At 62.9% G+C, this 57,138-nt stretch carries 52 protein-coding genes; 26 read left to right on the top strand and 26 right to left on the bottom strand.

Features of this window, described 5'->3' with window-relative positions; translation table 11 throughout:
* Positions 1-51: 51 nt before the first annotated feature.
* From ACGYKA_RS09145 to ACGYKA_RS09135, 3 genes are all read right to left on the bottom strand, one after another.
* The gene (locus ACGYKA_RS09145) at positions 52-1,422 is read right to left on the bottom strand and encodes an aspartate aminotransferase family protein (protein ID WP_271692586.1); all 1,371 of its coding nucleotides are present in this window, start codon (positions 1,420-1,422) and stop codon (positions 52-54) included.
* Between the two features lie 48 nt (positions 1,423-1,470).
* On the bottom strand, positions 1,471-2,955 hold the full coding sequence (locus ACGYKA_RS09140) for an NAD-dependent succinate-semialdehyde dehydrogenase (protein WP_394411878.1): 1,485 nt from the start codon (positions 2,953-2,955) through the stop codon (positions 1,471-1,473).
* Between the two features lie 128 nt (positions 2,956-3,083).
* Complete coding sequence (locus ACGYKA_RS09135) at positions 3,084-3,617, bottom strand: Lrp/AsnC family transcriptional regulator (protein ID WP_394411875.1); 534 nt, start codon at positions 3,615-3,617, stop codon at positions 3,084-3,086.
* A 22-nt stretch (positions 3,618-3,639) separates the two neighbouring features.
* Here ACGYKA_RS09135 and ACGYKA_RS09130 point away from each other — a divergent pair, with 22 nt between their 5' ends.
* The 8 genes from ACGYKA_RS09130 to doeB all read left to right on the top strand — a co-directional run bounded on the left by ACGYKA_RS09130 (position 3,640) and on the right by doeB (position 11,658).
* Positions 3,640-5,016: a PLP-dependent aminotransferase family protein gene (locus ACGYKA_RS09130; protein ID WP_394417388.1), complete on the top strand. Its 1,377-nt coding sequence runs from the start codon at positions 3,640-3,642 to the stop codon at positions 5,014-5,016.
* Positions 5,017-5,153: 137 nt separating this feature from the next.
* The gene (dctP, locus tag ACGYKA_RS09125; RefSeq protein WP_394411869.1) at positions 5,154-6,164 is read left to right on the top strand and encodes a TRAP transporter substrate-binding protein DctP; all 1,011 of its coding nucleotides are present in this window, start codon (positions 5,154-5,156) and stop codon (positions 6,162-6,164) included.
* Between the two features lie 75 nt (positions 6,165-6,239).
* Positions 6,240-6,878: a TRAP transporter small permease gene (locus tag ACGYKA_RS09120; protein WP_197470835.1), complete on the top strand. Its 639-nt coding sequence runs from the start codon at positions 6,240-6,242 to the stop codon at positions 6,876-6,878.
* Between the two features lie 3 nt (positions 6,879-6,881).
* Entirely contained in the window at positions 6,882-8,168 is a 1,287-nt protein-coding gene (locus ACGYKA_RS09115) for a TRAP transporter large permease (protein WP_067262546.1), read from the top strand.
* Positions 8,169-8,180: 12 nt separating this feature from the next.
* Positions 8,181-8,621 (top strand): universal stress protein, encoded by a 441-nt coding sequence (locus ACGYKA_RS09110; RefSeq protein WP_067262549.1) that lies wholly within the window; start codon positions 8,181-8,183, stop codon positions 8,619-8,621.
* Positions 8,622-8,638: 17 nt separating this feature from the next.
* Entirely contained in the window at positions 8,639-9,430 is a 792-nt protein-coding gene (locus ACGYKA_RS09105) for an ectoine utilization protein EutA (protein WP_394438638.1), read from the top strand.
* A 60-nt stretch (positions 9,431-9,490) separates the two neighbouring features.
* The gene (doeA, locus tag ACGYKA_RS09100) at positions 9,491-10,672 is read left to right on the top strand and encodes an ectoine hydrolase DoeA (protein ID WP_322328750.1); all 1,182 of its coding nucleotides are present in this window, start codon (positions 9,491-9,493) and stop codon (positions 10,670-10,672) included.
* Complete coding sequence (doeB, locus tag ACGYKA_RS09095) at positions 10,669-11,658, top strand: N(2)-acetyl-L-2,4-diaminobutanoate deacetylase DoeB (RefSeq protein WP_394411867.1); 990 nt, start codon at positions 10,669-10,671, stop codon at positions 11,656-11,658. The genes doeA and doeB overlap by 4 nt, the downstream gene beginning before the upstream one ends.
* A 16-nt stretch (positions 11,659-11,674) precedes the next feature.
* Here the strand turns inward: doeB and ACGYKA_RS09090 are convergent, their stop codons facing one another.
* The 13 genes from ACGYKA_RS09090 to ACGYKA_RS09030 form a co-directional block, all read right to left on the bottom strand.
* Positions 11,675-12,634 carry an ABC transporter ATP-binding protein gene (locus ACGYKA_RS09090; RefSeq protein ID WP_067262557.1) on the bottom strand — a complete coding sequence of 320 codons (960 nt, stop codon included), beginning with the start codon at positions 12,632-12,634 and terminating at the stop codon, positions 11,675-11,677.
* Positions 12,631-13,608, bottom strand: coding sequence for an ABC transporter ATP-binding protein (locus ACGYKA_RS09085; protein ID WP_067262560.1), 978 nt, complete (start codon positions 13,606-13,608; stop codon positions 12,631-12,633). Before ACGYKA_RS09085 ends, ACGYKA_RS09090 begins: the two co-directional genes overlap by 4 nt.
* A 3-nt stretch (positions 13,609-13,611) precedes the next feature.
* On the bottom strand, positions 13,612-14,517 hold the full coding sequence (locus ACGYKA_RS09080) for an ABC transporter permease subunit (protein ID WP_271688552.1): 906 nt from the start codon (positions 14,515-14,517) through the stop codon (positions 13,612-13,614).
* Positions 14,517-15,524: an ABC transporter permease subunit gene (locus ACGYKA_RS09075; RefSeq protein ID WP_168612859.1), complete on the bottom strand. Its 1,008-nt coding sequence runs from the start codon at positions 15,522-15,524 to the stop codon at positions 14,517-14,519. Before ACGYKA_RS09075 ends, ACGYKA_RS09080 begins: the two co-directional genes overlap by 1 nt.
* Positions 15,518-16,627, bottom strand: a complete 1,110-nt coding sequence (locus ACGYKA_RS09070; RefSeq protein WP_394438636.1) for a M24 family metallopeptidase — start codon at positions 16,625-16,627, stop codon at positions 15,518-15,520. Before ACGYKA_RS09070 ends, ACGYKA_RS09075 begins: the two co-directional genes overlap by 7 nt.
* A 78-nt stretch (positions 16,628-16,705) precedes the next feature.
* Complete coding sequence (locus ACGYKA_RS09065; RefSeq protein WP_067262570.1) at positions 16,706-18,298, bottom strand: ABC transporter substrate-binding protein; 1,593 nt, start codon at positions 18,296-18,298, stop codon at positions 16,706-16,708.
* Positions 18,299-18,362: 64 nt separating this feature from the next.
* On the bottom strand, positions 18,363-18,953 hold the full coding sequence (locus tag ACGYKA_RS09060) for a helix-turn-helix domain-containing protein (RefSeq protein ID WP_394412365.1): 591 nt from the start codon (positions 18,951-18,953) through the stop codon (positions 18,363-18,365).
* Positions 18,954-19,155: 202 nt separating this feature from the next.
* Positions 19,156-19,962 (bottom strand): metallophosphoesterase family protein, encoded by an 807-nt coding sequence (locus ACGYKA_RS09055; protein ID WP_394411862.1) that lies wholly within the window; start codon positions 19,960-19,962, stop codon positions 19,156-19,158.
* Positions 19,959-20,747: an ATP-binding cassette domain-containing protein gene (locus ACGYKA_RS09050; protein ID WP_394411859.1), complete on the bottom strand. Its 789-nt coding sequence runs from the start codon at positions 20,745-20,747 to the stop codon at positions 19,959-19,961. The genes ACGYKA_RS09055 and ACGYKA_RS09050 overlap by 4 nt, the downstream gene beginning before the upstream one ends.
* Positions 20,740-21,714: an ABC transporter ATP-binding protein gene (locus ACGYKA_RS09045; protein WP_394411856.1), complete on the bottom strand. Its 975-nt coding sequence runs from the start codon at positions 21,712-21,714 to the stop codon at positions 20,740-20,742. Before ACGYKA_RS09045 ends, ACGYKA_RS09050 begins: the two co-directional genes overlap by 8 nt.
* On the bottom strand, positions 21,711-22,529 hold the full coding sequence (locus ACGYKA_RS09040) for an ABC transporter permease (protein ID WP_271688561.1): 819 nt from the start codon (positions 22,527-22,529) through the stop codon (positions 21,711-21,713). Before ACGYKA_RS09040 ends, ACGYKA_RS09045 begins: the two co-directional genes overlap by 4 nt.
* The gene (locus ACGYKA_RS09035) at positions 22,526-23,470 is read right to left on the bottom strand and encodes an ABC transporter permease (protein ID WP_271688562.1); all 945 of its coding nucleotides are present in this window, start codon (positions 23,468-23,470) and stop codon (positions 22,526-22,528) included. The genes ACGYKA_RS09040 and ACGYKA_RS09035 overlap by 4 nt, the downstream gene beginning before the upstream one ends.
* A gap of 51 nt (positions 23,471-23,521) precedes the next feature.
* Positions 23,522-25,009, bottom strand: coding sequence for an ABC transporter substrate-binding protein (locus ACGYKA_RS09030; RefSeq protein WP_394411853.1), 1,488 nt, complete (start codon positions 25,007-25,009; stop codon positions 23,522-23,524).
* A 235-nt stretch (positions 25,010-25,244) separates the two neighbouring features.
* Here ACGYKA_RS09030 and ACGYKA_RS09025 point away from each other — a divergent pair, with 235 nt between their 5' ends.
* Positions 25,245-26,375, top strand: coding sequence for an NAD(P)/FAD-dependent oxidoreductase (locus ACGYKA_RS09025; protein ID WP_394411850.1), 1,131 nt, complete (start codon positions 25,245-25,247; stop codon positions 26,373-26,375).
* Here the strand turns inward: ACGYKA_RS09025 and rlmN are convergent.
* Both rlmN and ACGYKA_RS09015 read right to left on the bottom strand, forming a co-directional pair.
* Positions 26,372-27,553 carry a 23S rRNA (adenine(2503)-C(2))-methyltransferase RlmN gene (gene rlmN / locus ACGYKA_RS09020; RefSeq protein ID WP_271688565.1) on the bottom strand — a complete coding sequence of 394 codons (1,182 nt, stop codon included), beginning with the start codon at positions 27,551-27,553 and terminating at the stop codon, positions 26,372-26,374. The genes ACGYKA_RS09025 and rlmN overlap by 4 nt on opposite strands.
* 89 nt (positions 27,554-27,642) lie before the next feature.
* On the bottom strand, positions 27,643-28,143 hold the full coding sequence (locus ACGYKA_RS09015; RefSeq protein ID WP_067261580.1) for a MarR family winged helix-turn-helix transcriptional regulator: 501 nt from the start codon (positions 28,141-28,143) through the stop codon (positions 27,643-27,645).
* Positions 28,144-28,377: 234 nt separating this feature from the next.
* Here ACGYKA_RS09015 and ectA point away from each other — a divergent pair, with 234 nt between their 5' ends.
* Genes ectA through ACGYKA_RS08995 form a run of 4 tightly spaced genes read left to right on the top strand, consistent with a single transcriptional unit; the run spans position 28,378 to position 32,096 of the window.
* Positions 28,378-28,911, top strand: coding sequence for a diaminobutyrate acetyltransferase (gene ectA, locus ACGYKA_RS09010; RefSeq protein WP_394438632.1), 534 nt, complete (start codon positions 28,378-28,380; stop codon positions 28,909-28,911).
* Between the two features lie 52 nt (positions 28,912-28,963).
* A complete protein-coding gene (gene ectB / locus ACGYKA_RS09005) occupies positions 28,964-30,256 on the top strand; it encodes a diaminobutyrate--2-oxoglutarate transaminase (RefSeq protein WP_394411844.1) in 1,293 nt (430 codons plus the stop codon).
* 5 nt (positions 30,257-30,261) lie between these two features.
* A complete protein-coding gene (locus ACGYKA_RS09000) occupies positions 30,262-30,654 on the top strand; it encodes an ectoine synthase (protein ID WP_067261585.1) in 393 nt (130 codons plus the stop codon).
* Positions 30,655-30,659: 5 nt separating this feature from the next.
* On the top strand, positions 30,660-32,096 hold the full coding sequence (locus ACGYKA_RS08995) for an aspartate kinase (protein WP_394411841.1): 1,437 nt from the start codon (positions 30,660-30,662) through the stop codon (positions 32,094-32,096).
* A 346-nt stretch (positions 32,097-32,442) separates the two neighbouring features.
* Here ACGYKA_RS08995 and ACGYKA_RS08990 read toward each other — a convergent pair whose 3' ends face one another.
* Positions 32,443-32,967, bottom strand: a complete 525-nt coding sequence (locus tag ACGYKA_RS08990) for an invasion associated locus B family protein (protein WP_082851954.1) — start codon at positions 32,965-32,967, stop codon at positions 32,443-32,445.
* A 186-nt stretch (positions 32,968-33,153) separates the two neighbouring features.
* Between ACGYKA_RS08990 and ACGYKA_RS08985 the strand changes: the two genes are divergently transcribed.
* Positions 33,154-34,134 carry an asparaginase gene (locus ACGYKA_RS08985; protein ID WP_209216824.1) on the top strand — a complete coding sequence of 327 codons (981 nt, stop codon included), beginning with the start codon at positions 33,154-33,156 and terminating at the stop codon, positions 34,132-34,134.
* A 54-nt stretch (positions 34,135-34,188) separates the two neighbouring features.
* Here the strand turns inward: ACGYKA_RS08985 and serB are convergent, their stop codons facing one another.
* Positions 34,189-35,064, bottom strand: coding sequence for a phosphoserine phosphatase SerB (serB, locus tag ACGYKA_RS08980; protein WP_394411838.1), 876 nt, complete (start codon positions 35,062-35,064; stop codon positions 34,189-34,191).
* Positions 35,065-35,218: 154 nt separating this feature from the next.
* On the opposite strand from serB, the gene ACGYKA_RS08975 reads away from it, so the two are divergent.
* The 3 genes from ACGYKA_RS08975 to ACGYKA_RS08965 all read left to right on the top strand — a co-directional run bounded on the left by ACGYKA_RS08975 (position 35,219) and on the right by ACGYKA_RS08965 (position 38,937).
* Complete coding sequence (locus ACGYKA_RS08975; RefSeq protein WP_394411835.1) at positions 35,219-36,382, top strand: phosphoserine transaminase; 1,164 nt, start codon at positions 35,219-35,221, stop codon at positions 36,380-36,382.
* Between the two features lie 95 nt (positions 36,383-36,477).
* Positions 36,478-38,073 carry a phosphoglycerate dehydrogenase gene (serA, locus tag ACGYKA_RS08970; protein ID WP_209216830.1) on the top strand — a complete coding sequence of 532 codons (1,596 nt, stop codon included), beginning with the start codon at positions 36,478-36,480 and terminating at the stop codon, positions 38,071-38,073.
* A gap of 135 nt (positions 38,074-38,208) precedes the next feature.
* Complete coding sequence (locus ACGYKA_RS08965) at positions 38,209-38,937, top strand: metallophosphoesterase family protein (RefSeq protein WP_394411832.1); 729 nt, start codon at positions 38,209-38,211, stop codon at positions 38,935-38,937.
* Positions 38,938-38,942: 5 nt separating this feature from the next.
* Here ACGYKA_RS08965 and tdh read toward each other — a convergent pair whose 3' ends face one another.
* From tdh to ACGYKA_RS08950, 3 genes are all read right to left on the bottom strand, one after another.
* On the bottom strand, positions 38,943-39,983 hold the full coding sequence (tdh, locus tag ACGYKA_RS08960) for an L-threonine 3-dehydrogenase (protein ID WP_394411829.1): 1,041 nt from the start codon (positions 39,981-39,983) through the stop codon (positions 38,943-38,945).
* Entirely contained in the window at positions 39,983-41,167 is a 1,185-nt protein-coding gene (locus ACGYKA_RS08955) for a glycine C-acetyltransferase (RefSeq protein WP_394411826.1), read from the bottom strand. The genes tdh and ACGYKA_RS08955 overlap by 1 nt, the downstream gene beginning before the upstream one ends.
* Before the next feature lie 94 nt (positions 41,168-41,261).
* Positions 41,262-41,828: a helix-turn-helix domain-containing protein gene (locus tag ACGYKA_RS08950; protein ID WP_394411823.1), complete on the bottom strand. Its 567-nt coding sequence runs from the start codon at positions 41,826-41,828 to the stop codon at positions 41,262-41,264.
* A gap of 115 nt (positions 41,829-41,943) precedes the next feature.
* On the opposite strand from ACGYKA_RS08950, the gene ACGYKA_RS08945 reads away from it, so the two are divergent.
* The gene (locus ACGYKA_RS08945) at positions 41,944-43,125 is read left to right on the top strand and encodes an acetyl-CoA C-acyltransferase family protein (protein WP_394411820.1); all 1,182 of its coding nucleotides are present in this window, start codon (positions 41,944-41,946) and stop codon (positions 43,123-43,125) included.
* 28 nt (positions 43,126-43,153) lie between these two features.
* Here ACGYKA_RS08945 and ubiB read toward each other — a convergent pair whose 3' ends face one another.
* Positions 43,154-44,686, bottom strand: a complete 1,533-nt coding sequence (gene ubiB, locus ACGYKA_RS08940) for a 2-polyprenylphenol 6-hydroxylase (protein ID WP_394411817.1) — start codon at positions 44,684-44,686, stop codon at positions 43,154-43,156.
* Entirely contained in the window at positions 44,686-45,438 is a 753-nt protein-coding gene (gene ubiE, locus ACGYKA_RS08935) for a bifunctional demethylmenaquinone methyltransferase/2-methoxy-6-polyprenyl-1,4-benzoquinol methylase UbiE (protein ID WP_067261168.1), read from the bottom strand. Before ubiE ends, ubiB begins: the two co-directional genes overlap by 1 nt.
* Positions 45,439-45,538: 100 nt before the next feature.
* On the opposite strand from ubiE, the gene mutM reads away from it, so the two are divergent.
* The 8 genes from mutM to gyrB all read left to right on the top strand — a co-directional run bounded on the left by mutM (position 45,539) and on the right by gyrB (position 55,100).
* Complete coding sequence (gene mutM / locus ACGYKA_RS08930; protein WP_394411814.1) at positions 45,539-46,390, top strand: bifunctional DNA-formamidopyrimidine glycosylase/DNA-(apurinic or apyrimidinic site) lyase; 852 nt, start codon at positions 45,539-45,541, stop codon at positions 46,388-46,390.
* A gap of 64 nt (positions 46,391-46,454) precedes the next feature.
* Positions 46,455-47,231 carry an enoyl-CoA hydratase gene (locus ACGYKA_RS08925; RefSeq protein ID WP_067261165.1) on the top strand — a complete coding sequence of 259 codons (777 nt, stop codon included), beginning with the start codon at positions 46,455-46,457 and terminating at the stop codon, positions 47,229-47,231.
* Positions 47,232-47,404: 173 nt separating this feature from the next.
* On the top strand, positions 47,405-47,668 hold the full coding sequence (gene rpsT, locus ACGYKA_RS08920; RefSeq protein ID WP_067261164.1) for a 30S ribosomal protein S20: 264 nt from the start codon (positions 47,405-47,407) through the stop codon (positions 47,666-47,668).
* Positions 47,669-48,189: 521 nt separating this feature from the next.
* Positions 48,190-49,551, top strand: a complete 1,362-nt coding sequence (gene dnaA, locus ACGYKA_RS08915; protein WP_136720544.1) for a chromosomal replication initiator protein DnaA — start codon at positions 48,190-48,192, stop codon at positions 49,549-49,551.
* A 162-nt stretch (positions 49,552-49,713) separates the two neighbouring features.
* Complete coding sequence (gene dnaN / locus ACGYKA_RS08910; protein ID WP_394398095.1) at positions 49,714-50,832, top strand: DNA polymerase III subunit beta; 1,119 nt, start codon at positions 49,714-49,716, stop codon at positions 50,830-50,832.
* A 59-nt stretch (positions 50,833-50,891) separates the two neighbouring features.
* Positions 50,892-51,989 (top strand): DNA replication/repair protein RecF, encoded by a 1,098-nt coding sequence (gene recF / locus ACGYKA_RS08905; RefSeq protein ID WP_394411811.1) that lies wholly within the window; start codon positions 50,892-50,894, stop codon positions 51,987-51,989.
* Positions 51,986-52,606, top strand: a complete 621-nt coding sequence (locus ACGYKA_RS08900; protein ID WP_394411808.1) for a LysE family translocator — start codon at positions 51,986-51,988, stop codon at positions 52,604-52,606. The genes recF and ACGYKA_RS08900 overlap by 4 nt, the downstream gene beginning before the upstream one ends.
* A 79-nt stretch (positions 52,607-52,685) precedes the next feature.
* Entirely contained in the window at positions 52,686-55,100 is a 2,415-nt protein-coding gene (gene gyrB / locus ACGYKA_RS08895; RefSeq protein WP_394411805.1) for a DNA topoisomerase (ATP-hydrolyzing) subunit B, read from the top strand.
* 216 nt (positions 55,101-55,316) lie between these two features.
* Here gyrB and ACGYKA_RS08890 read toward each other — a convergent pair.
* Positions 55,317-57,138, bottom strand: a 1,822-nt coding sequence (locus ACGYKA_RS08890) for a hypothetical protein (RefSeq protein WP_394411802.1), incomplete at its 5' end; no start/stop codon positions are given.

The following is a 57,138-nucleotide window of genomic DNA, read 5'->3' as shown; positions in this document are numbered from 1 at the left end:
AACGGCCCGACGTTTCCGCCGGGCCGCTCAAGTGTCTCGTAGATTTGCGCCTTAGCCCAAGGTCGCCTTGATCGCGTCGGCGGTGACCCCCACGACCTTGTCCGCTTCTTCGCGGGTCAGGCAGAAGGGCGGCGCGAAACCGATGATGTCGCCTTGGGGCATGGCGCGGGCGATGACACCGGCCTTGACCATATCGCCGACGATGGTCGGCACTACTTTGCGCGCCGGATCAAAGGGCGTGCGGCCATCGCGGTCTTCGACCAACTCCACGGCGCAGAGCATGCCTTCGCCCCGGATGTCGCCCACCTTGGGGTGATCGCCCAATGCCGCCTTCATCTGCGCATTCAGATAGCCGCCCACGTCCGAGGCATTCTCGATCAGCTTCAGATCGTCGATCAGCTTGAGGTTCGCGATCCCCGCAGCCGCGCCGATGGGGTGGGCCGAATAGGTCCAGCCGTGGCCGATGGGGCCGTTTTCATCGGTGCCCTGCTCCAGCACCTTCCACATCTTGTCGCCCACGATGGAGCCCGACAGCGGCGCATAGGCCGAGGTCAGACCCTTTGCGATGGTGATGAGGTCAGGCTTCATCCCGTAGTGATCCGAGCCGAACATCGACCCCAGACGGCCAAAGCCGGTGACAACCTCATCCGCGACCAGCAGGATGTCATGCTTGTTCAGCACCTCTTGCACGGCGGCCCAATAGCCCTCGGGCGGCGGCACGATGCCCCCGGTGCCCAGAACCGGCTCCCCGATGAAGGCGGCGATGGTGTCGGCACCTTCGCGTTCGATCAGTGCTTCCAACTCGCCCACCAGATGCGCGGTGAACTCCGCTTCGCTCATGTTGGCGTCGGGGCGGCGGTAGTAATAGGGCGCGTCGGTGTGAACCACCTGCGCCAGCGGCAGGTCGAATTTCTTGTGAAACAGCTCCAACCCGGTGAGCGAGCCGGTCACCAGACCCGAGCCGTGATAGCCACGCCAGCGCGAGATGATCTTTTTCTTCTCGGGGCGGCCAAGGATGTTGTTGTAATACCAGATCAGTTTGACGTTGGTCTCATTCGCGTCCGACCCGCCGAGGCCGAAATAGACCTTACTCATGCCTTCGGGCGCGCGGTCGAGGATCATCTTGGACAGGGTGATGCTCGCCTCGGTGCCATGGCCGACGTAGGAGTGGTAATAGGCCAGTTCATGCGCCTGCTCGGCAATCGCCTCGGCAATCTCGGTGCGGCCATAGCCGACGTTCACGCAGTAGAGGCCCGCGAAAGCGTCGAGCAATTCGTTGCCGTCGCGGTCAGTGATATGGCTGCCCTTGGCGGTCTTGATCACACGGGTCGGGCTTTCGCCGCGAGCGTGCTGGGCCAGATGGGTGGAGGGGTGAAAGAAATTCTCACGGTCCCATTGTTCGAGCATATCGTTCTTCAGCATTGGTCTTTCCTTTCTTCCGACGCGCCTTTGCGCCGTATCTTTTAAATCCTAGGCCCAGTCACGGCAGACGTATTTGACTTCCGTAAAGGCTTCGAGCCCCAGCCGCGATCCCTCGCGCCCGATCCCCGATTGTTTCGTGCCGCCAAAGGGGATCGGCGCGCCGGTCACCTTGGTGCGGTTCACCGCCACCATGCCGAAACTGAGCGCCCGGCTGGCGCGGTAGATGCGGCGGGGGTCTTGACTGTGGACATAGGCCACCAAGCCATACTCCGTGTCATTGGCCCGCTGGATCGCCTCATCCTCGCTGTCGAAAGCCGCGATGGCGGCCACGGGGCCAAAGGTTTCCTCGCGCATGATCAGCGCATCGGGCGGTACATCCGCCAGCACCGTCGGCTCAAAGAACAGTGGCCCCGCCGCGTGACGCTTGCCACCACAAAGCAGCCGCGCCCCACGGTCAAGCGCATCTTTGACGTGTTCCTCTTGTTTGGCCACGGCCTTTTCGTTCATCAACGGGCCGATGTCGGGGTCATCCGCGCCGTTGCCCACGGTGAGCGCTTCGGTCGCGGCGGTGAACCGCGCGCAGAAGGTGGCATAGCTGTCGCGGGCGATGAAGAAGCGGTTCGCGCCGAGGCAATCTTGGCCCGAAGTCGCGAACTTGGCCTTGATCGCCTCTTCGACCGCGCGGTCCATATCGGCATCGTCGAACATGATGAAGGGCGCATGGCCGCCGAGTTCGAGCACCAGACGTTTCACCGAATCCGATGCCTGACGGTAGAGCAACTTGCCGATCTCGGTAGAGCCGGTGAAGGAGATGGCGCGCACACGGGTGTCTTCCATCCACGGCTTCACGATCTCGGGCGCCTCGCCGGTGACGACGTTGAACACGCCTTTCGGCAGCCCCGCTTGTTCACCCAACTCGGCCAGCGCCAGCGCTGAGAAGGGCGTTTCTGCCGAAGGATGCGCCACCACGGTGCAGCCCGCCGCAAGCGCCGCCCCCGCCTTGCGGGTCAGCATGGCAGAGGGGAAGTTCCACGGCGTGATGAGGGCCGCCACGCCCACCGGCTCCCGCCAGATTTCCACCTCGGCATCTGGCAAATGCGAGGTGACGCCTTCGATGTTCGGGCGACGCGCCTCTTCGGAATAGAACTCAAAGAAAGACGCGGCATAGTCGATCTCGCCGCGCGACTCGGAGATGGGTTTGCCCTGTTCGGCGGTCATGATCCGGGCCAGATCCTCGCGGTTTTCCAACATCAGATCGCGCCAGCGGCGCAGGATGGCACCACGCTCTTGCGGCAACAGCCCGGCCCAATGGGGGAAAGCGGCATGGGCGGCATCCACCGCGGCGCGGCTGTCGTTGGCGTTAAGCTTGGCAACCGACCCCAAGACCGCACCGCTTGCCGGGTCAGTCACCTTAAAGTCGTCGCTCTGCGCGCCAGCAACCCATGCGCCACCGACATAGGCGAAATGGCGGGCCAGCTCGCCCCGGGTCAGCGCGGGCAGACCATCGGCGGGGGTTGGGATCATCTTGGTCATCGGGCACCTCCTTGGGATGAATTGCCCCGAAGGTAAGACAGGATGCGGCGCGGGTTTGACCGAATATCACACCATCGGCAGGAGGTTTTGCGGCGCAGCACCCGGCCCGCCGGAAAAACTACGGCGGCTCAGCTTTCGTCTTCGGGCAGCAGCAGCGACAGCGGCAGCGGTGCCGATTTAACCGATTTGGTGACGACATAGGTAAAGTAGCGGCTCAGCCCGGCCTGCTGGTCCAACAGCGCATCCATCAGACGTTGGTAGCTGTCGATGTCGCGGGTGACGACCTGTAGCAGATAGTCACAGCCGCCGCCCAAGGCCCAGCACTGCACGATCTCATCATGCTGCGCGATCACGGCCTCGAAGCGCTGAAACGCCTCGGCCCGGTGGTTGCCCAATTCGGCCTGCACAAAGACGGTGACATGCGGGGCGATGCGGCGCAGGGCGACATGGGCCTGATAGCCGGTGATGATGCCCGCAGCCTCCAGCCGCGAGAGCCGTTCGCCGCAGGCGGTAGCGCTTAGGTTGACCTTGTCGGCAAGCGCAGATTTAGCGATGCGCCCCTCGCGAGAGAGGATCGACAGCACCGCGATATCGCGCTTATCGAGTTTGACAAAGCTCATATCCGCTTCATGCGAGGGCATGCCGGACTTGTCAATTGTCATGATTGTGGTGATCATCCCGATCATGACAAAATGGCGCCCAGACCCCGGATCCTTGACCCGCCCTGCCTATCGTTCACTCGTTCAGGCGATTGAAACGGCGATACAGAACGGCGTGCTCAAACCCGGAGACCGCCTGCCGACGCAGCGCCAGATGGCCTTTGACCTGTCGCTGAGCGTGCAGACCGTCAGCCGCGCCTATGACAAGCTGGTCGAGGCGGGCAAAATCGTCGGTGAGGTGGGTCGCGGCACTTTCGTGCGCGCGGCGAGCGATGAGATCTCCATGCCCTTCGTCAGCCGCAAGGCCGCCGGGCGGTTGCTGGATATGTCGATCCTGAAACCTGTGCTGGATCACGCCCATGAAGAGGCGATGCAAAAGACGCTCCGCGCCATGGCCCGCTCCCTGCCCCGCGCGATGATGGGCGGGTTTCGCCAAGACCTGCGCGCCGGGGACAGCAGCAGCGCAGTGCGGCGCTGGCTCTCGCTCTGCGGGCTGGATCTGGAGGGGATGGCGGTGATCCCCACCAACGGCAGCACCAGCGCGATGACCGTGGCGATGATGACGGCGGCGCAACCGGGCGATCTGATCGTCAGTGAGGACATCGGCCATCACACCCTGCGCCCCCTCGCCCGCTTTCTGGGCATCCGCCTGCAAGGGGTGACCGTCGACGCGGGCGGCATCTGCCCCGAAGCGCTGGAGCGGATCTGCGCGAAAGAACCGGTGAAGGCTGTCTATTTGATCCCCAATGGCGCCAATCCGCTGGCCTTTACCATGACCGAAAGCCGCCGCGCTGCGGTGATCGAGGTGGCAAGACGCCATGACCTGCTGATCATCGAAAACCAATCATGGGGGCCGCTGCAAGACGCGCCGCCGCCGCCAATGGCCGCAATGGCCCCAGAACGGGTGCTCTATTTCACCAGCCTCACCAAATGCCTGCTGCCGGGGCTACGGGTCGGCTATCTTGTGGTGCCGGATCACCTTGGGGCCTCGGCGGCCAACCGGCATATGGTGACCAGTTGGATGGCCACCAATATGATGACCGAGATCGCCGGGCGCTGGATCGAGGAAGGCACCGCCGAAACCCTGCTCAACCGTCAGCAATTGGCCCTGCGCGACCGCGCCGATTTCGCCGCCAATGTGTTTCGCGGCCTCGACATGCGGACCAGTTCGAACGGGCTGCACCTCTGGCTGCCTTGTCATGATATTTACGAAGAGGCCGAACTGGTCAAATCCATCCGCGAAAGCGGGGTCGCCGTGGCCAATGGGGCCAGTTTCGCCATCGGCCCACCAGACCGCCACCCGGGGCTTCGCGTCTCGATCGGGGGGCAATCCTTTCCCGAATTCGCCCGGGGGATTCGCATGATCGATGCAAGATTACGCAACAGGGGTAGGGCGGAATGACTGTGAGAGCGTCTCAAATTGTCATGGATCAATATTCACATTGACATGATTGGGATCGGTTTAAATGATCTAGCAGTCAGGACATTAGTTTCGCTGCGGCCTTTGTGCTGCGCGGGCAATAAATGAAAGGGAGACAGATGGCTAATTTTAAGACCGTTATCACCGGGAGTATCCTCGCAGCCGTGACAAGCGTCGCAGGCGCGGCCTCCGCCGACACATGGCGCTATGCATTTGAAGAGGCACTGGATGAGGTGCAGGGCAAATACGCCCAGAAATTCAAGGAAGAAGTCGAAGCGAACTCCGACCACGAAGTGCAGCTTTTTCCCTATGGCACCTTGGGTGAATCCGTTGACACGATGGAACAGGCGCAGGCCGGTATCCTTCAGTTCGTGGACCAATCCCCCGGCTTCACCGGCGCGCTGATCCCCGAGGCGCAGGTCTTCTTCGTGCCCTACCTGCTGCCGCAGGACGACGAGGAACTGTTCGAGTTCTTCCGCACCTCCAAGGCCATCAACGAAATGTTCCCCGAGCTTTATGCAGAGCAGGGTCTGGAACTGCTCAAGATGTTCCCCGAGGGTGACGTCTGCATGACCACGCAAGAGCCGGTCAAAACGCCCGAAGACCTCAATGAGGTCAAGTTCCGCGTCATGACCAACCCGCTCTTGGTCGAAAGCTACAAAGCCTTCGGCGCGACCCCGACACCGCTGCCATGGGGCGAAGTCTATGGCGCGATGCAGACCGGCATCATCCAAGGTCAAGAAAACCCCGGCTTCTATCTGGAATCCACCAAGATGTATGAGGTGACCGAGGTCATCACCTGCATCGGCCACAACAACTTCACCACCGCTGTGATGGCCAACAAGGATTTCTACGACGGCCTGTCCGACGCGGACAAAGAGGTGGTTCAGAACGCCTCTGACGCGGCATTCGAATACATCCTCGAATACCAGTCCGGCCTGCAGGAAAAGTCGCTGGATAACATCGCCAAGGCGAAGCCCGACATGCAGATCAACATCCTGTCCGAAGAAGAGCGTCAGCCCTTCAAAGACAAGGCCGCATCGGTCGAAGAAGCCTTCATCGAGATGACAGGCGACAGCGGCAAGGAAATCCTTGAGCAATTCAAGGCAGACCTCGAAGCCGTTAAGTAAACGCATCCTTTCACCCTCCGGCATCGCCGGGGGGTGACCTTATTTTGACGCGATCCATTTTGAACCATCTACGGGATGACGCCGGTGACGGAAGACAACCACAGTTCGCAACTGCAATCTCAGACAGATACCACCGGCACCGATGACGCCCCCGTGGGCACCTATAAATCCACCCTCCCCGGCCCTCTGGGCACGATCGACAACGCGATTAGCTGGCTTGAGTCTGTGATGCTCGCCGCTGGTGTTTTGTTGATGGCCGCCAATACGATTGCCAATGTGGTGGGCCGTTTCGTCTTCCAAAGCTCGATCTTCTTTTCCGAAGAACTGAACAGCGTTCTGATCATCCTCATCACCTTCGCGGGCATCTCCTATGCCGCGCGGCATGGGCGGCATATCCGCATGTCAGCGATTTTCGACGCCCTGCCCCCGCGCCCGCGCAAAGTGCTGATGATCTTCATCGCCTTCGTCACCGCCGTCTTCATGTTCGGCCTTGCCTGGTACGCCCTGCAATACATCATGACCCAAGCCGGACGCGGCCGCCTGCTGCCCGCGCTGCAAGTGCCGGTCTGGTGGACGCTGGTCTGGGTGCCTTTCGGCTTTTTCATGACCGGGCTGCAATACCTGCTGACCGCGATCAAAAACATCATTGAACCAGATATTTACCTGTCGACCAGCGTTCTCGAAGGCTACGACGACAACGAGCGGGAGGTCTGAGCCATGGCCGTCACCATTTTCTCTGTCATGGTCGTTCTGCTGCTGCTCGGCTTTCCCATGATGATCCCGCTGATCGTCGGCGCGTTTGTCGGTTTCTATTCGCTCTTCGGCGGTTTCGGCCAGCTTGAGACGATGGTGCAGCAGATGATGGCAGGGGTCAGACCCGCCTCACTGATTGCCGTGCCGATGTTTATCTTTGCCGCCGACATCATGACGCGCGGCCAATCCGCCGGGCGGCTGATCGATATGGTGATGTCTTTCGTCGGCCATATGAAGGGCGGTCTCGCGGTCGCCACCGCTGCGGCTTGCACCATGTTCGGCGCGGTCTCGGGCTCCACACAGGCGACGGTCGTCGCCGTTGGCTCCCCGCTGCGGCCCCGGATGCTCAAGGCGGGCTACAAAGACAGTTTCGTGCTGGCGCTGATCGTGAACTCCTCCGACATCGCCTTCCTGATCCCGCCCTCCATCGGGATGATCATCTACGGCGTCGTCTCCAACACGTCGATTGCCGAACTTTTCATCGCGGGCATCGGGCCGGGGCTGCTGATCCTCGCGCTCTTCTCGGTCTATTCGGTGATCTACGCCTACCGCCATAACGTCCCCACCGAAGAGAAAGCGACATGGGGCGAGCGTTTCCGCGCGGTGCGCCAAGCGCTCTGGCCGTTGGGCTTCCCGGCGATCATCATCGGCGGCATCTACGGCGGTGTCTTCTCCCCAACTGAAGCGGCGGCGGCTTGCGTGCTCTATGCCATTTTCCTTGAGATGATCGTCTTTCGGGAAATCGACTTTGCCGGCATCTATGAAACCGCGAAATCGACCGGGCTGATCACCGCCGTGGTCTTCATCCTCGTCGCGGCGGGCGCGGCATTCTCTTGGGTGATCTCCTTCGCGCAGATCCCCCAAGCGGTGCTGACAGGCATCGGGATCGACAGCATGGGGCCGATTGGCGTGCTCTTCGTGATCTCGGCGGCCTTCTTCATCGGCTGTATGTTCGTGGACCCCATCGTCGTGATCCTCGTCTTCGTGCCGATCTTCGCCCCGGTCGTGGACTCGGTCGGCCTCGACCCGGTGCTGGTCGGCACCGTAATCACGTTGCAGGTCGCCATCGGCTCGGCCACGCCGCCTTTCGGCTGTGACATCTTCACCGCCATCGCGGTCTTCAAACGGCCCTATATGGAAGTCATCCGCGGCACCCCGCCCTTCATCATCATGCTGCTGAGCGTCTCGGTTGCCCTGATCTTTTTCCCGCAGATCGCCCTGTTCCTGCGCGATCTGGCCTTTGCGAAATAAGAGGAGAGCGTCATGTTCACCCATATCCTCGCCCCCTATGACGGCTCGGTGAATGCCGACCGCGCGCTGATGAAGGCGGCAGAGATGGCCAAGCTGACCGGGGCGAAAGTGACGCTTTTGACGATCTACCGGCATCATTCAATGCTGGAGGCGTCGCTCTCGATGGTGCGGGTGAACGATCCGGGCAATATCGACGACGCGATGCAGGCCCATGCGACCGAGATTATCACCCACGGCAAGCAACTGATGAAAGACGCGGGCGTCGAGAATGTCCGCGCCTTTGTCCGCTCTGGCCGCCCCGCGCGGGCGGTGACGGAATTTGCCAAGAAACATGAGGTCGATCTTATCGTCATCGGGTCACGCGGCCTAGGCGCCACGGGCGACAGCTATCTCTTGGGCTCGGTCTCTCACAAGGTTACGGGGCTTGCGAAATGCCCTGTGCTTGTCGTCTAGGTCAAAGGAATATTCAGGTGACACCCCCTGTGCAAAGCGAGACGCTTGATTGCCGTTTGCGTGAAGACGACCCCGTGCGGCTGGGGGCGATGCTGCTGTCGACCGACATGACCTTTGAACGCGACGCCGCGCGGCTGATCGACCCGGCGCAGGCGGCGCTGCATGTGGCGCGGATCGCCTTTGAGAACCCCACCACCCCCGAACGGCTGCGCGCCGTGACCCCCGATATGGCCCGCACCGCGGCGCTTTTGGTGCCGGGCATCCAGCTGTCGGCCATCGCTTTTTGCTGCACCTCGGCCTCGGTCGCCATCGGCAACCCGGCAGTGCGCGCCGCGATTGGCGAGGGGCTGCCCGGCGTGCCCGTCATCACCCCCGCCTCTGCCGCCATCGCGGGCTTTGCCGCGCTTGGCGTGACGCGGGTGGCGATGCTGACCCCCTATCTGCCGGAAACCGCCGCGCCGCTGGCCACCTATTTCAACGATCAGGGGCTAGAGGTCATGCGCAACGGGGCCTTCGCATTGGAAGACGACCGCGACATGGCGCGGATCGACGACGAAAGCATCATAAACGGCGCCGCTGCGCTGGATGGCGCGGAAGTAGAGGCATTTTTCCTCTCCTGCACCTCCCTGCGCGGCGTCGACGTGATCGACCGGATCGAAGCACGGCTGGGCAAGCCCGTAGTGACCTCTAACCAAGCGCTGTGCTGGGCGTTGCAGCGGATGGGCGGGCTTTCGGGCCGCCCCGATGGCTATGGCCGTCTGTTCGACTGCGACATGCCAAGCGCCCATGCACAAGGCATCATTCCGTGATCCCGGCCCCTCTGGCCGGATCGCATTATTCGGGTAACCAGACATGAAAGGGGCTGGCCTATGACCACTTATGAGGCGAATTTTACAAACAGCGAGTACCAGCGCCGGGTCGACCGAACGCGCAAGACCATGGCCGCGCGCAATCTCGATGCCATCGTGGTCAGCGATCCGTCGAACATGTCTTGGCTCTCGGGCTATGACGGGTGGTCGTTTTATGTCTATCAAGCGGTGATCCTGACCCATGAGGGGGAGCCGGTCTGGTGGGGCCGCGGTATGGACGCGCTCGGCGCCCGGCGGACGGTCTTCATGGAGGACGACTGCATTCGCGGCTATGACGATACCTACGTCCAGAACCCCGAAAAACACCCGATGGAAGACCTCTCAACCCTCTTGAGCGAGATGGGGTTGGAGCAGGCGCGCATCGGCGTCGAGATGGATAACTACTATTACTCCGCCCGCGCACATGACACGCTCAAGACCAAACTGCCCAAGGCGACCTTCATGGATGCCACGGCGTTGGTGAACTGGGAACGCGCGGTGAAATCCGAGCGCGAGATCGAATATATGGAACGCGCTGCGCGCATCGTCGAGGAAATGCACGTTCGCATTCTCGAAGTCGCCGTGCCCGGCATGCGCAAGAACGATCTGGTGGCCGAGATCTATGCCACCGGCATTCGCGGCGCGCAGGGGTTCTGGGGCGATTACCCGGCCATCGTGCCAATGGCCCCCTCGGGCATGGACGCCACCGCCCCGCATCTGACATGGGACGACCGGCCCATGCAGCCCAATGAGGCGACGTTCTTTGAGATCGCAGGCGCGCATCGACGCTATCAATGCCCCCAGTCGCGCACGCTGTTCTTTGGCGATGTGCCGCAGAAATACCGCGACGCGGAAAGCGCCGTGCTGGATGCGATTGACGCAGGTCTCGAACAGGCCAAACCCGGCAACCGGGCCGAGGATATCGCCAATGCCTTTAACGCCACGCTGAACAAGGCGGGATTCGAGAAGGACAGCCGCTGCGGCTATGCCATCGGCATCAGCTACCCGCCGGACTGGGGGGAGCGCACCATCTCTTTCCGCCGTGGCGACAAGACGATCCTGGAGCCTGGCATGACCTTCCATTTCATGCCCGCGCTTTGGCTCGACGACGGCGGGCTTGAGATCACCGAGCCGATCCGCATCACCGAGACCGGCCATGAATGTTTCTGCACCACACCGCGAAAGTTGTTTGTTTCCGCATGACCAGCAATCCCATCACCCCGACCATCCCGCTCGACCAACCCGGCGCGCATCACGGTTTCCTGCGCCTGCCCTACAGCCGCGATGACAGCGCTTGGGGGTCCGTGATGATCCCCATCACTGTCATCAATGGCGCCGACGGCCCCACGGCGCTGCTCACCGGCGGCAACCACGGCGATGAATACGAAGGCCCGATTGCCTTGCAGGAACTGGCCGCCACACTGGATCCGGCGCAGGTCACCGGTCGCCTTATCATCCTGCCGATGATGAACCAACCCGCCTTTGCCGCAGGCCGCCGCTGCTCGCCCATCGACGGCGGCAATATGAACCGCAGCTTTCCGGGCAGCCCGGGCGGCACGGTGACCCAAAAGATCGCGCATTACATCGCCACCGAACTGGTGCCGCTGGCCGATATTGTGCTGGATTACCACTCCGGCGGGCGCACGCTGGATTTCCTGCCCTTCGCCGCTGCGCATATCCTGCCCGACAAGAAACAGGAGGCCGCCTGCATGGCCGCGATGGCGGCGTTCAACGCGCCCTACTCCATGAAAATGCTAGAGATCGACAACCGCGGCATGTTCGACACCGAGGTCGAGGAACAGGGCAAGGTCTTTGTCACCACCGAGTTGGGGGGCGCGGGCACATCGACGGCCAAGAGCATCGCCGTGGCGCGCAAAGGCGCGCGCAATCTGCTGATCCATGCGGGCATTCTGCAAGGGGAGCCGGAGGTGTCCGAAAGCGTGATGCTCGACATGCCCGACGGGCGCTGCTTCACCTTTAGCGAGACCACGGCCCTGTTGGAGCCGCTGGTCGATCTGGGTGACGCGGTGACCGAGGGCCAGCCCATCGCCCGCCTCTGGCCCAGCGACCGAAGCGGTCAGCCAGCGATCCTCGCCCATGCGCAGCTGAGCGGCATCCTGACCGCCCGACATGTGCCGGGGCTGGTCAAGATGGGCGATTGCATCGGGGTGGTGGCGCAGGTGGTCTGAGCCACCTGCACCAGCTTCATTCATCGACGGGGAAGTAGCAGGCCGCCGGATGCGGTGCGCCCTCCAACGGGGGGCGCTCCTTGCGGCAAACATCCTGCACTTTCCAACAGCGCGGCGCGAAGGGGCAGCCCTCGGGGATCGCCAGCGGCGAGGGCAATTCGCCCTGCAACTTGATGCGCTCCTTGCCGCCTTCGGGGTCCGCACGCGGTGTGGCAGAGAGCAGCGCCGCCGTATAGGGATGGCGCGGGTTGTCGAAAACCTCGTCCTTCGGCCCCTTCTCCACCGCGCGGCCGAGATACATGACGATCACGTCATCGGCCACATGGCGCACGACCGACAGGTCGTGGCTGATGAAGAGATAGGCCAGATCCATCTTCTCTTGCAGGTCCACCAGCAGGTTCAGGATCGCCGATTGGATCGACAGGTCGAGCGCGGAGACAGGCTCGTCCAGCACCAGCACCTTGGGGTCGAGCATCAGCGCCCGGGCCACCGCGATGCGCTGGCGCTGCCCGCCCGAGAACATATGCGGGTAGCGGTCGTAATGCTCGGGCCGCAGACCGACGAGGCGCAGCATCTCGCGCGCCTTCTCCTCGCGCTCTTTCTTGGACATGTCCTTGCGATTGATGACCAGCGGCTCTTGCAGGATCGTCCCGATCTGCTGGCGCGGGTTGAGCGAGCCGTAGGGGTCTTGGAACACGATCTGCACATGCTGGCGCAGGTCGGCCCAATCCTCGGGGCGCACCGGCTTGCCATCGAGTGTCAGCGAGCCTGCGGTCGGCTCCTCGATCATCGTGACCATGCGTGCAAGCGTGGATTTACCACAGCCGCTCTCGCCCACCACGGCCAGCGTCTTGCCGGGGTGCAGTTCGAAATCGAGGCCCGCCACGGCCTTCAGCGTCTGGGTCTTGCGCAGGAAGCCGCCACCAACCTGATAGTGACGCTGGAGCGCGTCGGCGGTCATTACGGGGGCGGTCATGACGCGGCCCTTTCATTGGTGTTGAGCGGATAGAAGCAACGCGCCTTGCCGAGATCTTCGCCCAAGGGCGGCGGGTTCTCGGCGCGGCATTTGTCGTTGGCGAACTTGCAGCGCGGAGAGAAGAGGCACCCCGCAGGCCGGTCGAACTGACCGGGCACCACGCCGGGGATCGTCGGCAGACGTTTCTCCGTGGCGCGCTCGGGCAGCGCGTCCAGCAGCGCCGCGGTGTAGGGGTGGTGCGGTTCGCGGAAAAGCGGCAGCACCTGCTGTTCCTCGATCTTCTGACCCGCATATTGCACGCTCACGCGCTCGGCGGTTTCGGCGACCACGCCCATGTCATGGGTGATCAGCACCAGCCCCATGCCGGTCTCGTCGCGCAGCGAGGTCAGCAGGTCGAGGATCTGCGCCTGAATGGTCACGTCGAGCGCGGTTGTCGGCTCATCCGCGATCAGAAGCTTCGGCTTGCAGGCAATCGCCATGGCGATCATCACGCGCTGGTTCATCCCGCCCGACATCTGGTGCGGGAAGACCGAAAGGCGCTTTTCCGGGTCCGGAATGCCGACCTGTTCGAACAGTTCGATCGCCCGCTTGTGCCGCTCAGCCCGGTTCAGGCCCAGATGCACGCGCAGGGATTCCTTGATCTGCCAGCCCACCGGGAAACAGGGGTTGAGCGAGGACATCGGCTCTTGGAAGATCATCGCCAGATCATTGCCGACGATCTTGCGCCGGGCGCGTTTGTCCATGGTCAGCAGGTCGTGGCCGTCAAAGGTCAGCTCGTCGGCGGTCACGGTGGCGGTCCAAGGCAAGAGCCCCATCAGCGCCAGCATCGAGACCGACTTGCCCGAGCCGCTTTCGCCGACGATGGCGAGGATCTCACCGGTGTCGACATCCTGATCGACGCTGTCCACGGCGCGGAACTTGCCCGAGGCGGTGGCGAAATCGACCGAGAGGTTGCGGATACGCAATAGAGACATCAATCAGCTCCGCTTCAGTTTCGGATCGAGGGCGTCACGGAGACCGTCGCCCATGAGGTTGATCGCCAGCACGGTGACGAGGATCGCAAGGCCCGGGAAGGTCACGACCCACCATGCGCGCAGGATGAACTCGCGCGCTTCGGCCAGCATGGTGCCCCATTCAGGGGTCGGCGGCTGTGCGCCCATGCCCAAAAAGCCCAAGGCGGCGGCGTCAAGAATCGCGGTCGAAAACGACAGCGCGGCCTGCACGATGATCGGCGCAAGGCAGTTGGGCAGCACGGTCACGACCATCAGCCGCAGCGTGCTGGCGCCCACCACGCGGGCCGAGGTCACATAGTCCTTCTGCCGCTCGGAGATCACGCTGGCGCGGGTCAGGCGCACGTAATGCGGCTGTAGCACGATGGCGATGGCGATCATCGCGTTGGTGAGGGACGGCCCAAGGATCGCCACCAGCACCAGCGCCAGCAAGAGCGACGGGAAGGCGAGGATGATGTCCATGATCCGCATGATGATCGTATCGACCCATTTGGGCGCGAAGCCCGAAATGAGACCGATGATGATCCCGCCCGAGGCGGCGATGGTCACCACCACGATGCCCACGAAGAAGGAATAGCGCGCGCCGACGATCAGCCGCGAGAGCATGTCCCGGCCCAGAGGATCGGTGCCGAGGATGTGGTTCCACGTCCCCCCCTCTTGCCACGCGGGCGGTTGCAGGGTGGCCGAGCGGAACTGCTCGGTCGCGTCATGCGGCGCGATCCACGGGCCGAAGAGCGCGAGGATGGCGAAGATGGCGAAGATCCACAGGCCGATCACGGCCCCGCGGTTTTCACGGAAATAGAACCAGAATTCGCGCAAGCGGCCGGGGCGGTCGTGCACCATTTCGGCTTCGGCAGAGAGTGCGTCGTCCATTAGCGTTTCCTGATTTTCGGGTTGATGATGCCGTAGAGCATGTCGACGGTGAGGTTCACGACCATGACCATGACGGCGATGAGCAGAAGGCCACCCTGAACCACCGGGTAGTCACGGCGGAAGATGCTGTCGACCATCCACTTGCCGATGCCCGGCCAGCTAAAGATCGTCTCAGTCAAGATGGCGCCCGCCAGTAGCGTGCCGACCGACAGGCCGATCACGGTGATGACGGGGATAAGCGCGTTGCGCAGGGCGTGGATGCCGTTGATCCGGCCCGTCGACATGCCCTTGGCGCGGGCGGTGCGGATGTAATCCTCGCCCAAAACCTCAAGCATCGCCGAACGGGTCTGCCGCGCGATCACCGCCAGCGGGATCGTCCCCAGCACGATGGTCGGCAGCAGAAGGTGCCGCAGCGCCGAGAGGAACGCCCCGTCCTGCCCCGAGACGATGCTGTCGATCAGCATGAAGCCGGTTGCGTTGGGGAAGTAATAAAGCAGGTCGATCCGGCCCGAGACTGGCGTCCAACCCAAGTTACCCGAAAAGACGATGATCAGCAGCAAAGCCCACCAGAAAATCGGCATCGAATAGCCCACCAGCGCGGTCGACATCAGCGCCCGGTCAAAGAACTTGCCCCGGTTCACCGCCGCGATCACCCCTGCGGGCAGGCCCAAGGCCACGGCGAAGATCATCGCGCAGAGCGACAGCTCAAGCGTGGCGGGGAAGAGCGAGAAGAACTCATCCCAGACCGGGCGTTTGGTCACGAAGGACGTGCCCAAATCCCCCTGTATCACGCCGGTGAAGTAATCCCAGAACTGCACATAGATCGGCCGGTCAAAGCCGAACTGCTGTTGCAGTTCGAGATAGCGTTCTTCGGAAATGCCGCGCTCACCGGCCATGACGACGATCGGGTCGCCGGGCAGCAAGCGGATGAAGGCGAATGATATCAGCGTGACGCCGATAAAGGTGGGGATGAAGGTCGCAAGGCGCGACAAGACATATTTCAGCACGGGAGCACCATCAGTTCCTTCGGAAAGTTGGTCAGGGATTTGTAGCCATCTTCGGTGATCAGCACGTCATCTTCGATGCGCACCCCAAAGTTGCCGATCTCATAGAGGCCGGGTTCGTTGGTGTACACCGTTCCGGCGGGTAAAGTCATGTGGTTGCCGCGCATGATATAAGGCGCTTCATGCACATCGCGGCCCAGACCGTGGCCGGTCTTGGTGCGGATGCGGTCGGCAAAAGGAGAGGCTTCGAGCACGCCGGTCACCACATCGTCGATCTCATGCGCGGTGACGCCTGCGCGGGTCGCCTCCAGCCCGGCAAGGTTGGCGCGCAGCACAGTGTCGTACACCGCGCGCCCCTCGTCGCTGACATGGGTAGGGAAAACGGTGCGGGTGATGTCGGCGGCAAAGCCGTCCTTCCGCGCGCCGAAGTCGATCAGCAGCGCATCGCCCGCTTTGACGTGGTAATCCTCACGCGCTTTGGCATGCGGGCGGGCCGAGCCGTCACCGGCGGCCACGATGGGGGCGAAGGACAGATCGTCGGCCCCTTCGGCAAAGACCATCTGCACCAGCTTCTGCTCGATCTCTTTCTCGGTCTGGCCGAGCTTCACGCTATCCAGCGTGGCGCGCAGGGCGCGTTCGGAAATGTCGATGGCTTTTTGCAGCGCCGCGACCTCGGCCTCGGTCTTGATCATGCGGGGGGCGGAGATCTCGCGCTCGGCGTCGATGATCCGCAGATCGGGCTGCGCTTTCTGCAGCGCGTGATGCACAAAGACGCGCATCACTTGGCCTTCAACGGCGAGCGAGGTGATGTTCAAATGTTGCATCAGCGCGGCAAAGGCATCGTCATAGCCCGTCTGGTCGCGCCAATCGAAAACGGCCCCATCGAAACCGACCAACTCCCAACTGCCCAACTCAAGGTTCGGCACCAAGGCGGCGGCGGGGCCGCGGGCGGGGATCACCAGAACGAAGGGGCGTTCGTGGCTCATAAAGACATGGTCGACGGCGCGGGTGAAATTCGGGCCGGGCACCAGCGCCACGGCATCGACCGATAGGTCAGCGGCGATATCGGCATAGGCCGACAGGCGATCATTCAGCGAAGGGGACATGGGCTGGCTTTCGGGCTGGCAAGGTTAATAAAATGGGGACGGCACAGGATGCCGCCCCCTTTGGTCAAAGCGGGAGTGTTACTGCTTCAGGCCAACTTGGTTGAAGATGTGGCCCCCCAGCGGGTGCACGACATAGTTCTCAACCTCGGGGCGCATGGTCATGTAGACGACCGAATGCGCGATGGTGGCCCAAGGTGCTTGGTCCTTAAAGATTTCCTGCGCTTCTTCGTAAAGCGGCGCACGCTCTTCTTGGGTCGGCAGAACCTTGGCTTTCTGGATCAGCGCGTCGAATTCCTCGTTGCACCACTGGGCGCGGTTGGATTTCTCGACACCGTCACAGCCCAGCAGAACCGCGAGGAAGTTGTCTGGGTCACCGTTGTCGCCGGTCCAACCCAGCAGAACGGCACCGTCACGGTCCTTGGACTTGGAACGCTCAAGGTACTCACCCCATTCGTAGGAGACGATTTCGACATCGACGCCAACTTTGGAGAAGTCTTCCTGCATCAGTTCGGCCATACGGCGGGCATTGGGGTTGTAGGGACGCTGAACCGGCATCGCCCAGATCTTCATGGACAGATCGCTGACACCTTCTTCCTCGAGCATCGCCTTGGCGGCCTCGGGGTCATAGTTGTCGTCTTCGATGGCGTCGTTGTAGGACCACATGGTCGGCGGCAGCGGGTTCTTGGCGATTTCGCCGGAACCTTGGAACACCACGTCGATGATCGCCTGTTTGTCGATCGCCATGTTCAGGGCCTTGCGGACCTTGGCGTTGTCGAAGGGCGCGACCTGCGTGTTATAGGCCAGATAGCCCACGTTCAGACCTTCTTGCTCCATCACGACGATGTCTTCGGCGTCTTTCATCGCCTGAACATCGGCCGGGTTCGGATATGCCATGACGTGGCACTCACCCGCCTGCACCTTCTGATAGCGCACGGAAGCATCGGGCGTGATCGCGAAGATCAGGCTTTCGACTTTGGCCGCATCGCCCCAGTAGTCGTCGTTACGCAGGTAACGGATGACAGCGTCTTTCTGGTAGGCTTGGAACTTGAACGGGCCAGTGCCGATGGGCGCTTGGTTCACCATTTCCGGCGTGCCGGCTTCCATCATCGCGTCGGCATATTCCTTGGACACGATCGAAGCAAAGTCCATCGCCATGTTCGCGATGAAGGGCGCTTCGGGACGGGTCAGGTTGAACGCCACGGTGTAATCGTCGACCTTCTCGATGCTTTCGATCAGGTCGGGCATGGACATGCCGCCGTAGTATTCCCATGTGCCGCCGGAGACGGTGTGATAGGGGTTCTCTTCGTTGCCCTGACGGTCAAAGCTGAAGATCACGTCGTCGGCGTTGAAATCGCGTGTCGGCGTGAACTGGTCGTTGGAGTGGAATTTCACACCTTTGCGCAGCTTGAAGGTCACGGTCATCCCGTCTTCGCTGACTTCCCAGCTTTCGGCCAGCGCGGGCACGACTTCGGTCGTGCCGACTTTGAACTCGGCCAGACGGTTGTAGATCGGGTGGCTGGAGGCGTCGAATGTGGTGCCGGCTGTGTACAGCGCGGGGTCAAAACCCTCGGGCGAGCCTTCGGAGCAATAGACCAGCGATTGGGCCGATACCGCCGAGGCCCCAAGGGCCGCCAGCATGGCACCGGTGGCCAATTTCGTTGTAAAAGACATAATATTCTCTCTCCTGGTTGGTTTGTTTCTTGGCAGCGGGGTATCCGCCGCAGGTGATACGCCCTTACGGGCGAGACGACGCGAATGCGGTGGCGACTGCCCCTTCATTCGGACGTATTCTATTGGCGCCAGCGGCCTGTTCATATTGCATCCGCCCCACCCAAAGCACGCGGGCGGGTTTGTCGGTCTTGTTGGACCACGAATGCGGGCTGCTGCCGAGGTAATGCAGGCTGTCGCCGGGCCGCATAATATGCTCCCCCCCATCGACGACCTGCGCGATCTCTCCTTCAAGGATATAGATCACCTCTTCCCCCTCATGGACGACCTCTTCCGAGGCATAGCCCGGCGGCACGTTCATGATGTAGGAGGACAGCTCATGGCCCGGGAAATCCGCACCGATCTTTTCATATTCGATGGATGAGCCCGAAACGGCAAAGCGCGGACGCTCGGCGGCACGGGTCAGGCTGTCTTGGGTCTTGGGCGTATGGATGAAAAAACTGACATCGACCTGAAGCGCCACGGCGATCTGCGACAGGGTGCCCAGTGACGGCGTGGCCCGGCCCCGTTCGACTTGGCTGAGATAGCCCACGGACACGCCGGAGGCTTCGCCCAACTGCTGTAGAGTCAGGGACATACGATGACGCTGCTTGCGCATGCGTGCGCCAAGCGTCGATACACTGTCGCCATTGGCAGTCAGCAAATTCACCCTCCCCGTGAACAGCGGCCCGATCTCATGCCGGGTATAGCCTTTTCATGTCTCGCTGTGTGAAATTAAAAAGGTTGAGGGTCAACAATAATTTTTTTACTGCACCGCGGCGCAGGGCGCGAGGCTGCGGCCAGTGGGGGTGGATGTCATTCTACTCAAAGGATTTTAGCTGCGCCCGGTCGATCCGCGCCAATTCAGACGCCGTCGGGTCAAGCGGAGCAAAGGAAACGCTCAAGCCGCTGGGATGCCATTCGCAAAGGCCGAATCCAGTGCCCTCCACGATACGCAAGTCGCGGGTTTCGGTCAGGTCGATGGTGGAATGCAGCCCGTTGGAAATGACCACCGGAATGCCGTGCCAATGGCTCACCCGGTTCACATGCACATGGCCCGAGAGGATGCCCGCCACGCGCTGCCCCTTCAACATCTCGGCCAAACGCGCACTGCTCGCTGCGTCCAGACTGCCCCATGCGAGGGCCGCGGGATCAATGCGCGGCGGGTGGTGGATCACCAAGAGTTTCGCCAGATCGCCATGACGCTCAAGCGCGGCTTCCAGAAACTCGAACTGCGCGTCGTCCAGCGCCCCGGCCACCTTGCCCGGCACGCTGCTGTCCAAGGTGATGACATGCAGATCGCCCTGCGGCGCGTCGTGGAAATAGGGCGCATCGGCCAGCCCCGGCGCAAAGACCGCGTTGAACCCGTCGCGTTTGTCATGGTTGCCTAGGGCCATGACCAGCGGCGCTTTCAGCGGCTCCATGATCTCGCGCACAAGGGCATAGCTTTGCTGGTCACCATGGTTGGTCAGATCGCCGCTGGCCACCACGAAATCGGGCTGGGGCTCCATCGCGTTGATCACCTCCACCACGCGGCGCAGGGTGGCGGGCGTGTCGCTGTGCAGATGCGGGTCGTTCAGATCGGGATGCGAGATATGCAGGTCGGTCAGGTGGACGAAACGGGTCATGGGCGTACTCCTGCGGCTGTCAGCAGGGTTTTCGTATAAGGGTGCTTAGGTGCGCGCAACACATCAACCGCCGCACCGCTTTCCAGCGTCTTGCCCTGCTGCAGCACCAGCACCCGGTCACAGATCGAGCCGACCACCGCAAGGTCATGGCTGATAAACACCATGCCGAGGCCCAGATCATCCTGCAGGTCCATCAGAAGGTTCAGAATCTGCGCCTGCACCGAGACATCGAGGGCCGAGACCGCCTCGTCCGCGACCAACAACGCGGGGCGAGTGACGATGGCCCGCGCGATGGCGATGCGTTGCCGCTGCCCGCCCGAGAACTCATGCGGGTATTTGCCAGCGTCGGCGGAATGCAGCCCGACCTGCTCCAAGGCTTCGGCGACGCGGTGAGGGATATTCTCCGTCTCGCCAATGGCGCGCAGCGGTTCAGCGATGGACCAGCCGATACGGCGGCGCGGGTTGAGCGAGCCGAAAGGGTCTTGGAACACCATCTGAAAATCGCGCCGCAGGCTGCGCAGTTCTTGCCCCCCGAGCCCATGCAGATCGCGCCCCCGAAACAGCACCGCGCCCGCGTCCGGTCGCTCGAACGCCATGATCAGCCGCGCCAGAGTAGATTTGCCCGAACCGCTTTCCCCGACCACGCCCAAGGTCTCGCCTGCGTGCAGCGAAAAGGAGGCGTTTTCCAAAGCCGTCAGCACTGGCGGCGCACGCAGCAGACTTTGGCGCGACAGTTTGTAGCGGCGGGTCAGGTTGCGGACCTCTAAAAGCGGCGCGTCAGTCATGGCGCCCCTCCGTCAGCAGGTAACAGGCGGCGGCACGCCCCGCGTCGGTCTGCACAAAGTCTGGGCGCTGCGCAGCGCAATGAGGCAGCTCCACCGGGCAGCGCCCCGCAAAACGGCAGCCCTGCGGCAGCCCATGCAGCGGCGGAACCGCGCCCGGGATGGTCGGCAGCCTGCGCCGTTTTCCTTGGGCATCCCGCCCCGCCACGCCCGGATCAGGCCGCGCGCCCAAGAGCCCCTTGGTATAGGGATGCGCAGGTGTGCCCAGCACCTCTGCCGTGCGGCCCTGCTCGACCATATCGCCCGCATACATCACCACGATATCTTCGGTCGCCCGCGCCACGGCGGCGAGGTCATGGCTGATGAAAACCAGCGCCATCTGCCGCTCCCGCGCGAGCCGTTGCAGCAGGTCGGTGATCCGCAGCGCCACATTGGCGTCGAGCGCGGTTGTCGGCTCATCGGCGATCAGCAGCATCGGGTTGCAGGCCAGCGCCAGCGCGATCAGCACCCGCTGGCGTTGGCCGCCGGACATCTTATGCGGGAACTGCCGCAGGCGACGGTCGGGATCGGGAATGCCCACCTCTTCGAACAGGCTCAGGGCGCGGGCACGGGCAGCGCTGCGTGTCAGCCCGTCATGCAGCAACATCGGCTCCATCACCGTGTGGCCCACCCGACGCAGCGGATTGAGCGCCGCCATCGGTTCCTGAAACACCATCGCCACGCGGCGGCTGCGCAGCCTCTGCCAATCGCGCTCAGACGCGGTGGCCATGTCCTGCCCGTCGATGCGTAGCTGTCCGGTCAACCGCGCGCTTTCGGGGGCCATGCCCATCAGACAGAGCGCCAGCAGCGTCTTGCCCGAACCGCTTTCGCCCACAACTCCCAAACGGTCGCCGCGCTCGATCACCAGATTGGCGTCGCGCAGGGCGGCGGCAGTGCCGAAATGGATCGAAAGATTGCTAAGCTCAATCATCGCGCGCGCACCAGTCGGGGATCGGTGATATCGCGCAGCCCGTCGCCCAGCAGGCCAAAGCCCAGCACGGCCACCACGATGCACAGCCCCGGATAGATCGCCAGTTGCGGGGCGAGGTACATCAGCGTCTGCGCCTCCGACAGCATCCGCCCCCAGCTCGACGCGGGCGGCTGCGCGCCGAGGCCGAGATAGCTCAGCGCCGCTTCGGCGAGGATCGCCACGGCGAACTCGATGGTGGCCTGCACGATCACCGCCGCGGCGATGTTGGGAAGGATGTGATCCCGACTGATCGCGAAGCGCCCGCGCCCGGCGGCCCGCGCGGCGGCGACATAATCGCGCGTCCAGATCTGGTTCGCCGAAGCGCGGGTGACGCGGGCGAAAATGGGAATGTTGATGAAGGAGATCGCCAGTACCGCGTTGGTCAGCGACGGCCCGAAGACCGCCGCCAGCATGATCGCGAACAACAGCGCTGGAAAGGCAAAGCCCAAGTCGGCGAGCCGCATCACCGCATCCTCGACCCAGCCGCCAAGCGCGGAGGCCAGAAGCCCCAGCCCCACGCCGATGCTGCCGCCCAAGAGCACCGCCACCAGCGCCACGGTCATCGAGTTGCGCGCCGCCGCCATCAATTGGGCCACCACGTCGCGGCCCAACTGATCGGTGCCCAGCCAATGCTCCGTAGACGGTGGGGCGAACTTGGTGGAGATCGACATCGCCTGCGGGTCATGCGGGGTCCAGACGAGCGACAGCGCCGCCACCCCGACGACGAGGCTCACCAGCAGCGCACCCAGCAGGAAGTTCGCCGGAAGCCGCTTCATGCCCGCGCCTTCAGCCGGGGGTCGATGACGACGTAGAGCAGATCGACCACGAAATTCGCCGTCACCACGATAGCGGCGAACAGCATCACCAGCGCTTGCACCGTGGGCAGGTCGCGGTTGGCGATGGACTGAAAGATCAGCCGCCCCAGCCCCGGCAGGTAGAAGACGTTCTCGATCACGATTGTGCCGGTCACTAGGGCGGCGAACTGCATGCCGACGATGGTCACGATGGGCACCAGCGCATTGGGCAGCACGTGCCGCCAGAGCACCCGCCGCCGCGAGAGGCCACTGGCGCGCGCGGTGCGCACGAAATCCTGCCGCATCACCTCCAGCGCCGAAGAGCGCGTGACCCGCGCCAGCACCGCCGATTGCACCAGCGCCAGCGCCACCGTGGGCAGGATGAGCGACCGCAGCGCCGCCGCCGGATCGTCCCAGCCCGCAAAGCCGCCTGGCGGCAACCAGCGCAGCTTCACGGCAAAGAGCATAACGAGCAGGATCGACAGCCAGAAGGCGGGCACGGCGATGCCGAGCTGGCTGAGAAACATCACCCCCCAGTCGCCAGCGCGCCCATGCTGCGCCGCCGCCGTGATGCCAAGGCCCAGCGCCAGCACCAGCGTCACCAGCATCCCCGCGACGGCGAGGGAGATCGTCATCGGCAGGCGTTCGGCAATGAGTTCCGATACCGGCACGCGAAACGAATGACTGAGGCCGAAGTCACCCTGCAGCGCGTTCCAGACCCACGAAACATAGCGGGTCACCAGCGGCTCGTTCAGCCCCAGCTGTTCGCGCAGCGCCGCGATGGCATCCTCGCTGGCGTCCATGCCAAGGATGGTCAACGCCGGATCGCCCGGCAGCACGTTCATCACGGCAAAGACGACGAGCGATACGGCGAGCAGGGTCAGCACGAAACCGAGCGTGCGGCGGAAAAGAAAATAGGCCACGAAGTCAGGTCCAAGAGCCGCGGCGCCCGGGGGCACCACGGCCGTTTCAGGTCAGTTAGCGATGCTCACGTTCTTCAGCGGCATGTAGAGCACGGGCGAGGAAGACCAGTAGCCTTCGACCTCCTGGCGGAAGACGCCCAAGAGAGGCAGTTGGAACAGAAAGCCATGCACCGACTGGTCGGACAGCATCTGCTGGCCCTGCTTGAGCAGTTCATTGCGCGCCTCGGCGTCGACCTCAGTTTGGATCTTCTCCCACAGGGCGGTCATCTCGGCATTGTCGTAGCCGTAGAAATAATCCGGGCCGCGGGCGAAATTGCCCATGTCGTTGGGGCTGGTGTGGGCGATGATGGTCATGTCGTAGTTCTTCTTCTTGTAGACCTCATCGATCCAGAAGCCCCATTCGACATTCTCGACCTTGGCGTCGATCCCGGCCTCCGACAGCTGGTTCTGGATGATTTCGGCCGAGCGAGTGGCGTAAGGGAACGGCGGCACGCGCAGGGTCATGGTGGCCCCCGCAACCCCCGCCGCCTCGAACATCTCCTCGGCCTTGGTGCTGTCATGCGGATAGGCGTCCGTCAGGTCGACATAGGCGGTGCCATGCGGCGGGTAGAAGCTGCCGATCGGCACGGCCTGGCCGTACATCGCGCCCTCGATGATCTCGTCCCGGTCGATGGCGGTGGCCACGGCGCGGCGCACCTCGACATTGTCGAAAGGCGGCTTAGCGTTGTTCATGGCAAGGATCACTTCGCCCTCGGTCGAGCCGACGTTGACGCGGAAGCGCGGGTCGGCCTCGAACTGCGGCAGCAGTTCCGGCGCGGGGAAGCCGGGGAAAGCGTCGAGTTCTTCGGCCATCATCGCCGCAGTGGCGGCGGCCGGGTCAGAGATGAAGCGGAACACCACCTTGTCGAGCGCCACCTCGGCCGCATCGCGGTGATCGGGGTTCTTGACCAGCGTCAGCCGGTCGCCGCGGGTCCAGCTGTCGAACTTGAAGGGGCCGGAGCCCACCGGATTGGCGTTGTTGGTCTCCACGCTTTCCGAAGCCACGATGGCGCTGTCGCCCTGCCCCATGTTGAACAGGAAAAAGGCATCCTTGTTCTTGAGCGTGATCTCGACCGTCTGGGGATCGACCGCCTTGACGCTTTCGATCGGCTCGAAAATGTCCTTCGACGGGTTCACGCTGTCTTCACCCATGGCGCGGTCGAAGGAATAGACGACATCGTCGGCGTCGAGCGTGCTGCCGTCGTGGAAGGCCACGCCTTCGGCCAGTGTGAAGGTATAGGTCAGCCCGTCTTCCGACACCTCCCAAGACGTCGCGAGATTGGGTTGCACTTCCCCGTTCTCGGCCACGATGGTCAGCGATTCGAAGACGTTCTGCGTCATCATGCTGTCGATGGAGGCGGTGGCATCCGCCGTGGGATCGAGCGACGTGGGCTCCTGCTGCATGCCGATGACAAGCTCGGCAGCGGCGGAAGCCGAGGCCATCAGGCCAAAGGCCAGCGTCAGCGCGGGAAGGGTTCTGGAAAGGGTCGGTTCGGACATGGGGCAGCACTCCTGTGGGTCGGGGCGCGTTCGGCATCACCGCATGCGCCCTTTGTGACAGACTGCGCCGGGCGGGGCGTTCGGTCAACGGCTTTACCGCGCCGGGCGAAAATTTCATGCAATTGCAACAATATGGCGGATTTATACGATTGCCCGCAGGGGCAGAGGCGGACCGCGCTTCGGCCCTTTTGCCCCGCCGCGGGCGGTGCTAGCCTCTGCGCAGAGAGGGCAGAGTATGAACAATTCAACGACAGGTTTCGATTGCATCGTGATCGGTGCGGGCATTGCGGGCGCCTCTGTCGCCGCTGAACTGTCCAGCGACCGCCGGGTGCTGCTGCTGGAGCGCGAAAGCCAGCCGGGCTATCACACCACGGGCCGCTCTGCCGCGCTGTTTACGGTGACCTATGGGCCTGAGGTGATCCGCGCCCTCTCCCGTGCCTCTGCCGCTTTCTTTCACGACCCTGCCAGCCCGCATCTGGCGCATCTGCTGCTGGAACCCCGCGGCGCGGTCTTCGTCGCGCGGCAGGACCAGCAGACATCGCTCGCCCGCACTGCTGAGGAGTTGGGCCCCCATGTCACCCCGCTGAGCGGGGCCGAGGTGGCTACGCTCGTGCCGCTGCTGCGCAAAGGCTATGCCACCGGCGGGCTGCGGGACGCTTCGGCGGCGGATATCGACGTGAACGGGCTGCATCAACATTACCTCAAGACCTTCCGCGTGGCGGGCGGCGTTTTGCAAACCAAGGCCGAGGTGCAGGCGCTTCGCAAAGAGGGTGACTGGCAGGTCGACACGAACCAAGGCACCTTCCACGCGCCGGTGATCGTCAATGCCGCAGGGGCTTGGGCGGATGAAATCGCCACGCTGGCCGGGTTAAAGCCTGCGGGCCTCACCCCGAAACGCCGAACGGCGCTGACGGTGGCCCCGCCCGAGGGCATGGTGCCGGACCGTTGGCCGATGGTGGTGGATATTGACGAGCAATTCTACCTCAAGGCCGATGCAGGTAAACTGCTGATCTCTCCCGCCGATGCCACGCCCTCACCCCCCTGCGACGCACAGCCCGAGGAACTGGATATCGCGATCTGCATCGACCGGATCGAAACCGCCTTCGACCTTGAACGTCCGCGCATCGAAAGCCGCTGGGCCGGGCTGCGCAGCTTTTTGCCCGATGGCGATCCGGTGGCGGGGTATGATCCCGAGGGGGAAGGGTTCTTCTGGCTCGCAGGTCAGGGCGGCTATGGCATCCAGACCGCCCCGGCGCTGGCGCGGGCCGCGGCGGCAATGGTGCGAGGCGCGGAAATCCCCGGCGACATCGCCGCCGAGGGTGTTACTGAAGAAGCGCTTTCGCGGGACCGCGCGGGGCTGGCTTAACCGCCCAGACCCGCGTCCGCTTCGATCTGTTTGCGCGACTTGCGCGCGCGCTCGGTCGCTGACTTGAGCTGACCGCAGGCCGCCATGATATCTTCGCCGCGCGGGGTGCGGATGGGTGAGGCATAGCCGGCCTGATAGATGATGTTGGCGAAAGCCCGGATGCGGTTGTTCGACGACCGCTCATAGGGCGAGCCGGGCCATTCGTTGAAGGGAATGAGGTTGATCTTGGCCGGGATGCCCTCAATCAGCTTGACCAGACGATGCGCGTCCTCGTCGCTGTCGTTCACGTCCTTCAGCATCACGTATTCAAAAGTGATCCGCTCGGAATTGCTGACCTTGGGATAGGCTTTGAGCGCCTCCAGCAGCGCCTCAATGTTCCAACGCTTGTTGATCGGCACCAGCTTGTTGCGCACCTCGTCGGTGGTGGCGTGGAAGGACACGGCCAACTGGCAGCCGATCTCAGCGGCGGTGCGGTGAATCTCGGGCACGACGCCGGAAGTCGACAGCGTGATGCGGCGGCGCGAGAGCTGGATACCTTCGGGGTCCATCGCGATCTTCATCGCATCGCGCACGTTCTCAAAATTATACAGCGGCTCGCCCATGCCCATAAGCACGATATTGCTCAAAAGCCGGGTTTCATCCTTTGGCGCGCCGATTTCAGGCCATTCGCCCAGATCGTCACGCGCCACCATGACCTGACCGATGATCTCGCCCGCCGTGAGGTTGCGGACCAGCTTCTGGGTGCCGGTGTGGCAGAACGAGCAAGTCAGCGTGCAGCCCACTTGGCTAGAGACACAAAGCGTGCCGCGCCCCTCTTCGGGGATATAGACCACCTCAACCTCATGACCGCCCGCGATCCGCACGAGGTATTTGCGGGTGCCATCCTCGCTGACCGCGCGGGTCACCACCTCGGGCACTTCGATCACGAATTTCTCAGCCAATTGAGCGCGGTAGCCCTTGGCGAGGTTGGTCATCGCGTCGAAATCCCGCACGCCCCACTGGTAGATCCACTGCCAAATCTGCCCCACACGCATCTTCGCTTGTTTCTCGGGCGTGCCATGGGCGATCAGCGCGTCGCGCATGGCGTCGCGGGTCAGGCCGACAAGGTTGATCGGCCCTTCGGGCAGCTTACGGGGAAGGGTCATCACGTCTTGGGTGATGGGCGCGGAAGCGGACATTTCAAAGACTCACTGGCTAGGGATGGGTCTCTATATAAGAAAAGGCGCGATTTGCAAAAGGGTTTGGCCGCCGAGGTCTGGGACCGCGTTCAATAGGTCTTCTTGCTTGTCCGCAATTCCCCCGTCGCGAGAACCGGCGCGGCATCCAGACTGTCCACGTTCAGCATTGCCGCCACACGCTCCAACGACGACACCAGCTGCGCCTGCTCCCAATCGGCGAGATCCGCAAAGGCGCGGACGTAGCGCTGTTGCAGCGCATCGGGAGCTTCTTCCAACACATCCTCGCCTTGGGCGGTCAAGGTGATGTTGGTCTGCCGACGGTCCTGCGCCGAGGGCTGGCGCGAGACCAAGCTGCGCGCCACCAGCTTGTCGACCAAAGCGGTCACGGTGGCTTGGCTCACCCCCATCTGATTGGCGAGGGTCTTGGCCGTCGGGTCTTTCTTCTCTCCCACGATCTGCAAAACGCGCAGCTGCGCAGGGGTCACCCCCGCGGCCTGCGCCAGATCGCGCGCATAGAGTTCGGTGGCCCGCAAAATGCGGCGCAAAGCGATCAGACTTTCGTCGACCCGGTCGGGATGTTTCTGCGTCATGGTGCATCATTGCACATTGGCGGCATTCTCAGCAATCGCTCAAAACCCGCCTGATCGCTTAGCGTAGCTAAGCGAAGCCGCCTAATTTCGTTCGGAAAACGAAACAAATATGCACAGTTCTATGGCGCTTAAAGCACGCTATAAGCGCATTTTGAAGTAATTTGCTTTGATTGTTGAAGTATTACCGCGCATGACTTATTTAGCCTATCGAAACAATTAGGGAGCCACGAACGGATGCAGAATAAACTCGACATGAAAAAAGCCCGCACACCCAAGCTGCGCAAGCCCAATGCCGAGGACGGAGCCACCATCTGGCGGTTGATTCGCGACTGTAAGCCGCTCGACGAAAACTCGCTCTATGCGAACCTGATCCAAGCCGACCACTTCCGCGACACCTGCGTGGTGGCCGAGTTGGACGGGGATATCGTGGGCTGGATCTCCGGCCATATGATCCCTGCCCAAGATGCTTTCTTTGTCTGGCAGGTCGCCGTCAGCCCCAAGGCCCGTGGCCTTGGTCTGGGTAAAACCATGCTGATGGAACTGGTGAACCGGGATGAGACCGAGGATGCTAAGACCCTCAAGACCACGATCACCCGCGACAACGACGCCTCTTGGGGGCTGTTCCGCAGCTTTGCGAACCACATCGGCGGCGATCTTTCCGATGCGCCCCACTTTACCAAAGACGCCCATTTCGAGGGCGCACATGACACCGAACATATGGTGACGATCACGCTGCCCGAGACTGCCGCGCTCAAACGCGCCGCGTAATCCGCAGCTGACAATTCACACGACAGCCTCTCTAGAAGAGAAAGGAATTCCTATGCCTAAGGACATGGCACAGAACACAACGATCTTTACCCGCCGCGAGAGCGAAGCCCGCTCCTACTGCCGCGGTATGAACGCCGTTTTCACCCGCGCCAGCGGCTCGGAAATGTTCGATAGTGAGGGCAACCGCTACATCGACTTTCTCGCCGGCTGCTCTTCGTTGAACTACGGGCACAACGACCCGGACATGAAACAGGCGCTGGTGGAGCATATCACCGCGGATGGCATCGCTCACGGCCTCGATTTTCATAGCGAGACTAAGGCGGCCTTCCTCGAAGCCTATGAGGAGAAAATCCTCAAGCCGCGCGGCATGGACTATAAGGTCATGATGACCGGCCCGACCGGCACCAATGCCGTCGAAGCCGCGATCAAGCTGGCGCGCAAGGTAACAGGCCGCACCAACGTGATCTCCTTCACCAACGGTTTTCACGGCATGACCATGGGCGCGCTGGCGCTGACTGGCAACAAAGGCAAGCGCGGCGGCGCGGGCGGTGGATCGCTGGCGGATGTGACCCATATGCCGTTTGAGGGTTCGCTGGGCGAAAACGTCGACACGCTGGAGATGATCGACGCAATGCTGTCGAACCCGTCTTCGGGCATCGACGCCCCTGCGGCCTTTATCTTTGAGCCGATCCAGGGCGAAGGCGGTCTGAACGCGGCCTCCGACGCATGGATGCAGGGCATCGAGAAGATCGCCCGCAAACACGGCGCGCTGCTGATCATCGACGACATTCAGGCCGGCTGTGGCCGTTCGGGCAGCTTCTTCTCGTTCGAAGCATCCGGCATCAAGCCTGACATGATCACCCAAGCGAAATCGCTTTCCGGTTTCGGCCTACCCTTCGCGGCTCTGCTGATCGCGCCTGAGCATGACATCTGGAAGCCCGCCGAGCATAACGGCACCTTCCGCGGCAACACCCATGCTTTCGTCACCGCCCGCGTCGCGATCGAAAAGTTCTGGTCTGATGACACCTTCGAAAAGTCGCTGGCCGAGAAAGCCGTGCTGCTGACCACTGCGCTCAAGGATGTGGCCGATCTGGTCGACGGCGCCACGCTCAAAGGCCGCGGTCTGATGCAGGGCGTCGATGTCGGCTCGGGCGAACTGGCCGGTGCCATCTGCGCGCGTGCCTATGAATTGGGCCTCGTGATCGAAACATCGGGCGCGAACGACGAGATCGTAAAATATCTTGCCCCGCTCACCACGCCGGAGAAGGTTATGCGCGAAGGCTTTGATATCCTTCTTCAAGCGACCCGCGATGTGACGGGCAATATGAAACTGGCAGCGGAGTAATACCGATGATTGTACGCGATTTTAACAAACTTCAGGGCACAGACCGTCACGTGGCGGATGCGAAATGGACCTCCACACGGATGCTTCTGGCCGATGACGGGATGGGGTTTTCCTTCCACATCACCGTGCTTGAGGCCGGGTCGGAACACACGTTCCACTACAAGCATCACTTCGAGAGCGTCTATTGCATGAAGGGCAAAGGCTCGATCACCGATCTTGCCACCGGCGAGACGCATGAGATCACCCCCGGCGTGATGTACGCCCTGAACCTGAACGACAAACACACCCTGCGCGCAGAGGAAGAACTGCACATGGCGTGCTGCTTCAACCCGCCGGTCACCGGCAACGAAGTGCACCGCGAAGATGGTTCCTATGCGCCTGCCGAGGAGGTCGCTTAAGTTTTATGACTCAACCGTCCCACACTGTCGAAAAAATCGGCGGGACGTCCATGTCCCGCGTGAACCAACTCAAAGATACGCTCTTTGTCGGTAACCGTAAGGGCGCGGACATCTATGGGCGCGTCTTCGTGGTCTCCGCCTTTGGCGGGATCACGAACCTGTTGCTGGAGCATAAGAAATCCGGCGAGCCGGGCGTTTACGCCCATTTGGCCAATGCCAGCAACGATCACGGCTGGCACGAGGCGCTGACCCGCGTCTCGGCCGAGATGCAGCGCGTGCACCGCGAGGTGCTGGAGCATCCCGGCGACATCGAACAGGCCGACGCCTTTGTCTCCGAGCGCACCCATGGTGCCCGCAACTGCCTGATCGACCTGCAACGCCTTTGCGCCTATGGCCACTTCCGCCTGTCGGAACACATGTTGCAAATTCGCGAGCTACTGTCCGGTCTGGGCGAGGCGCATTCCGCCTTCGTCACCACGATCCTGCTGCAGCGCGCTGGCGTGAACGCCCGTTTCGTCGACCTCTCGGGGTGGCGCGACGAGGGCAACGTGACCCTCGACGAGCGCATCGCGCAGGCGATGGAGGGCATCGACCCTCATACGGAAATGCCCATCGTCACAGGCTACGCGCAATGCGCCGAAGGCCTGATGCGCGAGTTCGACCGCGGCTATTCCGAGGTGACCTTCTCCAAGCTCGCCGCCCTCACCGGCGCGCGGGAGGCGATCATTCACAAGGAATTTCACCTGTCGTCCTGCGACCCGAAACTGGTCGGCGAAGAGGCCGTCAAGAAGATCGGCCGCACCAACTACGACGTGGCGGATCAGCTGTCGAACATGGGGATGGAGGCGATCCACCCCAAGGCGGCCAAGACCCTGCGCCAAGCCGACGTGCCGCTGCGCGTGACCAATGCTTTCGAGCCCGAAGACCCCGGCACGCTGATCGACGACCGTCAGGCCGAGGCGCCCGCGGTGGAGATCGTGACCGGTCTCGACATCGTTACGCTTGAACTGTTCGAGCAGGACATGGTCGGCGTCAAAGGCTATGACACCGCGATCCTCGACGTGCTGACACGGCATAACGTGCGGATTGTCTCGAAGGTCTCGAACGCCAATACGATCACCCATTATCTGGACGCTTCGCTGAAAACGATGCGCCGGGTGGAGAAGGATCTGGCCGAGATTTACCCCACCGCCGAGATCACCACCCGCACGCTGTCCATGGCCTCGGTCATCGGGCGCGATCTGAACGGTCTCTCGGTGTTGCAGCGGGGCCTCGTGGCCATCGCAGAGGCTGGCGAGACGGCGATCGGCGCGAGCCAAGGGCCGCGCAACGTGGACGTGCAGTTCATCGTCGAGCGGGAAAGCCTGCAACCGGTGATCAAGGCGCTGCACGGCGCGTTTATCGAAGAAGAGGTGGCGGCGCCGCTCTCGCGGGCGGCCTGACGCCGGAATATACGACGTATCCTTAGCCGCGGCTCCCGAAAGGAGGCCGCGGCTTTTCGTGCGAGGGCCATCGCCTGCCCGCGTGTCGGCGAACCGACATATTTTCGATACCACTTTATGCCTCAACCATGATGTGCGCCCGCGAGGTCGGGCCCAACCTCACTAAATCGCCTACCCGGTCGCACCGAAGGTGCGCCCAGCATGGTCTGGCACGCCTCTGGCGTGACGGGCGGCCAGGCGATGGCCCGGCGCCTACGGCTTGTCTCGGGCCCGGGAGGCACGTTCACCACAAACAAAAACGGCCCCGCAATCGCGAGGCCGTCCCAAACTCTCAAATCGCAGAGGCTCACCCCCCGCAGCGTTTCTCCGCATCTTCCACCGCAGCGGTGAAGCCCAGAAGCGAGAATGTGTCCTTGGTCTGCGTCCCGCGCGAAGACTTGCCGACCAGCGTCGCATCCGCACCGCGTTTCATCGCGGCGATGATCTTGGCGTCATCCGCTGTTGTCGCGGGCCATGCCCATTCGCCTTCGGTGAACAACTCATAGGTATTGCCCGAAATGCTCATCGTCACGGTCGAGCCCGAGGCGAAAGGATAGCCGCCGGTGAAAGCAACCTGACCCTTGGCCTCTGCCGAAGGACGATAGAATACCATCAGCAATGTCTGGCCCCGGTTCACCGCCACCACACGCCCATCGCGCGTGTTGACCACTTCCTTGGGGGTCGAGACGCCCCAGCATTCCGTCGGGTTATCTTCTACAAAGACGCTCCAGTCGGTCTTGGCAGCCACCCGGTTGGTGCTCTGCTCCTGCGCCACTGCGCCGCTCGCCACAAGGGCGAGCGCCCCAAGTGCAAGACCACATGTCTTCATCATTCCCATCTGTCCAGCCTCCAGCCGTCCTTGACCTCAACACGTCCACAGACCCCAACCGGGCAACCTCGGGCGGGTTGCTCTCTTGCGGGTGTCTGTTATCTGTTCGACACCAACCACAATAACGGCAAACGCGCGACCGACGAAACCCTGATTGGCAGGTTTTCGCCCAGAAACAGGATGAACCTCATGACCAAAGCAGCCCCCTTTGCGGAAATCTGGCGCGGACCCTTTCTGGAAAGCGTGCATTCCGGTCACGCCGTGATCTGCGACGCCAGCGGCCAGATCGTCGAGGCTTGGGGCGACCCGGAAAAGGTCATTCTGCCGCGCTCTTCTTCCAAGATGATCCAAGCGCTGCCGCTGATCAATTCCGGCGCGGCCGACAAGGCGGGGCTGAGCACCGAGCAACTGGCGCTGGCCTGCGCCTCGCACCAAGGGGCCGCCATCCACACCGACCGGGTGGGCGTCTGGCTCGACACGCTGGGTCTGGACGACGACGCCTTTCGCTGCGGCCCGCAGGAGCCCGCCGACCGCGACGCGATGGAGGGGCTGATCCGCGCCCATGAGAAACCCTGCCAGATCCACAACAACTGCTCGGGCAAACACGCAGGCTTCCTGACGCTGAACCAACATCTGGGCGGCGGCGCAGATTACGAAAAGCCGGAGCACGCGGTGCAAAAAGCCTGCCTTGAGGCTTTCGAGACGGTCACTCAAGAAACCTCCCCCGGCTATGGGATCGACGGCTGCTCGGCCCCGAACTACGCCTGCACCCTGCACGGCATGGCCCGCGCCATGGCCCATTTCGCCGCCGCCCCCGAAGGCTCTGCCGAGGCGCGCCTGCACGAAGCCATGCGCCTGCACCCCGAACTCGTCGCGGGCGAAGGTCGCGCCTGCACGGAACTGATGCGGGCGATGGATGGCAAGGTCGCGTTGAAAACCGGGGCCGAAGGGTTCTTCATTGCCATCTGGCCCGAGCGTAAGCTGGGCATTGCATTGAAAGCCGCTTGCGGCACCACCCGTGCCGCCGAATGTGCGATCACCGCGCTGATGGTCAAACTGGGGGCGCTGGACGCCAACCACCCCGCCGCGCTCAAGCGGATGAACGCGCCGATCAAGAACTGGCGCGGGCTTGAAACCGGTATGCTGAAACCGGCGGCGGGGCTGCTTTAAGCCACTCGCGCTGCCGCTTGGATGAAACGAAGCGGCAGTGCCACGCGGGCAGGCTCAGCCTGCAAATTCGCTACGCGCGTAGCCTTGCACGAACAGCAGCGCGGTCAGATCGCCAAAGTTAATGCGGATGTCACATTCCGCCGCGACAGAAGGCTTTGCATGTAGCGCCACGCCCATGCCCGCGCGCCCCAACATGCCCAGATCATTGGCACCATCACCCAAGGCGATGACCTGATCCTCGGTGATCCCCAGCTTTGCCGTGATCTCTTCCAAGGCAGTCACCTTGGCCTCACGCCCGAGGATCGGAAGCCCCACATCGCCCGTCAGCGCGGCCTGTTCAACCAGCAGCGTATTGGCGCGATTCTCATCAAAGCCCAGCATCTCGGCCACTTTGGCTGTGAAGGCGGTGAACCCGCCCGAGACCAGAGCGGCATAGCCGCCGTTGGCCTTCATTGTGCCCACCAGCGCCCCGCCGCCGGGCATCAGGGTGATCCGCTCGGCCAAGACCTTGTCGATCACGCTGGCTTCCAACCCTTTCAGCAGGCCGACCCGTTCGCGCAGGGCGCCGTCGAAATCCAACTCACCGTTCATAGCGCGGGCGGTGATCTCTTTCACACGCTCCCCGACGCCTGCCTCATCAGCCAATTCGTCGATACATTCTTGCTGGATCATTGTGCTGTCCATATCGGCCAGCAGCATCTTCTTGCGGCGGCCCTCTGTCGGCACGATCACCAGATCGACCCCCATGGACTGGCAGCTTTCCCAGACATCCCAACGGTTTTCCGGCATCTGGGCCAGCGAAAACTCCGCCGCCTCATCCGGGGCCAGCCAAAGCGCGTCACCCCCGCCCCAAGCATTGCGCAGGCTTTCCACCAGCGCGGGGTCGAGGCTGGGGTTGGTGGGGGAGGTCAACAAGATTGCCGTGAACATAAGTTTCCGATCCGCATCATTCGCGCCGCGCAAAGCGACATGACCGGCGTCCTAGCGTCATTTTGCGACTTGCGCCAGCCCGGCCTCCCCGCGTATCCCGGCAAGTGGGACACCCTTCCCCAACGAAGGGCGAATATCTGAGAGGGTAGCATCAATGGCTATTGAACAACCGGCACCGCGCCCGGAAGCGAAACCTGTTGCCGTACCGGCAAACCCGCGTTTCTCCTCCGGCCCCTGCGCCAAAATCCCCACATTCGACCTGACCAAGCTTGGCGATGCTCCGCTGGGCCGCAGCCACCGTGCCGCGCCCGGCAAGGCCAAGCTCGCAAAGGCGATCGAGACCACCCGCGAAGTGCTCGGCGTGCCCGCCGACTACCGCATCGGCATCGTGCCCGCCTCCGACACCGGCGCTTTCGAGATGGCCATGTGGTCGCTCCTAGGCGAACGGCCCGCCGAGATGGTCGCTTGGGAAAGCTTCGGCGCGGGCTGGGTCACCGATGTGGTCAAGCAACTGAAGATCGAGGCGCAGGTCCACACCGCCGAGTATGGCGAGATCGTCGACATGGCCGCGCTGAACTATGACAACGATGTCTGCTTTACCTGGAACGGCACGACCTCTGGCGTGCGCGTGCCCACCGGCGACGTGATCCCGGCGGACCGCGCGGGGCTCACGCTTTGCGACGCGACCTCCGCCGCCTTCGCGCAGGACCTGCCGTGGGACAAGCTCGATGTGACAACCTTCTCTTGGCAGAAGGTGCTGGGCGGCGAAGCGGCGCATGGCATGCTGATCCTCAGCCCGCGTGCTGTCGAGCGGTTGGAAAGCTACACCCCCGCGTGGCCGCTGCCTAAGATCTTCCGCCTGACCAAGGGCGGCAAGCTAAACGAGGGCATCTTCCGCGGCGAGACGATCAACACGCCGTCGATGCTCTGCGTCGAGGATTACCTGCTGGCGCTGGACTGGGCCAAATCCGTGGGCGGCCTGAAAGGCCTAATCGCGCGGGCCGATACCAACACCAAGGCCGTGGCTGATTTCGTCGAAGCGCATGACTGGATCGACTTCCTCGCCACCGATCCCGCGACACGCTCCAACACCTCGGTCTGCCTGAAGTTCACCGACGACCGCATCGCAGACGGCGCCGCCTTTGCCAAGGCGGTGGCCAAGCGGCTGGCGGAAGAGGGCGCAGCGCTGGACATCGGCGCCTACCGCGATGCTCCTCCGGGCCTGCGCATCTGGTGTGGCGGCACGGTCGAGACGGCGGACATCGAAGCGATGCTGCCTTGGCTCGAATGGGCTTTCGAAGCCGAAATCAACGCGTGACGCGATGGTGCGCGAGGATCGCGCACCCTACTCCCCCCTCTCGTCGGCTGCGCGTCTCTGCGCACCGCTGACCCCGTTTATGAAGGACCAGACAAATGGCCCCCAAAGTACTCATCTCCGACAAACTCTCCGAAGCTGCCGTTCAGATCTTCCGCGACCGCGGCATCGACGTGGATTTTCAGCCCGATCTGGGCAAGGACAAAGACAAGCTGGCCGAGATCATCGGCAACTATGACGGCCTCGCCATCCGCTCGGCCACCAAGGTGACGGAAAAGATCCTCGCCAACGCGCCGAACCTCAAGGTGATTGGCCGCGCGGGCATCGGCACCGACAACATCGACAAGGAAGCCGCGTCGAAACAGGGCGTGATCGTGATGAACACGCCCTTCGGCAACATGATCACCACCGCCGAACATGCCATCGCAATGATGTTCGCCGTGGCGCGGCAGATTCCTGAGGCAAGCGCCTCCACCCATGCGGGCAAATGGGAGAAGTCCAAGTTCATGGGCGTCGAGCTGACCGGCAAGACGCTGGGCGTGATCGGCGCGGGCAACATCGGCGGAATCGTCTGCGACCGCGCGCGCGGGCTGAAGATGAAGGTCGTGGCCTATGACCCCTTCTTGGGCGAGGAGAAGGCCGAGAAAATGGGCGTCGAGAAGGTCGAACTGGACGAGCTTCTCTCCCGCGCCGACTTCATCACCCTGCACGTGCCCTATACCGAGCAGACCGCCAATATCCTCAGCCGCGAGAACCTTGAAAAAACCAAGCCCGGCGTGCGCATCATCAACTGCGCCCGCGGCGGTCTGGTGGACGAGGAAGCGCTGGCCGACCTGCTGAAGTCGGGTCATGTGGCGGGCGCGGGCTTCGACGTCTTCGCCGAGGAACCGGCGAAAGAAAACCCGCTCTTCAACCTGCCCAACGTGGTCTGCACCCCGCACCTCGGTGCCGCGACCACAGAGGCGCAGGAGAACGTGGCCCTACAGGTGGCCGAACAGATGTCGGACTACCTGCTGACCGGCGCCGTCACCAATGCGCTGAACATGCCCTCGGTCACCGCCGAGGAGGCCAAGGTCATGGGGCCGTGGGTCAAGCTGGCCGGTCACTTGGGTGCCTTCATCGGCCAGATGACGGATGAGCCGATCAAGGCGATCAACATCCTCTACGACGGCTCGGTCGCCAAGATGAACCTCAAGGCACTGAACTGCGGCGTCGTGGCGGGCATCATGAAACGCGCCAACCCGGACGTGAACATGGTCTCCGCCCCCGTGGTCGCGCGTGAGAAAGGCATCCAGATCAGCACCACCAACCAGGACAAGTCCGGCGTTTTCGACGGCTATGTCAAGGTGACCGTGGTGACCGAGAAGCGCGAGCGCTCCATCGCGGGCACCGTCTTCTCGGACGGCAAGCCGCGCTTCATCCAGATCAAGGGCATCACCATCGACGCCGAGATCGGGGAGCACATGCTCTACACCACCAACGAAGACGTGCCGGGCATCATCGGCACATTGGGCCAGACCATGGGCGAGAACGGCGTGAACATCGCCAACTTTACTCTTGGCCGCCACACCGCCAAGGGCGAGGCGATTGCCCTGCTCTATGTCGATGATCAGGTGCCCGAGACGGTGATCGGCAAGCTGCGCGACACCGGCATGTTCCGGCAGATCAAGCCGCTGCAATTCGACGTGGCCTAAGACCCGCACGACCTGCACAATCTGGAAGCGCCCCCTCGTGGGGCGCTTTTGCTTTTGGGACATTGTCGGGCCTAAGCCTTCCCTTCCCCGCCGCTTTGCGGCATCACGAGAGGGTGCAGAAGGACAGGAACGATCATGCCCAGCCCCATCTATGCCATCGGAGACATCCACGGTTACGCCGCCGAGCTTGAGCGCGTTTTGACCCTCATCGAAGAAGACGGCGGGCCGGACGCGCAGATCGTCTTTCTGGGCGATTACACCGACCGCGGCCCCGACAGCAAAGCGGTGATCGAGCGGCTGGCCCAAGGCAAGGCCGAGGGCCGCAATTGGACCTTCCTCATGGGCAATCACGACCGTATGTTCAGCTGGTTCATGGAGGATTTCCCCCGCCACGATCCGCTGCTGCTGGTTGAGCTTAACTGGCTGAACCCGCGTTTGGGCGGTGACACGACGCTGAACTCCTACGGCGTGTCGGTCAGCGGGCGCGACCGGATGTCAGAGGTGCATGAGAAAGCCCGCGAGGCGGTGCCGCAGAGCCATGTGGATTTCCTTAAGACCCTCGCCCTGTCGCATCAAACGCCCGGCCTGTTCTTTGCCCATGCGGGCATCCGCCCCGAGGTGCCGCTGGACGATCAGCGCGAGAATGATCTGCTGTGGATCCGCAAGGAGTTTCACCAATACACTGCGCCGCACCCCAAGCTGATCGTCCATGGCCACACGCCGGTCGACAGCGCCATGCACTATGGCAACCGGGTGAACCTCGACACCGGGGCGGGCTATGGCAAACCGCTCTGCGCAGCGGTGTTCGAAGGGGAGGACGTTTGGGTCCTTACGCAACAGGGGCGCAATCGCCTGCGCCCCTGAGCGGTTCAGGTCCAGTCCAGCACCACCTTGCCCGACCGCCCCGATTTCATCGCGGCGAAGCCCTGCTCGAAGTCATCCACCTCGAAGCGGTGGGTGATGATGGCGGAGACATCCAGCCCGTTCTCCAACATGGCGATCATCTTGTACCAGGTCTCGAAAATCTCGCGGCCATAGACGCCCTTGATGGTGATCGCCTTGAAAACAATCCGGCTCCAGTCCACCGGCGACTTGCCCGGCGGGATGCCCAGCATGGCGATGCGCCCGCCCATGGTCATCGCCTCGACCATCTGGTCCAGCGCCTGCTGGTTGCCCGACATCTCAAGGCCGACGTCAAAACCCTGCTTCATCTTCAGCCGCGGGATCACCTCGGCCAAATCCTCCTTGGCCACGTCCACCGGCACCACGTCGGCGACCTTTTCCGCCAGCGCCAGACGGTCGGGGTTCACATCCGTGATCACCACATGCCGCGCGCCGACGTGCCGCGCCACCGCGGCGGCCATGATGCCGATGGGCCCGGCGCCGGTGATCAGCACGTCCTCACCCACCAGATCGAAGCTGAGCGCGGTATGCACCGCATTGCCCAAAGGATCGAGGATCGCGCCAATGTCGTCGGAAATCTCATCCGGCAGCGGCACCACGTTAAAGGCGGGCAGCTTGAGGTATTGCGCGAAAGCCCCCTGTTCGTTCACTCCGATGCCCCGCGTGGCGGGATCGAGGTGGAACTTGCCCGCCCTGCTCTGCCGCGACTGCTTGCCGATCAGATGGCCCTCGCCCGAGCAGCGCTGGCCGATCTCCAGACCTTCGACGTTACGACCCAGTTCGACGATCTCGCCCGCGAATTCATGGCCGGTGATCAGCCCTACCGGCACGGTCCCGGCGGCCCAGTCATCCCAGTTCCAGATATGGATGTCGGTGCCGCAGATGCCGGTCTTGTTGATCTTGATCAGCACGTCCTCAGGGCCAATTTCCGGCACCGGCGCATGAGTCATCCACAGCCCCTCGCGGGGGTGCAGCTTGGCCAGCGCCTTCATCTCGTTCGTCGCCATCAGATCACCCCGCAGGCCTTGCCGGCCATCTCGAAAGCCTTCAGCGCGCGGTCAAGCTGCTCGCGCGTCAGCGCCGCGTTCATCTGGGTGCGGATGCGCGCCTGACCGCGCGGCACCACCGGGAAGAAGAAGCCCGAGACATAGACGCCTTCCTCGAAAAGCTTCGCCGCCATGTCCTGCGCCAGCTGCGCCTCGCCCAGCATGACCGGCACGATGGGATGCTCGCCGGGCAGCAGATCGAAGCCCAGCTTCTCCAGCCCCGCGCGCCAGTATTCGGTATTCTCGAAAAGACGCGCGCGCAGGTCGTCGCACTCTTCCACCAATTCCAGCGCGCGGATACCGGCGCGCACGATGGACGAGGGCAGCGAGTTCGAGAACAGATAGGGCCGCGCGCGCTGGCGCAGCAGGTCGATCACCGGCTGCGGCCCCGCGATATAGCCGCCGATGGCCCCGCCGAGCGCCTTGCCCAGCGTGCCTGTCACGATGTCGACCTTCACCCCGTGATGCGCCGGGGTGCCCGCGCCCTTTGGCCCCATGAAGCCGGTGGAATGGCAGTCGTCGACCATCACCAGCGCCTCGTATTTCTCTGCCAGTGCGGTGATCTCGGGCAGTTTCGCCAGATAGCCGTCCATCGAAAAGACGCCATCGGTCGCGATCATGATGAACCGCGCGCCGTCCTCGCGGGCCTGTTTCAGCTTGGCCTCCAGGTCGTCCATGTCGCTGTTGGCATAGCGGTAGCGCTTGGCCTTGCACAGACGGATGCCGTCGATGATCGACGCATGGTTCAACGCGTCCGAAATGACCGCGTCCTCCGGCCCCAGAAGCGGCTCGAAGAGCCCGCCGTTGGCGTCGAAACAGGCGGCGAAGAGGATCGAATCGTCGTGGCCGAGGAAGCCCGCCAGCTTCTGCTCCAACTCGCGGTGGATGTCCTGCGTGCCGCAGATGAAACGGACCGAGGCCATGCCAAAGCCCTTCTCCTCCATCGCTTCCTTGGCGGCGGCAATAAGCTCGGGGTGATCGGCGAGGCCGAGGTAGTTGTTGGCGCAGAGGTTGATGACCTCACGGTCGCCCACCGCGATCTCGCCGCCCTGCGGGGTGGTGATGAGCCGCTCGCGCTTCATCATGCCCTCGGCGTCGATCTCGGACAGGGTGTCGGTGACATGGGACAGAAATGCTTGGGTCATGAGGCTCTCCTTTTCAGGGAGCTTCTACCATAGCGGAGGACATTCCGAAATAGAGGATTTCCGGAATGGCGGAATTTTTCCGATATTGCGGAAACTAGGCGTCTTGAACCACCAGAAAGGCGCGCACCGGCCCCTCTGTCGCGCGGATCGCATGGGGCACGTCGGCGGCATAGCGCGCGGTGTCGCCGGCCTGCAGCCGCTCGATCCCGCTGCCGCTGGTGACCTCCACCGCGCCTTCGAAGACGCTAAGGTGCTCGCGCGCGCCGCGGGTGTGGGGCGCACTGTCGAGCACGCCGCCCTCCGCGATAAGCAACTCGTAGACCTCGTGATGCCCGGCCTCCTCGGGCGGGGACAGGATGCGAATGCGGCAACCGTCGCCCAGATTGCTGATCGTCGGCACGGCGGCACTGCGCAGCACCTCGATCTGCGGCTCGCCGGGGGCGGCATCGAGAAGACCGGCAAAATCCACCTGAAGCGCGCGGGTGAGATTCCACAGCGTCGCGATGGTGGGGCTCGATTCGCCGCGCTCGATCTGACTGACCATGGAGCGCGACACGCCCGAGAGCTTCGCCACGGCGTCGAGCGACAACCCCTGCCCCTGCCGCGCCTCTTTCAGGCGGGCGGGCAGCTGTGTCAGGATCTTGTCGGTGTTGTCCGTCATGGCGGATATGTCGCGCGGCGCCCCGCCCCTGTCAAGCTGTCGCATGACGGGACGTTTCTCCTGACTTTGCCGCCTCCGCCCCCCATAGTGCCGTCAACGATTAGAGGAGAGTTTCATGTCAGACGATATCGTCATCCTGAGCGGCGCACGCACCGCCATCGGCACTTTCGGCGGCGCGCTTGCCGCCATCCCGCCCACCAAGCTGGGCAGCACCGTCGCGGCGGCAGCAATGGCGCGCGCGGGCGTCGATCCGGCGCAGATCGGCCATGTCGTCTTCGGCAACGTCATCAACACTGAGCCGCGCGACATGTACCTCAGCCGCGTCGCCGCGCGCGACGCGGGCGTGCCCGACGAGGTGCCGGCGATGAATGTGAACCGTCTTTGTGGCTCGGGCGTTCAGGCACTGGTCTCGGCCACCCAGAGCCTGATGCTGGGCGATGCAGACTTCGCGCTGGCCGGTGGTGCCGAAAGCATGTCGCGCGCGCCCTATGTGCTGCCCGACGCCCGCTGGGGCCAGAAGATGGGCGATGCACGCAGCCTCGACATGCTGCTGGGCACGCTGAACTGCCCCTTCGGCACCGGGCATATGGGCGTGACGGCAGAGAACGTGGCGGATGAACACACGATCACCCGCGAGGAGATGGACGCTTTCGCCCTGCAAAGCCAAGAACGCGCGGCGGCGGCCATCGCGGCAGGGCATTTCAAGGACCAAATCGTGCCGGTCGATGTGAAGGTGAAGCGCGACATGGTGCCCTTCGACACCGACGAACACCCCAAAGCGACCACGGCAGAGGCGCTGGCCGGGCTGCGTCCCGTCTTCCAGAAAGACGGCCGCGTTACGGCGGGCAACGCCAGCGGCATCAACGACGGTGCGGCGGCGCTGGTGCTGGCCCGCGCGGAGGCCGCGAAATCCGCCGGGCTGACGCCCCGCGCCCGCATCCTCGGCTACGCCCACGCCGGCGTGCGCCCCGAAGTCATGGGCATCGGCCCGGTTCCCGCCGTCCGCCGCCTGCTGGAGCGGACCGGGCTGAAAGCCGATGATTTCGATGTGATCGAAAGCAACGAAGCCTTTGCCAGCCAAGCACTCGCGGTGAGCAAGGAACTAGGCTTTGACCCCGCAAAAGTGAACCCCAACGGCGGGGCGATTGCTCTTGGCCACCCGGTCGGCGCGACGGGGGCGATTATCACTGTAAAGGCGCTGTATGAGTTGGAGCGGATCGGCGGCAAACGCGCGTTGATCACCATGTGCATCGGCGGCGGGCAAGGCATCGCCATGGCCATCGAACGTATCGCCTAAAGGCCGGGGGGCCGCGCGGCCCCCTGCCCTAAAGCAGTGCGCCGATTAGGGCGATTGTGGTGGCCCCGGCCACACCAGACATCACCGCAGTCGCCGCGATATAGCGCCAGAAACGCGGTTGGCGCTCGGGCTGCTCTTCGGTCTGACGGTTCAGCGCCTGCTCGACCAGCCCGGGCAGGCGAGGGCCGAAACGGGCCATGACCATCGCCGTGTCGCGCAGATCAGAGACGATGGCCCGCGGACCGAGCGACTTGGTGATATAGTCGGTCACGATGGGGCTGGCGACTTCCCAGATGTTGATATGCGGGTTAAGCGAGCGGGCCACGCCCTCGACCACGACCATGGTGCGTTGCAGCAGGATCAATTCGGTGCGGGTCTCCATGCCGAAACGTTCTGTCACTTCAAAGAGATAGGTCAGCAGCCGCGCCATGGAAATGCGGGTGGCATCCATGCCGAAAATCGGCTCGCCCACCGCGCGCAGGGCGCGGGCGAATTCATCGACATCCTTATCGGCGGGGACATATCCCGCCTCGAAATGCACCTTGGCGACGCGCTGGTAATCGCGGCGGATGAAGCCATAGAGAATCTCGGCATAGACCCGGCGGGTGTAGCTGTCGATATGGCCCATGATGCCGAAGTCATAGGCGATGATATCACCATTGGCCGCGACCTTGAGGTTACCTTGGTGCATGTCAGCATGGAAATAACCGTCGCGCAGGGCGTGCTGAAGGAAGAGTTGCAACACCCGCTCCGACAGCGCCACCCGGTCGTGCCCCGCCGCATCCAGCGCGGCATTGTCGCCCAGCGGCAGCCCATCGGCCCAGCCCAGCGTCATCACGCGGCGGCCCGAATAATTCCATTTGATCTCGGGCAGTTGAAACCCGGCGTCATCCTTGGTGTTGGCCGCGAACTCCGACGCGGCGGAACTTTCGAGCCGCAGGTCCAACTCCCCCCGCACGACGCCGTCAAAATGTTCGATCACCTCCATCGGGCGCAGGCGGCGCGACCCGGGCGAGAAAATCTCGGCCATGCGGGCGGCGAGGTAGAAGGCGTCAATGTCCTTGCGGAAGGCTTTTTCGATGCCGGGGCGCAGGACTTTGACGGCGACCTCTTCGCCGCTCTCGGCCAGCCGCGCGTGATGCACCTGCGCGATGGAGGCTGCGGCGACGGGTTCGCTGAACTCGAAGAAGATCGCGCTGACCGGCTCGCCCAACTCTTGCTCGACCGCGCTGCGGGCCAGCGCCATGTCAAAGGGCGGCAACTTGTCTTGCAGCACGCGCAATTGCACCGCCAGATCGTCACCCACCACGTCGGGCCGGGTCGACAGCACCTGACCGAATTTGATGTAGGCCGGGCCAAGCGCCGTAAGCGCGCGGGTGGCGGGCGGCATCGTCGGGTCGCCCTTGTAGCCCAGCCATTTGAACGGAAGACCAAGCGCGCGGGCCACGAAACGCAGCGGCGGGGAGGCATCGAAAGCATCCAGCACCACATTCATCGCCCCGGCGCGTTCCAAGGTCGCGCCCGTGCGGATCAACCGCCAGATGTTGTGCGGACCGCGCATCAGAGCTTCCAACCCGAATGCAGCGCCGCGATCCCCATCGACAGGTTGCGATATTTGGCCTGACCAAAGCCCGCCGCGCGGACCATCGACAGGAAGGTCTCTTGATCGGGGAAATTGCGGATCGATTCGACAAGGTATTGATAGCTGTCGCGGTCGCCCGCGATGGCTTGGCCCATGCGCGGGATCACATTGAAGCTGTAGAGGTCATAGGCCTTCTGCATCGCCGGATTGGGCAGTTGGCTGAACTCCAACACCATCAGCCGGCCACCGGGGCGCAGCACGCGGTACGCCTCGTTCAGCGCCTCTTGCGGGCGAGTCACATTTCGGATGCCGAAGCTGATCGTGTAGACATCAAAGGTGTTGTCGGGGAACGGCAGCGCCATCGCGTCGCCCACGACCCAATCAAGGCTGCCGGTCAGCCTGTCCGCCTCGGCCCGCTGGCGGCCTTCGACCAGCATCGGCTCGGTCAGGTCGAGCACCGTGGCATGGCCGTGTCCGGCACGTTTGAGGAATTTGAAAGACACATCGCCGGTGCCCCCCGCCACATCGAGCAGTTTCTGACCGGGGCGCGGGGCGAGCCAGTCCATCATCGCTTCTTTCCAGACGCGGTGGATCCCCATACTCATCACATCGTTCATGATGTCGTATTTGCTGGCGACGGAGTTGAACACACCCTGCACGCGCCCGGCCTTTTCATGTTCGGGCACGGTCTCGAAACCGAAATGGGTTGTTTTGTCAGCGTCCTGGGTCATCTGCTCTTGCGATCCTCTGGTTCTGTCCCTTGTTATAGGGTGCCGGGGGGCAGGGACAATGCGTGCCTTTTGTCACAGGCAAGCCAGAGGGGAAACCGAGATGCCGGAACTGCCAGAGGTCGAAACCGTCCGCCGGGGGCTGGCCCCCGCGATGGAGGGCCAAGTGATCGCCCGCGCCGAGGTGAACCGCCCCGATCTGCGCTGGCCCTTCCCCGAGCGGATGGCGGAGCGGCTGACAGGGCAGCGCGTCGGCCTGCTGCGGCGGCGGTCGAAATACATCCTCGCCGATCTGGCGAGCGGGGAATCGCTCTTGGTGCATCTGGGCATGTCCGGGCGGATGCTGGTTTCGGGCGACCCTCTGGGGCAGTTTCAGCACAACCACCCCGCGCCCGAAAAACATGACCATGTCGTGTTGCATATGGGTAACGGTGCGCGGATCACCTTTAACGACCCGCGCCGTTTCGGCGCGATGGATCTGATGCCCACCGCCGGGGCCGAAACACACAAGCTGCTGGCCTCGCTCGGGCCGGAACCCTTGGGCAACGACTTTCACGAAGCGCATCTGGTCGCCGCGCTGAAAGGCCGCAACACGCCGATCAAATCGGCGCTGCTGGATCAGCGGATCGTGGCGGGCTTGGGCAATATCTATGTCTGCGAAGCGCTTTACCGCGCGGGGATTCACCCGGCCCGCAAGGCCGGGCGCATCTCGGCTGCGCGGGTCGCCGGGCTGGTGCCGATCATCCGAAACGTGCTGACGGATGCGATCACGGCGGGGGGATCGTCGCTCAAGGATTTTCGGCAAGCGGATGGCGAATTGGGCTATTTCCAGCACAGTTTCGACGTCTATGGCCGCGAGGGCCAAGCCTGCCGCAGACCGGGCTGCGACGGGGCAATCGCGCGCATCGTGCAAAGCGGACGCTCTTCCTTCTATTGTCCGCGTTGCCAAAGATAGCTTGAAACATAGGGGTGCCGTGGTATGCACATTCCCCTGAGCGCAACAACAAAGAGCATTCTTGATGGCTTACGAAACGATCACCGTGGACGTGGACAACCATGTGGCCCTGATCACCCTGAACCGCCCGGATGCGCTGAACGCGCTCAACGAGGCGCTGCTGGGTGAACTCGCCAAGGCGCTGAAAAGCGCGCAGGAAAACGACAAGGTCCGCTGCATCGTCATCACCGGCTCGGAAAAGGCATTCGCCGCCGGGGCCGATATCGCGATGATGCGCGAGAAAAGCTTTGTCGACGTCTTCATGGGGGATCTTTTCACGCCCGAAACCGATCAGATTCTGCGCGTGCGCAAGCCGATTATCGCGGCCGTGTCGGGCTATGCCCTCGGCGGGGGCTGCGAGTTGGCGATGATGTGCGACTTCATCATCTGCTCTGAAAGCGCCAAGTTCGGCCAGCCCGAGATCAACCTCGGCGTCGTGGCCGGCATCGGCGGCACCCAGCGTCTGACCCGTCTGGTGGGGAAGTCCAAGGCGATGGACATGAACCTCACGGGCCGCTTCATGGATGCCGAAGAAGCCGAACGCTCGGGCCTCGTGTCGCGCGTGGTGCCGGTGAAAAAGCTGATGGAAGAGGCGATGGGCGCCGCTGCCAAGATCGCCGAGAAATCCATGATCTCGGCCACCGTGGTCAAGGAATGCGTGAACCGCGCCTATGAGGTGCCGCTGAGCGAGGGGCTGCTGTTCGAGCGCCGCATGTTCCATTCGCTGTTCAACACCGAAGACCAGAAAGAGGGCATGTCTGCTTTCCTCGAAAAGCGCGAAGCGCAATTCCGCGACAAATAAGCGTCGCCCCCGGCGCGGCTTGCATTGCCGCGCCCGCTGCCTTATAGGCGGCACCAATACATGCGCGTGCAGCCCGCTCTGGCTAGAATCACCTACCCCAAAGGGGTCCGGATTTCCGGTCAGGTTGGCGTCACGCATTGCTACGCAACATATGAACCCGAAGGCTGATACTCATGGCAAACACCCGTCAATCCGCAAAGCGCGCCCGTCAAAACGAAAAGCGTTTTGCGATCAACAAAGCACGCCGTTCGCGCATCCGCACCTACCTGCGCAAGGTCGAAGAGGCGATCACCTCCGGTGATAAAGAAGCCGCAACCGCCGCTCTGAAAGCCGCCCAGCCCGAGCTGATGCGCGGCGTCACCAAAGGCGTTTTCCACAAGAATACCGCGTCGCGCAAAATGTCGCGCCTGTCCGCGCGGGTCAAAGCACTGGGCTAATTTGGCTTCATCGCCAAGCCCTTAGAAACACAAGAGGCGCCGCATTGCGGCGCCTTTTTTCGTGCGGGTGCAGCGAAAAAAACACGCCAGAGATTCTTTTCCGGCAATCTCTGAGTCAAGATGGAAGATATGTTGAAGCGAACCGGAAACACTTGCTACCAAAGGTCCAGCGATTCATTTCGCTTGGGGGGACAGGCCCTGAACACGGCGTCAGCCAACTGGCAGAATGCCAAATTCAGGGGGGTGCAAGTGACCGTTCACAGACGGTTCCGCGCACCATCGTGAATGCTGCTGCCAGCACGTTTACCCTGTCGATGAGAACACGAACGGTTCGTTCAGCGCCTCTTGCGCCGGTTTACGGCACAGAAGGCTCATGGGCAGGCCATTCTTTAAAAGTCCGAAGGACACAGGTCGGTCATCCGTGTGGGACCGGGTGGATGACCTGTTGCCGGGTGAAACAATATTAAGGGCCGGGATCCACTCGGCCTCTGTGCGAAGAGCAAAGCGGGACGTAAGGCACGATGACATTAGATCACTGGGGCGAGATCAAAGAGCGACTTCTAAAGACCGTGGGGCAGAACAACTACACCACCTGGATTGAACCGCTTGTGCCCGGCGCCGTCGAAGACGGAATCGTGACACTCAAAGTGCCGACGAATTTCTTCGGCAACTACGTCAGCCAGAACTTCTCGGACCTGATTCTGCATGAGATCAACGCGACGGGCACCGATGCCACGCGTCTGAACTTTGCCCTGAATCAGCAGCCCACCCCTGCCGCCGAAAAGCCCGCCCCGGCTGCGCGTCAGACCTCGGCTGCCGCGAAACCTGCCGCCAATTCGCAGCTCAGCACCGCCCCGCTCGACCCGCGCTTCAGCTTTGACAATTTTGTCGTCGGCAAGCCCAACGAACTGGCCCATGCCGCCGCCCGCCGTGTCGCCGAAGGCGGCCCCGTCACCTTCAACCCGCTGTTCCTTTATGGGGGCGTCGGCCTTGGTAAGACCCACCTGATGCACGCGATCGCCCGCGAACTGCATGAGCGCAAGCCCGAGATGAACGTGCTCTACCTCTCGGCCGAGCAGTTCATGTACCGTTTCGTGCAGGCCCTGCGCGACCGCAAGATGATGGACTTCAAGGAAATCTTCCGCTCCGTCGATGTGCTGATGGTCGACGACGTGCAGTTCATCGCGGGCAAGGACTCCACGCAGGAAGAGTTCTTCCACACGTTCAACGCGCTCGTGGACCAGCACAAGCAGATCATCATCTCCGCCGACCGCGCCCCGGGTGAGATCAAGGATCTCGAAGACCGCGTGAAATCGCGCCTGCAATGCGGCTTGATCGTCGACCTTCACCCCACGGACTACGAGTTGCGCCTCGGCATCCTGCAAAGCAAGGTCGACGTGCAGCGCAAGACCTACCCCGACCTCGAAGTCGCCGATGGCGTGTTGGAATTCCTCGCGCATCGCATCACCTCGAACGTCCGCGTGCTCGAAGGTGCGCTGACCCGTCTCTTCGCCTTCGCCTCGCTGGTGGGCCGCGAGATCGACATGGGGCTGACCCAAGATTGTCTGGCCGACGTGCTGCGCGCCTCGGAGCGCAAGATCTCGGTCGAGGAAATTCAGCGTAAGGTTTCTGACCATTACAACATCCGCCTCAGCGACATGATCGGCCCCAAGCGCCTGCGCAGCTACGCGCGCCCGCGGCAGGTGGCGATGTATCTGTGCAAGCAGATGACCAGCCGCTCCCTGCCCGAGATCGGCCGCCGCTTTGGCGGGCGCGACCACACCACCGTCATGCACGGGGTGCGCCGGATCGAAGAACTCAAGGTCTCGGACGGTCAGATCGCCGAGGATCTGGAACTGCTGCGCCGGGCGCTCGAATCCTAAGCATAGCGGCCTGAGGGTTGTCCTCAGGACACGGTCAAACAGCGATCGGGGGCGCAGCTTGCGCCCCTCTTGCATTCACTTCAACAAAGCCACAAAAGTTCTTGTGTAAGCGTGGGAACCGGGTAGTTTGCCTCTCCCGGCAGTCGGTATGGGAGAAGGCATATGAAATTCAGCATCGAACGCGCGGCACTGCTCAAAGCCGTTTCGCAAGCCCAATCCGTGGTCGAGCGCCGCAACACCATTCCGATCCTCGCCAACGTGCTGATCGAGGCCGAGGGCAGCGATGTCTCCTTCCGCGCCACCGATCTGGATATCGAGGTGGTCGACAAAGTCGCGGCCCAAGTGGAGCGCGCCGGCGCCACCACGGTTTCGGCCACGCTGCTGCATGAGATCGTGCGTAAGCTGCCCGATGGCGCGCTGATCAGCCTCACCTCGGACACCGCCGCCGGCCGTCTGACGGTCGAAGCAGGCCGATCGAACTTCTCGCTGGCGACGCTGCCGCGCGAGGATTTCCCGGTCATGGCGTCCTCCGAGTACGCCTCGAACTTCTCGGCCCCGGCCCCGGTGCTGCGCCGCCTGTTCGATAAGTCGAAATTCGCCATCTCCACCGAGGAGACGCGCTATTACCTCAACGGTGTCTACCTGCATGTGGCGGATGCCGAAGGCGGCAAGGCGCTGCGCTGCGTGGCGACCGACGGTCACCGTCTGGCACGCATCGACGCCGAGATGCCCGAAGGTGCGGCGGAGATGCCCGGCGTGATCGTGCCCCGCAAGACCGTGGGCGAGCTGCGCAAACTGCTCGACGATGATGAGATGGAAATCGCGGTGTCCGTGTCCGAGACCAAGATCCGTTTCGCGACCCCAGCCATCACGCTGACCTCCAAGGTCATCGACGGCACCTTCCCTGACTACACCCGCGTGATCCCGCAGGGGAACACCCGAAAGATGGAAGTTGACGCTGCCGATTTTGCCCGCGCGGTCGACCGCGTGGCGACCGTCTCGTCCGAGCGTTCGCGCGCCGTGAAACTGCAACTCGACGAAGACCGCCTAGTGCTGTCGGTCAACGCGCCGGACAGCGGTGCGGCGGAGGAAGAGCTGGCCGTGGCCTACGGCGACGAGCGGCTCGAGATCGGCTTCAACGCGAAATACCTGCTGGAGATCGCGAGCCAGGTGGACCGCGAAAACGCCGTCTTCCTGTTCAACTCCTCGGGCGATCCGACCCTGATGCGCGAAGGCACCGATACCTCGGCGGTCTATGTCGTCATGCCGATGCGCGTGTGACGCTGGCGGAAATTTTCAAAATTTCCGCGCCGTTTTCTGTTGATGAAAACGGGGTCTGAATGGCGCAGCTGTATCTCTCCGACCTTGGCCTGTCGCATTTCCGCTCGCACAAACGCGCGGTGATCGACGTCGACGCGCGTCCCGTGGCGCTCTACGGCCCCAACGGCGCTGGCAAGACCAATGTGATCGAGGCGATCTCGCTCCTGTCGCCCGGACGCGGGCTGCGGCGCAGCAGCGCGCAAGACATGACCCGCCGTCCCGAGGCTCTGGGATGGAAAATCACCGGGGTCTTGCACGGGCCAAGCGTACTCCACGAGGTCGAAATCTGGTCCGAAGGCGGCGCCGCCCGGCAGACTAAGATCGACGGCAAGGCCGCGGCCCAGACAGCGCTTGGCCGCATTGCCCGCGTGCTCTGGCTCATCCCTGCGATGGATCGGCTCTGGATCGAAGGCGCCGAGGGGCGTCGACGCTTTCTCGACCGGGTGACCCTGTCGATGCTGCCCGATCACGCCGAACTGTCGCTGAGCTATGAAAAGGCCATGCGCGAGCGCAACCGCCTGCTGAAGGACATGGTGCGCGAGCCTGCGTGGTACGCCGCCCTCGAAGATCGCATGGCCGAGACCGGGGCGCAGATCCATGCCAACCGGCAACAGGCCCTCACGGCCCTCGCGAGCGCGCAGGAGGAGGCGCAGACCGCCTTCCCCATCGCCACGCTGATGCTGCAAAACGACATGCCCGACAGTGCCGAGGGGCTGCGCCGGGCGCTGTCGGACAACCGGATGCGCGATGTCGCCGCCGGGCGAACTTTGATCGGCCCTCACCGCGCCGATCTGGAAGGCACCTATGCCGCCAAGGGCATCGCCGCGCGGGATTGCTCCACCGGGGAGCAGAAGGCGCTGCTGGTCTCGCTGATCCTCGCCAATGCCCGCGCCATCGCCGCCGATTTCGGCGCGCCGCCGATCCTGCTGCTGGACGAAGTGGCCGCGCATCTCGACGCGGGCCGCCGCGCGGCGCTTTACGACGAGATCACGGCGCTCGGCGCGCAGGCCTGGATGACTGGCACGGGGCCGGAATTGTTCGACAGCCTTGGGGACCGCGCGCAATACGTAGAAGTCACCGAGGATGACGGCCTCTCAAATGTGGTGCGTCAGCCATGACCCTCTCCCCCACCGACCTGCTGCTTTACTGCGGCGCTCTGCTGATCCTGTTTCTCACCCCCGGCCCGGTCTGGCTGGCGATGATGGCCCGGGCACTCTCGGGCGGTTTTCAAGCGGCGTGGCCGCTGGCGCTCGGCGTCGCGATCGGCGACATGCTCTGGCCGTTGGTGGCGATCTTGGGGATCACTTGGATCGTCTCGGCCTTCGACACGCTTATGGAGGTGCTGCGCTGGACCGCTGCACTGGTGTTCATCGCCATGGGGTTGAGCCTGATCCGGCAGGCGGGTGCGAAGATCGACCCCGACAGCCGCCTCACCCGCCCCGGCATGTGGCCCGGTTTCATCGCGGGGCTCATTGCGATCCTCGGCAATCCCAAGGCGGTGCTGTTCTACATGGGCGTGCTGCCCGGCTTCTTCGATCTGCGCGCGGTCACCGCCCCCGACATCGGGCTGATCCTCGCCGCCTCGGTCATCGTGCCGCTTGTCGGCAACCTCGTGATCGCGCTGCTGGTCGGCCATCTGCGCGGCTTTCTGACCGCCCCGCGCACCCTGCGACGGATCAATCTGATCTCCGGCGCGATGCTGGTTTTCGTGGGCCTGATCATCCCCTTCGCCTGACACAAAATCTTGTGTCATTCGCGTGACAATGCCGGTCGAAAACACTATAAATCGGGCAAACGATAAGGGTTTTTTCCGCATGTCCGACACTGATCTGACACCACAGGAATACGGTGCCGATTCCATCAAGGTTCTCAAAGGGTTGGAGGCCGTTCGCAAACGCCCCGGCATGTATATCGGGGACACCGATGACGGCTCGGGCCTGCACCACATGGTGTATGAGGTCGTGGACAACGGCATTGACGAGGCGCTGGCCGGTCACGCCGACGCGGTGACGGTCACGATCCACGCGGATTCCAGCGTATCGGTCAGCGACAATGGCCGCGGCATCCCCGTGGGCATCCACGAGGAGGAAGGCGTCTCGGCGGCCGAGGTCATCATGACCCAGCTGCACGCGGGCGGGAAGTTCGACAGCAACTCCTACAAGGTCTCGGGCGGTCTGCACGGGGTCGGCGTCTCGGTCGTGAACGCGCTTTCGGACTGGCTGGAACTGCGCATTTGGCGCGAGGGCAAAGAACATATCGCGCGCTTCGAGGGGGGCTTCACCACCAAACACCTCGAAGTCGTGGGCGAGACCGACCGCACCGGCACCGAGGTGCGCTTCATGGCCTCGACCGAGACATTCTCGAACATCGACTACAGCTTCGAGACGCTGGAAAAGCGCCTGCGCGAACTGGCCTTCCTGAACTCCGGCGTGCGCATCATCCTGAAGGACGAACGCCCCGTCGAGCCACTGCAGACCGAGCTCTACTACGAAGGCGGCGTGAAGGAATTCGTCAAATACCTCGACCGGCACAAACACGCGGTCATGGACGAGCCGATCTTCATCACCGGGGAGCGGGACGACATCGGCATCGAGGTCGCCATGTGGTGGAACGACAGCTACCACGAGACGGTGCTGCCCTTCACCAACAACATCCCGCAGCGCGACGGCGGCACCCATATGGCGGGCTTCCGCGGCGCGCTGACGCGCACGATCAACGCCTATGCCCAGACCAGCGGCATCGCCAAGAAGGAGAAGATCAGCTTTACCGGCGACGACGCCCGCGAGGGTCTGACCTGCGTGCTGTCGGTGAAAGTGCCCGATCCGAAGTTCTCATCACAGACCAAGGACAAGCTGGTCTCGTCGGAGGTGCGCCCGGCGGTCGAAGGGCTGATGAACGAGCGTCTCGCCGAATGGTTCGAGGAGAACCCCAGCGAGGCCAAGCAGATCGTCGGCAAAATCGTGGAGGCCGCACAGGCCCGCGAGGCGGCCCGCAAGGCGCGCGAGTTGACCCGGCGCAAGACGGCGATGGACGTCAACTTCCTCGCCGGCAAGCTCAAGGATTGCTCGGAGAAAGACCCGGCCAAGACCGAAGTCTTCCTCGTCGAGGGGGACAGCGCGGGCGGCTCGGCCCAGACCGGGCGCGACCGGCAGACGCAGGCGATCCTGCCGCTCAAGGGCAAGATCCTCAACGTGGAGCGCGCGCGTTTCGACCGGATGCTGGGCAGCCAAGAGATCGGCAACCTCGTCATGGCGCTCGGCACCGGGATCGGGCGCGACGAGTTCAACATCGACAAGCTGCGCTACCACAAGATCGTCATCATGACCGACGCCGACGTCGACGGCGCGCATATCCGGACGCTTTTGCTGACCTTCTTCTACCGCCAGATGCCCGAACTTATCGAGAACGGCCACCTCTACATCGCGCAGCCGCCGCTCTACAAAGTCTCGCGCGGAAAGTCCGAGGTCTACCTCAAGGATGAGGCCGCGATGGAGGACTACCTGATCCAGCAGGGTGTCGACGGCGCCATGCTGCGCCAAGGCAACGGCGAAGAAATCACCGGCCAAGACCTCACCCGCGTGGTTGACATGGCGCGCCAGCTAAAACGCGTGCTGGAGGCTTTCCCGACCCACTACCCGCGCCACATCCTCGAACAGGCCGCCATCGCCGGCGCCTTTGTCGAGGGCGCGGTGGACAGCGACCTGCAGGGCGTGGCCGACAAGGTCGCCGACCGTTTGAACCTGATCGCGCTGGAATACGAGCGCGGCTGGCAGGGGCGCATCACCCAAGACCACGGCATCCGCCTCGCCCGCATCCTGCGCGGCGTGGAGGAGGTCCGCACCCTCGACGGCCGCATGCTGCGCTCAGGCGAGGCGAAGAAATCCGGCAGCTTCACGCAGCATCTGCAAGAGGTCTACGACCAACCCGCCAAGCTGATCCGCAAGGACCGCAGCCAGATGATCTATGGCCCCATGGACCTGCTCAACGCGATCCTTGCCGAGGGCGAGAAAGGCCTGTCGCTGCAACGCTACAAGGGTCTGGGCGAGATGAACCCCGATCAGCTGTGGGAAACCACCCTAGACCCAGACGCCCGCACGCTGCTGCAGGTCCGCGTGGAGGATATGGCCGAGGCGGACGATCTCTTCACCAAGCTGATGGGCGACGTGGTCGAGCCGCGCCGCGAGTTCATCCAGCAGAACGCGCTGAGCGTGGAGAATTTGGATTTTTGAGGGGGTGTAGGATCGCGCATAGTCGTGCGCGGCCCCCATAAGTCTGCGCGATTTGCCCATAATGTTGCGCGGGTGGAAAGAATTCTACGGCGGTAGTGGCCGAGAAGCGGCGTGCGCCTACTCCGGATCGTTTCCGCAACGTAGCAAGGGGACCCGATGGCTCACGCCCTGAACAGCACCGTCATCCAAACCAAACCCTCAGAACGAAACTACCAATCAGCAATGGCGGGTTGTGCGCTGCTCAAGTGACTGGAACCGTCGGTCCACTTCGATGTCAGGATCCGCCTTCACAAGGCGGTCGAGGACCTCAGCCATCTCGCAGTTGGTCTCGCCCTTCGGCCCATAGATCAGCCAGAGGAGATCGAGCACTTGCCGGGGGAATTCTTCCGGCGCCGCGCCTGCGATGCAAGGATACAGGTTACCTCGAACGCGCGCATTGGCATGGAAAAATGGCCGCAGTTTCTTCAGCGCATCCGGGAAACGCTTCCCTGAACTGACTGCAATAGACATGAGGTCGTGGTTCAGTGCTTCGTCAACGAAGCGCCGCTCCGGTGGCCAGACCCTGTCGAAAAAGGGAGCGGCCAGTTTCTCCCAGGCTACCTCGCCTCCGGCTTCATCGTTTTTCATCCATTGTGCGAGGATGCCGAGTGCGCCAGTTCGAACTTCGAGCACTGATGCCCGCAAGGCACGCCGGACGTCTACCTCGCCAATGCCCCATCGGCCGGGATCTTTTTCACGCACTGACGCAATTGCTGGCCGCAGAATGCCGGCTGCAATCTGCCTCGCTGAGCTACTATCGGGTCGGGCTTCGGTGACACCACGAAGGATCGCATCAGGCGCCACCATGGTGACGTCTGGTGTGATACTGGCATGGGATACCAAGACTGCCCGCAGGCAACGTCCCTGCTCATCCTCAGTTGCAAGGCGAGGCAGCAGACCGTCCTTGACCAGCTGTGCATCAGCAAGGAGCACGAACGCAATTTCCTTGATGAGTAGGGCACGGCTGATGATGCCTGCCGGACCATCGTCCGCGACCATAGCCGCGAGGCGTTCGCGTTGCCGATCTTGTTCGGGCCCCGCCGCGTCACGTTCGCGACTGTGTTCCGCAAGCAAGATGCGTGAGAAACGACCGACCGGATGATTGAGCGCAACCTCGTAGAGATCCCCATCGAAATCGACCTCGTCTTCTTTTGTCCGAAGCGCCTCCCAAAGACGATCGCACCAGTCTTCCAGGTGGTCAATTTCCTCCCTCGGCCCGAACAGAAGGAGATTGACGACACTCCCGGCAACGGGGCGCAGGTCATCGGGATTCAATGCTGCGAGATGGGCAATTGCACGCTTGGTGAGGTCATTTCGAAGTGCTGCGTCTTCATCTTGATTTCGGAACGCCAAGCTTTCGAGCAGATCATCCCAGAGGCCAATGTTTGGCGACGATAGCTCGGCACCCGACAGTGTCTCGAGCGCCCCCCTTGGGTCCGAGCCACAAAATGCGCTCCACCCCATTTGACGTTCGATATCCGGGCTTTCCCTCAGTCCCAGTGCCGCTTGAAGACGATCATCTGGATCAGCCTCGACAATTGCGGTGCTGTCCCCCACAACGCTCCGAACACCGGAGGTGTATGATCCGAAGAAATCGCGATCCTCTACATCCCGTTCGAGGTCGGGATTCCGAGCTACGATCGCGTCGAGCTCTTTCCGTCCCTCGTTTGAGAGAGCGCCAGCCCCATCAAGCATTCGCAGGCGGAGCCAGACAACGGCGTCACGGGCAAACACACGCCAGTCGACTTGACCTTCTTCAAGAGGGTAGAGGGAATAATGGGCATCGCCGCTCGACCTGACACGCGCCTCGACCTCCGCACGAAGCTCCGGATTTGTATCCCCAGCCCGGTCACGAAGTAGTAAGGCTATTTCGCGGCGGATCATCCAGAAATCGCTTTCGCCAAGTTCGAGAAGAACCTTCAGGTGTTGATTGTCACTGAGAACTGACCCGGTAGCCCCATAAATTGTCACTGAGAATTGACCCATGTGAACACACTTC

Source organism: Sulfitobacter sp. 1A15106 (genome assembly GCF_043556995.1).
Classification (GTDB): domain Bacteria; phylum Pseudomonadota; class Alphaproteobacteria; order Rhodobacterales; family Rhodobacteraceae; genus Sulfitobacter; species Sulfitobacter faviae.
This window is presented reverse-complemented; position numbering and strand designations above follow the sequence as displayed.

Coding starts and splice junctions, on each gene's coding strand:
- ACGYKA_RS09130 (WP_394417388.1), top strand. CDS start 3,640: ATGACAAAATGGCGCCCAGACCCCGGATCCTTGACCCGCCCTGCCTAT.
- dctP (WP_394411869.1), top strand. CDS start 5,154: ATGGCTAATTTTAAGACCGTTATCACCGGGAGTATCCTCGCAGCCGTG.
- ACGYKA_RS09015 (WP_067261580.1), bottom strand. CDS start 28,143: ATGACGCAGAAACATCCCGACCGGGTCGACGAAAGTCTGATCGCTTTG.
- ACGYKA_RS09085 (WP_067262560.1), bottom strand. CDS start 13,608: ATGTCTCTATTGCGTATCCGCAACCTCTCGGTCGATTTCGCCACCGCC.
- rpsT (WP_067261164.1), top strand. CDS start 47,405: ATGGCAAACACCCGTCAATCCGCAAAGCGCGCCCGTCAAAACGAAAAG.
- doeA (WP_322328750.1), top strand. CDS start 9,491: ATGACCACTTATGAGGCGAATTTTACAAACAGCGAGTACCAGCGCCGG.
- ACGYKA_RS09030 (WP_394411853.1), bottom strand. CDS start 25,009: ATGTCCGAACCGACCCTTTCCAGAACCCTTCCCGCGCTGACGCTGGCC.
- ectA (WP_394438632.1), top strand. CDS start 28,378: ATGCAGAATAAACTCGACATGAAAAAAGCCCGCACACCCAAGCTGCGC.
- ACGYKA_RS08900 (WP_394411808.1), top strand. CDS start 51,986: ATGACCCTCTCCCCCACCGACCTGCTGCTTTACTGCGGCGCTCTGCTG.
- ACGYKA_RS09120 (WP_197470835.1), top strand. CDS start 6,240: ATGACGCCGGTGACGGAAGACAACCACAGTTCGCAACTGCAATCTCAG.
- ACGYKA_RS09115 (WP_067262546.1), top strand. CDS start 6,882: ATGGCCGTCACCATTTTCTCTGTCATGGTCGTTCTGCTGCTGCTCGGC.
- ACGYKA_RS09135 (WP_394411875.1), bottom strand. CDS start 3,617: ATGACAATTGACAAGTCCGGCATGCCCTCGCATGAAGCGGATATGAGC.
- ACGYKA_RS09050 (WP_394411859.1), bottom strand. CDS start 20,747: ATGACTGACGCGCCGCTTTTAGAGGTCCGCAACCTGACCCGCCGCTAC.
- gyrB (WP_394411805.1), top strand. CDS start 52,686: ATGTCCGACACTGATCTGACACCACAGGAATACGGTGCCGATTCCATC.
- mutM (WP_394411814.1), top strand. CDS start 45,539: ATGCCGGAACTGCCAGAGGTCGAAACCGTCCGCCGGGGGCTGGCCCCC.
- rlmN (WP_271688565.1), bottom strand. CDS start 27,553: ATGTCCGCTTCCGCGCCCATCACCCAAGACGTGATGACCCTTCCCCGT.
- ACGYKA_RS09080 (WP_271688552.1), bottom strand. CDS start 14,517: ATGGACGACGCACTCTCTGCCGAAGCCGAAATGGTGCACGACCGCCCC.
- ACGYKA_RS08965 (WP_394411832.1), top strand. CDS start 38,209: ATGCCCAGCCCCATCTATGCCATCGGAGACATCCACGGTTACGCCGCC.
- serB (WP_394411838.1), bottom strand. CDS start 35,064: ATGTTCACGGCAATCTTGTTGACCTCCCCCACCAACCCCAGCCTCGAC.
- doeB (WP_394411867.1), top strand. CDS start 10,669: ATGACCAGCAATCCCATCACCCCGACCATCCCGCTCGACCAACCCGGC.
- ACGYKA_RS08990 (WP_082851954.1), bottom strand. CDS start 32,967: ATGATGAAGACATGTGGTCTTGCACTTGGGGCGCTCGCCCTTGTGGCG.
- serA (WP_209216830.1), top strand. CDS start 36,478: ATGGCCCCCAAAGTACTCATCTCCGACAAACTCTCCGAAGCTGCCGTT.
- ACGYKA_RS09040 (WP_271688561.1), bottom strand. CDS start 22,529: ATGAAGCGGCTTCCGGCGAACTTCCTGCTGGGTGCGCTGCTGGTGAGC.
- ACGYKA_RS09145 (WP_271692586.1), bottom strand. CDS start 1,422: ATGCTGAAGAACGATATGCTCGAACAATGGGACCGTGAGAATTTCTTT.
- ACGYKA_RS09090 (WP_067262557.1), bottom strand. CDS start 12,634: ATGACCGCCCCCGTAATGACCGCCGACGCGCTCCAGCGTCACTATCAG.
- ACGYKA_RS09070 (WP_394438636.1), bottom strand. CDS start 16,627: ATGTCCCCTTCGCTGAATGATCGCCTGTCGGCCTATGCCGATATCGCC.
- ubiB (WP_394411817.1), bottom strand. CDS start 44,686: ATGCGCGGTCCGCACAACATCTGGCGGTTGATCCGCACGGGCGCGACC.
- ACGYKA_RS08955 (WP_394411826.1), bottom strand. CDS start 41,167: ATGACCCAAGCATTTCTGTCCCATGTCACCGACACCCTGTCCGAGATC.
- tdh (WP_394411829.1), bottom strand. CDS start 39,983: ATGGCGACGAACGAGATGAAGGCGCTGGCCAAGCTGCACCCCCGCGAG.
- ACGYKA_RS09110 (WP_067262549.1), top strand. CDS start 8,181: ATGTTCACCCATATCCTCGCCCCCTATGACGGCTCGGTGAATGCCGAC.
- ACGYKA_RS09000 (WP_067261585.1), top strand. CDS start 30,262: ATGATTGTACGCGATTTTAACAAACTTCAGGGCACAGACCGTCACGTG.
- ACGYKA_RS08975 (WP_394411835.1), top strand. CDS start 35,219: ATGGCTATTGAACAACCGGCACCGCGCCCGGAAGCGAAACCTGTTGCC.
- ACGYKA_RS08950 (WP_394411823.1), bottom strand. CDS start 41,828: ATGACGGACAACACCGACAAGATCCTGACACAGCTGCCCGCCCGCCTG.
- ACGYKA_RS09055 (WP_394411862.1), bottom strand. CDS start 19,962: ATGACCCGTTTCGTCCACCTGACCGACCTGCATATCTCGCATCCCGAT.
- ACGYKA_RS09060 (WP_394412365.1), bottom strand. CDS start 18,953: ATGCGCAAGCAGCGTCATCGTATGTCCCTGACTCTACAGCAGTTGGGC.
- ACGYKA_RS08925 (WP_067261165.1), top strand. CDS start 46,455: ATGGCTTACGAAACGATCACCGTGGACGTGGACAACCATGTGGCCCTG.
- dnaA (WP_136720544.1), top strand. CDS start 48,190: ATGACATTAGATCACTGGGGCGAGATCAAAGAGCGACTTCTAAAGACC.
- ACGYKA_RS08985 (WP_209216824.1), top strand. CDS start 33,154: ATGACCAAAGCAGCCCCCTTTGCGGAAATCTGGCGCGGACCCTTTCTG.
- ACGYKA_RS09140 (WP_394411878.1), bottom strand. CDS start 2,955: ATGACCAAGATGATCCCAACCCCCGCCGATGGTCTGCCCGCGCTGACC.
- ubiE (WP_067261168.1), bottom strand. CDS start 45,438: ATGACCCAGGACGCTGACAAAACAACCCATTTCGGTTTCGAGACCGTG.
- recF (WP_394411811.1), top strand. CDS start 50,892: ATGGCGCAGCTGTATCTCTCCGACCTTGGCCTGTCGCATTTCCGCTCG.
- ectB (WP_394411844.1), top strand. CDS start 28,964: ATGCCTAAGGACATGGCACAGAACACAACGATCTTTACCCGCCGCGAG.
- ACGYKA_RS09025 (WP_394411850.1), top strand. CDS start 25,245: ATGAACAATTCAACGACAGGTTTCGATTGCATCGTGATCGGTGCGGGC.
- ACGYKA_RS09065 (WP_067262570.1), bottom strand. CDS start 18,298: ATGTCTTTTACAACGAAATTGGCCACCGGTGCCATGCTGGCGGCCCTT.
- ACGYKA_RS08995 (WP_394411841.1), top strand. CDS start 30,660: ATGACTCAACCGTCCCACACTGTCGAAAAAATCGGCGGGACGTCCATG.
- ACGYKA_RS08945 (WP_394411820.1), top strand. CDS start 41,944: ATGTCAGACGATATCGTCATCCTGAGCGGCGCACGCACCGCCATCGGC.
- dnaN (WP_394398095.1), top strand. CDS start 49,714: ATGAAATTCAGCATCGAACGCGCGGCACTGCTCAAAGCCGTTTCGCAA.
- ACGYKA_RS09045 (WP_394411856.1), bottom strand. CDS start 21,714: ATGATTGAGCTTAGCAATCTTTCGATCCATTTCGGCACTGCCGCCGCC.